General features: G+C 36.0%; 49 protein-coding genes (2 of these 49 cut by a window edge). 35 read left to right on the forward strand and 14 right to left on the reverse strand.

Annotated elements, in window-relative coordinates; translation table 11 throughout:
* Positions 1-978, forward strand: partial view of an IS1182 family transposase gene (locus tag VUJ46_RS21005; RefSeq protein ID WP_326980898.1) — the 3' portion only. It extends 471 nt beyond the left edge of the window; only the last 978 of its 1,449 coding nucleotides appear in the window; the start codon falls outside the window, past its left edge; it ends in the stop codon at positions 976-978.
* Between the two features lie 262 nt (positions 979-1,240).
* Here the strand turns inward: VUJ46_RS21005 and VUJ46_RS21010 are convergent, their stop codons facing one another.
* Positions 1,241-2,269, reverse strand: a complete 1,029-nt coding sequence (locus VUJ46_RS21010; protein WP_326982612.1) for a methionine synthase — start codon at positions 2,267-2,269, stop codon at positions 1,241-1,243.
* Between the two features lie 29 nt (positions 2,270-2,298).
* Positions 2,299-3,297 carry a DUF1852 domain-containing protein gene (locus tag VUJ46_RS21015; protein ID WP_326982613.1) on the reverse strand — a complete coding sequence of 333 codons (999 nt, stop codon included), beginning with the start codon at positions 3,295-3,297 and terminating at the stop codon, positions 2,299-2,301.
* Between the two features lie 366 nt (positions 3,298-3,663).
* Here VUJ46_RS21015 and VUJ46_RS21020 point away from each other — a divergent pair, with 366 nt between their 5' ends.
* The 3 genes from VUJ46_RS21020 to VUJ46_RS21030 all read left to right on the forward strand — a co-directional run bounded on the left by VUJ46_RS21020 (position 3,664) and on the right by VUJ46_RS21030 (position 6,867).
* Complete coding sequence (locus VUJ46_RS21020; protein WP_326982614.1) at positions 3,664-4,125, forward strand: Lrp/AsnC family transcriptional regulator; 462 nt, start codon at positions 3,664-3,666, stop codon at positions 4,123-4,125.
* A gap of 628 nt (positions 4,126-4,753) precedes the next feature.
* On the forward strand, positions 4,754-5,512 hold the full coding sequence (locus VUJ46_RS21025; RefSeq protein ID WP_326985116.1) for a response regulator transcription factor: 759 nt from the start codon (positions 4,754-4,756) through the stop codon (positions 5,510-5,512).
* A gap of 314 nt (positions 5,513-5,826) precedes the next feature.
* On the forward strand, positions 5,827-6,867 hold the full coding sequence (locus VUJ46_RS21030; RefSeq protein WP_326982615.1) for a L,D-transpeptidase: 1,041 nt from the start codon (positions 5,827-5,829) through the stop codon (positions 6,865-6,867).
* Here the strand turns inward: VUJ46_RS21030 and VUJ46_RS21035 are convergent.
* The gene (locus VUJ46_RS21035) at positions 6,864-7,391 is read right to left on the reverse strand and encodes a hypothetical protein (protein WP_326982616.1); all 528 of its coding nucleotides are present in this window, start codon (positions 7,389-7,391) and stop codon (positions 6,864-6,866) included. The genes VUJ46_RS21030 and VUJ46_RS21035 overlap by 4 nt on opposite strands.
* A gap of 1,330 nt (positions 7,392-8,721) precedes the next feature.
* On the opposite strand from VUJ46_RS21035, the gene VUJ46_RS21040 reads away from it, so the two are divergent.
* Complete coding sequence (locus VUJ46_RS21040; RefSeq protein ID WP_326982617.1) at positions 8,722-8,898, forward strand: hypothetical protein; 177 nt, start codon at positions 8,722-8,724, stop codon at positions 8,896-8,898.
* Positions 8,899-9,242: 344 nt separating this feature from the next.
* Complete coding sequence (locus VUJ46_RS21045) at positions 9,243-9,995, forward strand: hypothetical protein (RefSeq protein ID WP_326982618.1); 753 nt, start codon at positions 9,243-9,245, stop codon at positions 9,993-9,995.
* 902 nt (positions 9,996-10,897) lie between these two features.
* On the opposite strand, the gene VUJ46_RS21050 is transcribed toward VUJ46_RS21045, so the two are convergent.
* Entirely contained in the window at positions 10,898-11,536 is a 639-nt protein-coding gene (locus tag VUJ46_RS21050) for an alpha/beta hydrolase (RefSeq protein ID WP_326982619.1), read from the reverse strand.
* A 172-nt stretch (positions 11,537-11,708) separates the two neighbouring features.
* Here VUJ46_RS21050 and VUJ46_RS21055 point away from each other — a divergent pair, with 172 nt between their 5' ends.
* Positions 11,709-12,164 carry a hypothetical protein gene (locus tag VUJ46_RS21055; RefSeq protein WP_326982620.1) on the forward strand — a complete coding sequence of 152 codons (456 nt, stop codon included), beginning with the start codon at positions 11,709-11,711 and terminating at the stop codon, positions 12,162-12,164.
* Between the two features lie 900 nt (positions 12,165-13,064).
* On the opposite strand, the gene VUJ46_RS21060 is transcribed toward VUJ46_RS21055, so the two are convergent.
* The gene (locus VUJ46_RS21060; protein WP_326982621.1) at positions 13,065-13,703 is read right to left on the reverse strand and encodes a response regulator transcription factor; all 639 of its coding nucleotides are present in this window, start codon (positions 13,701-13,703) and stop codon (positions 13,065-13,067) included.
* Entirely contained in the window at positions 13,690-15,660 is a 1,971-nt protein-coding gene (locus VUJ46_RS21065) for a tetratricopeptide repeat-containing sensor histidine kinase (RefSeq protein WP_326982622.1), read from the reverse strand. The genes VUJ46_RS21060 and VUJ46_RS21065 overlap by 14 nt, the downstream gene beginning before the upstream one ends.
* 205 nt (positions 15,661-15,865) lie before the next feature.
* Here VUJ46_RS21065 and VUJ46_RS21070 point away from each other — a divergent pair, with 205 nt between their 5' ends.
* Positions 15,866-16,285 carry a hypothetical protein gene (locus tag VUJ46_RS21070; protein WP_326982623.1) on the forward strand — a complete coding sequence of 140 codons (420 nt, stop codon included), beginning with the start codon at positions 15,866-15,868 and terminating at the stop codon, positions 16,283-16,285.
* 121 nt (positions 16,286-16,406) lie between these two features.
* Here the strand turns inward: VUJ46_RS21070 and tyrS are convergent, their stop codons facing one another.
* Positions 16,407-17,702 (reverse strand): tyrosine--tRNA ligase, encoded by a 1,296-nt coding sequence (gene tyrS / locus VUJ46_RS21075; protein ID WP_326982624.1) that lies wholly within the window; start codon positions 17,700-17,702, stop codon positions 16,407-16,409.
* Positions 17,703-17,934: 232 nt separating this feature from the next.
* Here tyrS and VUJ46_RS21080 point away from each other — a divergent pair, with 232 nt between their 5' ends.
* Together VUJ46_RS21080 and lipA are read left to right on the forward strand one after the other, a co-directional pair.
* Positions 17,935-18,495, forward strand: coding sequence for an RNA polymerase sigma factor (locus VUJ46_RS21080; RefSeq protein WP_326982625.1), 561 nt, complete (start codon positions 17,935-17,937; stop codon positions 18,493-18,495).
* A gap of 173 nt (positions 18,496-18,668) precedes the next feature.
* Complete coding sequence (gene lipA, locus VUJ46_RS21085) at positions 18,669-19,535, forward strand: lipoyl synthase (protein WP_326982626.1); 867 nt, start codon at positions 18,669-18,671, stop codon at positions 19,533-19,535.
* Positions 19,536-19,989: 454 nt separating this feature from the next.
* Here lipA and VUJ46_RS21090 read toward each other — a convergent pair whose 3' ends face one another.
* A complete protein-coding gene (locus VUJ46_RS21090; RefSeq protein ID WP_326982627.1) occupies positions 19,990-20,841 on the reverse strand; it encodes an AraC family transcriptional regulator in 852 nt (283 codons plus the stop codon).
* A 181-nt stretch (positions 20,842-21,022) separates the two neighbouring features.
* Between VUJ46_RS21090 and VUJ46_RS21095 the strand changes: the two genes are divergently transcribed.
* Complete coding sequence (locus VUJ46_RS21095) at positions 21,023-22,225, forward strand: MFS transporter (RefSeq protein ID WP_326982628.1); 1,203 nt, start codon at positions 21,023-21,025, stop codon at positions 22,223-22,225.
* 45 nt (positions 22,226-22,270) lie between these two features.
* Here VUJ46_RS21095 and VUJ46_RS21100 read toward each other — a convergent pair whose 3' ends face one another.
* Complete coding sequence (locus VUJ46_RS21100) at positions 22,271-22,651, reverse strand: STAS/SEC14 domain-containing protein (RefSeq protein ID WP_326982629.1); 381 nt, start codon at positions 22,649-22,651, stop codon at positions 22,271-22,273.
* Positions 22,652-22,763: 112 nt separating this feature from the next.
* Here VUJ46_RS21100 and VUJ46_RS21105 point away from each other — a divergent pair, with 112 nt between their 5' ends.
* A complete protein-coding gene (locus VUJ46_RS21105; protein WP_326982630.1) occupies positions 22,764-23,969 on the forward strand; it encodes an NAD(P)/FAD-dependent oxidoreductase in 1,206 nt (401 codons plus the stop codon).
* A gap of 346 nt (positions 23,970-24,315) precedes the next feature.
* On the opposite strand, the gene VUJ46_RS21110 is transcribed toward VUJ46_RS21105, so the two are convergent.
* From VUJ46_RS21110 to VUJ46_RS21120, 3 genes are all read right to left on the reverse strand, one after another.
* Positions 24,316-25,500, reverse strand: coding sequence for a vWA domain-containing protein (locus VUJ46_RS21110; protein ID WP_326982631.1), 1,185 nt, complete (start codon positions 25,498-25,500; stop codon positions 24,316-24,318).
* Positions 25,501-25,513: 13 nt separating this feature from the next.
* The gene (locus VUJ46_RS21115; protein WP_326982632.1) at positions 25,514-26,191 is read right to left on the reverse strand and encodes an SIMPL domain-containing protein; all 678 of its coding nucleotides are present in this window, start codon (positions 26,189-26,191) and stop codon (positions 25,514-25,516) included.
* Positions 26,192-26,487: 296 nt separating this feature from the next.
* Positions 26,488-26,841, reverse strand: coding sequence for a hypothetical protein (locus VUJ46_RS21120; RefSeq protein WP_326982633.1), 354 nt, complete (start codon positions 26,839-26,841; stop codon positions 26,488-26,490).
* A 250-nt stretch (positions 26,842-27,091) separates the two neighbouring features.
* Here VUJ46_RS21120 and VUJ46_RS21125 point away from each other — a divergent pair, with 250 nt between their 5' ends.
* From VUJ46_RS21125 to VUJ46_RS21135, 3 genes are all read left to right on the forward strand, one after another.
* Complete coding sequence (locus VUJ46_RS21125; protein ID WP_326982634.1) at positions 27,092-28,819, forward strand: tetratricopeptide repeat-containing sensor histidine kinase; 1,728 nt, start codon at positions 27,092-27,094, stop codon at positions 28,817-28,819.
* Positions 28,820-28,868: 49 nt separating this feature from the next.
* Positions 28,869-29,603 (forward strand): LytR/AlgR family response regulator transcription factor, encoded by a 735-nt coding sequence (locus VUJ46_RS21130; protein WP_326982635.1) that lies wholly within the window; start codon positions 28,869-28,871, stop codon positions 29,601-29,603.
* 284 nt (positions 29,604-29,887) lie between these two features.
* Positions 29,888-30,427 (forward strand): lipocalin family protein, encoded by a 540-nt coding sequence (locus VUJ46_RS21135; protein WP_326982636.1) that lies wholly within the window; start codon positions 29,888-29,890, stop codon positions 30,425-30,427.
* A gap of 155 nt (positions 30,428-30,582) precedes the next feature.
* Here VUJ46_RS21135 and VUJ46_RS21140 read toward each other — a convergent pair whose 3' ends face one another.
* Positions 30,583-31,059: a DUF7832 domain-containing protein gene (locus VUJ46_RS21140; protein WP_326982637.1), complete on the reverse strand. Its 477-nt coding sequence runs from the start codon at positions 31,057-31,059 to the stop codon at positions 30,583-30,585.
* A gap of 147 nt (positions 31,060-31,206) precedes the next feature.
* Here VUJ46_RS21140 and VUJ46_RS21145 point away from each other — a divergent pair, with 147 nt between their 5' ends.
* From VUJ46_RS21145 to VUJ46_RS21225, 17 genes are all read left to right on the forward strand, one after another.
* Positions 31,207-32,127: a helix-turn-helix domain-containing protein gene (locus VUJ46_RS21145; protein ID WP_326982638.1), complete on the forward strand. Its 921-nt coding sequence runs from the start codon at positions 31,207-31,209 to the stop codon at positions 32,125-32,127.
* 86 nt (positions 32,128-32,213) lie between these two features.
* The gene (locus VUJ46_RS21150) at positions 32,214-33,104 is read left to right on the forward strand and encodes an SDR family oxidoreductase (RefSeq protein WP_326982639.1); all 891 of its coding nucleotides are present in this window, start codon (positions 32,214-32,216) and stop codon (positions 33,102-33,104) included.
* A 53-nt stretch (positions 33,105-33,157) separates the two neighbouring features.
* Positions 33,158-33,898 (forward strand): SDR family oxidoreductase, encoded by a 741-nt coding sequence (locus VUJ46_RS21155; RefSeq protein WP_326982640.1) that lies wholly within the window; start codon positions 33,158-33,160, stop codon positions 33,896-33,898.
* A gap of 129 nt (positions 33,899-34,027) precedes the next feature.
* Positions 34,028-35,278 carry a CinA family nicotinamide mononucleotide deamidase-related protein gene (locus VUJ46_RS21160; RefSeq protein WP_326982641.1) on the forward strand — a complete coding sequence of 417 codons (1,251 nt, stop codon included), beginning with the start codon at positions 34,028-34,030 and terminating at the stop codon, positions 35,276-35,278.
* 114 nt (positions 35,279-35,392) lie between these two features.
* On the forward strand, positions 35,393-37,447 hold the full coding sequence (locus VUJ46_RS21165; protein ID WP_326982642.1) for a M13 family metallopeptidase: 2,055 nt from the start codon (positions 35,393-35,395) through the stop codon (positions 37,445-37,447).
* A 249-nt stretch (positions 37,448-37,696) separates the two neighbouring features.
* Positions 37,697-38,410, forward strand: coding sequence for a 3-ketoacyl-ACP reductase (locus VUJ46_RS21170; protein WP_326982643.1), 714 nt, complete (start codon positions 37,697-37,699; stop codon positions 38,408-38,410).
* 335 nt (positions 38,411-38,745) lie between these two features.
* Entirely contained in the window at positions 38,746-40,095 is a 1,350-nt protein-coding gene (locus VUJ46_RS21175; RefSeq protein WP_326982644.1) for an alpha-amylase family glycosyl hydrolase, read from the forward strand.
* Positions 40,096-40,383: 288 nt separating this feature from the next.
* The gene (locus tag VUJ46_RS21180) at positions 40,384-40,824 is read left to right on the forward strand and encodes a hypothetical protein (RefSeq protein WP_326982645.1); all 441 of its coding nucleotides are present in this window, start codon (positions 40,384-40,386) and stop codon (positions 40,822-40,824) included.
* A gap of 10 nt (positions 40,825-40,834) precedes the next feature.
* A complete protein-coding gene (locus VUJ46_RS21185; protein ID WP_326982646.1) occupies positions 40,835-41,485 on the forward strand; it encodes a hypothetical protein in 651 nt (216 codons plus the stop codon).
* A 125-nt stretch (positions 41,486-41,610) separates the two neighbouring features.
* Complete coding sequence (locus VUJ46_RS21190; RefSeq protein WP_326982647.1) at positions 41,611-42,360, forward strand: SDR family NAD(P)-dependent oxidoreductase; 750 nt, start codon at positions 41,611-41,613, stop codon at positions 42,358-42,360.
* A gap of 143 nt (positions 42,361-42,503) precedes the next feature.
* Entirely contained in the window at positions 42,504-43,298 is a 795-nt protein-coding gene (locus VUJ46_RS21195; protein ID WP_326982648.1) for a thymidylate synthase, read from the forward strand.
* Positions 43,299-43,354: 56 nt separating this feature from the next.
* Complete coding sequence (locus VUJ46_RS21200; protein WP_326982649.1) at positions 43,355-43,597, forward strand: hypothetical protein; 243 nt, start codon at positions 43,355-43,357, stop codon at positions 43,595-43,597.
* On the forward strand, positions 43,597-43,836 hold the full coding sequence (locus VUJ46_RS21205) for a hypothetical protein (protein ID WP_326982650.1): 240 nt from the start codon (positions 43,597-43,599) through the stop codon (positions 43,834-43,836). The genes VUJ46_RS21200 and VUJ46_RS21205 overlap by 1 nt, the downstream gene beginning before the upstream one ends.
* Positions 43,837-44,367: 531 nt before the next feature.
* The gene (locus VUJ46_RS21210; RefSeq protein ID WP_326982651.1) at positions 44,368-45,687 is read left to right on the forward strand and encodes a serine hydrolase domain-containing protein; all 1,320 of its coding nucleotides are present in this window, start codon (positions 44,368-44,370) and stop codon (positions 45,685-45,687) included.
* 1 nt (position 45,688) lies between these two features.
* Positions 45,689-45,907 (forward strand): hypothetical protein, encoded by a 219-nt coding sequence (locus tag VUJ46_RS21215; RefSeq protein ID WP_326982652.1) that lies wholly within the window; start codon positions 45,689-45,691, stop codon positions 45,905-45,907.
* Between the two features lie 25 nt (positions 45,908-45,932).
* Positions 45,933-48,446 carry a M1 family metallopeptidase gene (locus VUJ46_RS21220; RefSeq protein ID WP_326982653.1) on the forward strand — a complete coding sequence of 838 codons (2,514 nt, stop codon included), beginning with the start codon at positions 45,933-45,935 and terminating at the stop codon, positions 48,444-48,446.
* Positions 48,447-48,590: 144 nt separating this feature from the next.
* Complete coding sequence (locus VUJ46_RS21225; protein ID WP_326982654.1) at positions 48,591-49,919, forward strand: hydroxymethylglutaryl-CoA synthase family protein; 1,329 nt, start codon at positions 48,591-48,593, stop codon at positions 49,917-49,919.
* Positions 49,920-50,087: 168 nt separating this feature from the next.
* On the opposite strand, the gene VUJ46_RS21230 is transcribed toward VUJ46_RS21225, so the two are convergent.
* Entirely contained in the window at positions 50,088-51,428 is a 1,341-nt protein-coding gene (locus VUJ46_RS21230; protein WP_326981209.1) for an IS5 family transposase, read from the reverse strand.
* Between the two features lie 375 nt (positions 51,429-51,803).
* Here VUJ46_RS21230 and VUJ46_RS21235 point away from each other — a divergent pair, with 375 nt between their 5' ends.
* The 3 genes from VUJ46_RS21235 to VUJ46_RS21245 all read left to right on the forward strand — a co-directional run.
* The gene (locus VUJ46_RS21235; RefSeq protein ID WP_326982655.1) at positions 51,804-54,716 is read left to right on the forward strand and encodes a SusC/RagA family TonB-linked outer membrane protein; all 2,913 of its coding nucleotides are present in this window, start codon (positions 51,804-51,806) and stop codon (positions 54,714-54,716) included.
* Between the two features lie 15 nt (positions 54,717-54,731).
* Positions 54,732-56,261 (forward strand): RagB/SusD family nutrient uptake outer membrane protein, encoded by a 1,530-nt coding sequence (locus VUJ46_RS21240; RefSeq protein ID WP_326982656.1) that lies wholly within the window; start codon positions 54,732-54,734, stop codon positions 56,259-56,261.
* 952 nt (positions 56,262-57,213) lie between these two features.
* On the forward strand, positions 57,214-57,671 hold the 5' end (the start) of the coding sequence (locus tag VUJ46_RS21245; protein WP_326982657.1) for an NAD(P)H-dependent flavin oxidoreductase. Its footprint extends 535 nt past the window's final position; 458 of the gene's 993 nt are visible here — the first part of the coding sequence; its start codon is at positions 57,214-57,216; its stop codon lies beyond the right edge, outside the window.

Raw genomic sequence — 57,671 nt, forward strand, 5'->3', positions numbered from 1 at the left:
ACGATAGAAGTATTGCGGGAGCGCTCAAAACTGCTTCGCAAGACCGTTTATCAGTTTGATGAAGAATTTAAAACTAAAATGCCCTCAAAAAATATTGAAAATGATTTAAACAAAGAATTGGATTATTGCAGAGAACTCGAAAAACGCATTGAAAACGAAGCTTCTATCAGGGAGATTCCTGCTGTAAAGGAGAAGCTGAATCTTTTGAAGGAAACAGTGAGAGACACCGGGGAGCAGATGGTTTTTTCAAAAGATGCCGACGCTAAAACGGGTCACAAATCGGCTGACAGTTCTTTTTTCGGATACAAAACGCACTTGGCGATGAGCGAAGAGCGGATTATTACGGCGGCCGTGGTAACTTCGGGAGAAAAAGGCGACGGCCCGGAACTGCCAAAATTACTGCAGATGAGCCAGGACAACGGGATGGAGGTAGATGCCATCATTGGTGACGCTGCTTACAGCGGAAAAGAAAATCTGAAAATTGCGGGCGAACAAAATATTAAAATAGTAGCCAGACTTAATCCTTCCATCACCCAGGGTTTTCGAAAAGATGAAGACCGTTTTGATTACAATAAAGATGCCGACCGTTTTGTGTGTCCTGCAGGGCATTTGGCGATTCGCAAAGCTCGTGGCGGGAAGAAACACGTAGGCGGAAATCAAGTGGATACCTATTATTTTGATATTGAAAAATGCAAGGTTTGCCCATTAAAAGAAGGATGTTATAAAGAAGGAGCAAAATCTAAAACTTATTCGGTTTCCATAAAATCAGACTTACATAAGGAGCAAATGATTTTTCAGGAAAGCGATTATTACAAAGAAAAATCGAAACACCGCTATAAAATCGAAGCCAAAAACAGCGAGCTTAAAAACGTACACGGCTACGACAGGGCGATTGCAAATGGTATTGAAAATATGCAAATGCAGGGTGCAATGGCTATTTTCACTGTCAATTTGAAGAGAATCCTGAAATTAATATAGAGAAATCGATCTATACTCCGTCTTTTATAAACATCGCAGGCGTGGCGCAATATCAATCCCGTTAAACCTCAAAAATTTGATACTGAAAAAAAGAAAAAAAGCTTATTACGAAGGTTTAATTTTCGTAATAAACTCTTAATTCTAACTCCAAATCAATTGGTAATTCTATATGAACGGGGTTTTTCAGTGCCCTCCTTTGTGGGACAGTTTATTTTTTTGAATCTTAAAAAGAGGTATCTTAAATCAGCTACGGTATAATGGATTATTTTCCAAATTCTTTACGTATAATTTCTGCTCCTGCGCTCAATGCACTTAATTTACCTCTTGCTACATTTCGTGACAAAGGAGCCATACCACAGTTTGTGGAGGGATATAGATTTTCGATATCGACAAACTCAAGAGCTTTACGCAATGTATTGGCTACTTCTTCGGGGGTTTCGATAGTATTGGTCGCCACATCGATTGCGCCAACCATTACTTTTTTGCCACGAACAAGCTCCATTAAATGCAAAGGCACATTTGAGTTATGACATTCCAATGACACAACGTCAATTGTAGATTTTTGAATTTTAGGGAAAATTTCTTCGTATTGGCGCCATTCTGAGCCCAGTGTTTTTTTCCAGTCATTATTGGCTTTTATTCCATAGCCATAACAAATATGGACCGCCGTCTGGCAGTGTAACCCTTCAATAGCTCTTTCTAATGCAGCCATTCCCCAGTCGTTTACTTCATCAAAGAAAACATTAAATGCAGGCTCGTCAAACTGGATAATATCTACCCCCGCATCCTGCAGTTCTCTTGCTTCTTCATTAAGGGCTTTCGCGAATTCCCAAGCCAGCTTTTCACGACTCTTGTAATGGTCATCGTATAAGGTGTCTACCATGGTCAACGGCCCGGGTAAAGCCCATTTTATAGGTTTGTCCGTCTGTTTGCGTAAAAATTTAGCATCTTCAACAAAAACTGCTTTCTGACGTGCCACCTCACCTATAACCATAGGTACACTGGCATCATAACGGTCACGAATTTTTACGATTTTACGATTTTCAAAATCTACCCCACTCAGATGCTCGATAAAGGTGGTTACGAAATGCTGACGTGTTTGTTCACCGTCACTAATGATATCCACCCCTGCTAATTGTTGTTCCTGCAATGAAATAAGCAAAGCATCCTGTTTCCCTTCAAGCAGCTGATCGCCTTCTAATTTCCAGGGTGACCATAACTTTTCCGGGGGTGCAAGCCACGCAGGTTTGGGTAAGCTTCCCACAATTGACGTGGGTACTAATTTCTTCATAATAAAATAATTTTATTGGATTGTATTGATTACTGACTGAAATTGGCCGACCAATGTTCTAGGAAGCTTTGGTTAGGCTTAATGAAATGTTTTTCTGTGAATTTGCCCTGTTCTATTGCCAGCTGGCTGCGCTCTTCGCGGTTGTATACGATTTTGGTTAAAGAATGGTCCTGGTTTTTCAGACTGGGCTTGTAGCGCTGGTCTGCGACAGAATTGGCATTATAAATTTCAGGTCTGTAAATTTTTTGAAAGGTTTCCATGGTGCTGATGGTACTGATCAATTCTAGGTTGGTATAATCAAACAGTAAGTCGCCAAAGAAGAAAAATGCCAAAGGTGCGGCGCTGTTGGGTGGCATAAAATAACGAACCTGCAGCCCCATTTTTTTGAAGTATTGCTCCGTTAAAGAAGATTCACTCGGTTGGTATTCAAAGCCTAATATTGGATGGTGGTTTCCGGTACGATGGTAGGTTTTGTTCTCTGCTACGCTCAGACAAATAACAGGTCTTTTGGCGAACTGTTTTTTGTAACTTTCTGAATTTACAAAATGTTTAAATATATTGCCGTGTAATTCGCCAAAATTATCAGGGATGCTAAATTTATCTTTCCCTTTGTTATGGTCTAAAAGCAGGACACTAAAATCGTAATCCCGTACATAAGACGAAAAGTTATTTCCAACAATGCCCTCAATTCGTTTACCTGTTTTATGGTCTATAATATGCGTTTTCAGGATTTCAATCGACGGGAAAGTAGTACCGCTCCCATCAATATCGATATCAACAGAAACAATTTCTAATTCAACGGTATAACGATTGTTATCAGGATTATCCCATTTTGCCAGGGAATTAAAACGATTGTTAATCATATTGATCGTATTACGCAAATTCTCCTGACGGCTTGCTCCTCTTGCCAAATTAGCAAAATTCGTTGTTGCACGCGTATTGTCGGAGGGAATATAGTTTTCGTTGAAGTAAATACTTTTTAAGGTGAAGGTAAAATCTTGGGACTTGGTATTCAGGGTATTTTCCATTTATTTTTTGTTTTTTATTAAATTTTATAATATGATCAATTCATTTAATTACCTGTATTTATATTGTCTTTCATTTTGCAAGATAAAATCAATGCCTACTTACAATCAGGAAATTATTCTTTTAAAACGTCTGAACTCTTGCAAACCTGTTGACAGTCTTCAGCTTTTGTGTTGGGGAAAAAAACTCTACAAAATCAATGGATATTCTTTATAGAATGTTCTCTTAAATATTTTGTAAAAATACCTAAACCTAATAAAAATATTGCCATTTAGTAAAAATTCAGTAAAAAAGACCTGTATTTAAAGATTTATAAGTGATTTTTTCTGTATATTTAAATTTTTAAAACAAAAACAGAAAATTTTACTGTGGATAATATTGACGAAAAAGATTTACAGCTCTTAAAACTATTACAAAACAATGCAAAACTAACCGTTAAGGAGCTTGCACAGGAAGTTAGCCTGTCTCTTACACCTGTCTACGAAAGGATTAAAAGACTTGAGCAGGAAGGTTACATCAGAAAATATGCAGCGATACTTGATGCCGAAAAACTCAATCGTGGATTTATGGTTCTCTGTCAGATTAAATTAAAGATTCACGAAAAATCTGTCGGACACGATTTTGTAAAAGAAATCCTCAAAATAGACGAAGTGGTGGAGTGTTTTAACATTTCCGGTGATTATGACTTCTTTTTAAAAGTTCAGGCAAAGGACATGAAACATTATCAGGATTTTGTATTTAATAAATTAGGATCGGTAGATTCAATTGGAAGTACGCACAGTACCTTTGTTATGGCGGAGGTAAAAAATTTGCACGGAATAAAGATATAAACATGTAAAGAATGCTATCTGAAGATCCTTTAAAATTGAGGGTATTTACATATGGACGCAGATCCGGCTTATCAATATGTAAATATCAGTCATGACGGTTGCAAAAGTCGACCAACTGAGGGATGAGTAAGACTGACTTTTTGAATAATGCGAAACATGTAGCGCATGTTTAAATATAATCTGATCATTTCCTGGCTTACACTAGGAACGAATGGGCTGATGAACTAAAATGTTTGCTATTATCCGGAAAATATGTGAGAGGAGCGGAAGATAAAAAAGTCTTTTTAGGCATTCCTTGTAGAAAGATGGTTAAACAATTTTGTGCCATTTTGTAATGATGATTATAAACCGTCGTCAGCAGGTCTGAAAATTGAAAATACCGCCTTAGTGACGGTACTATTGATTAGTTTATAAGGGTTTTCATGGTTTTTGTGTTTTTTCTGAACTAACTTATAAATTAGTTTTTTTACCTAAAATTTGTGTTGATACCTCTTTGATTAAAATTTCCACCCTTATGTAATTAATAACAAAAATACAATTAGTTGTATTGCAGGGAACTACACTTTTGTGTAGATTTGTGTTATAAAGATGAAAACTACCCTTTTAGGTAGTGTCCCTATCAAGTGCCATGGAAGATATCAGCAGGTTTTTTAATGAAAACAATAAAATAGAATCTGATGCCAAGATTGACTATTCGCAGAGAAATGACTATCTGGAAGCTGTAAAGGCATTTTCCAGAATGTCCTACCAGAGTTTATATATTATTGATTACTTTGAAAAGGCTTTCGAATATGTCTCGGACAATCCTCTTTTTTTATGCGGAATGACATCAGAAGAGGTGAAAAAGCTTGGTTATGCATTCTATTTTAAAAATGTAAAACCGGAAGATCTGGAACTCCTGGTAAAGATTAATAAAGCTGGATTCGAATTCTATGAAAAACTGAAAATAGAAGACAGAAAACTCTATACGATTTCTTATGATTTCTGTTTAATTAATGAGAAAAAAAATGAAGTGCTTATCAATCACAAATTGACCCCCTTTTTTCTGACAGATGATGGTAAAGTGTGGAAAGCGATTTGTATGGTATCACTTTCCAGTGCACAATCATCCGGAAATGTCATTCTCAGCAAAGATCAAAGTGATGACCTCTGGATCTATGATATCCAGAAGGATCAATGGTTTAAAGAAGAGAAGAAAAAACTCTCCCAAAGAGAATATGAAATTTTAAGTCTGTCGGCCAGCGGGCTGAAGATTACTGAAATTGCTGATAAGATATTCGTAACTTCGGATACGGTTAAATTTCACAGAAAAAAACTTTTTGAAAAAATAGGAGTTAACAATATCGCAGAAGCTCTGGCCTACGCTAAAAATAATAAACTGTTATAGTTTAGCTGGTTGTGAAACTAATTTTTAAGGTCCTTCTAAAATAGGATAGCTCACCGGTATCGCGTTCGATGTCTGAAGGTCAGCTTATTGCCGCCTGGGTTTTAAAGTTACATTGAAAACAAAAAATAGGGTCAGCAGCTTTCATAAGAGTCAAAAGCGATTCAATACACCGAAAAATTTCAGAAGAGTATTCTCGGTTCTTTTCCACTTAAAAATCACCGTTTTTTTACGGTATTTATATGAATAATTTTCAGGATTAAAAATTAGGTCTGATATTTGTATTGAGTAGCAAAACTAAATGACTCCTTATTTTTATGAAAAACATTCTTGTGAAAAAATCATTTCTATCAACACTAATCATTGCATTTTTCGTGGTTTCCTGTAAAAAAGAAATTGAAAAAGTTAATGATGCGATCACTGATACGGCAACCGCAATTTCGGACCTCCCTGAAGAAGCTGAAAAAGATTCTGTAAAAATAGATTCCCCTGTGGTACAAAAAGAATCCATGCCTCCTGCGATGCAGGAAACAGGCTTTTACAATGCCTTTGTGCTTCCTAAAGATAAAAAGCTGAGAGATTCTGCCTATTCGATATTCAGTAAAAAATATAGTGAAAGGGAACGTTATGCTATTTTGGCCTTAAACAGATTGGATTCTAAAAATAAGTGGAATTCTGATACGCTGGTGGTTCCTGCAAAGATAGATACAACTCTTATGTCTTATTCTCCTTTTCCCATGCAGCTGGATGTATTGAGCGGGGTTAAGAAGTTTGTGGTATTTTCTTATCCTCTTCAGGCTTATGGGGTTTATACAGACGGAAGCCTCGTAAAATGGGGACCTACCAGTATGGGGAAAAAAACGGCAAAGACAAAAACAGGATTAACATTTGCCAACTGGAAAAAACAGCTTGCTATTTCTACGGTAAGCAGCGAATGGAAATTGCCTTATAATTTTAATATTTTTAATCTTGACGGAATTGGATGGCATCAGTATGACCTCCCCGGATATCCGGCGTCACATTCTTGTTTGAGATTGCTGATGAAAGATGCAAAATGGTTATACGGATATGCCGATACATGGGTACTGAATCCGGGAGGGGCAACCACCAAAGCAAAAGGAACAGCAGTACTAGTTTACGGGGATTATAAATGGGGTAAAAGAAAGCCTTGGAGAAATTTACTGGAAGATCCTAACGCGAATAATGTGTCTGTAGAGGAAATGACCAAAATGATTGAACCCAATGTTGAAAAAATCATAAGAGAGCAGAACAACCGCGAAAAAGTGGTTGATTCTATCAGGGCTGCAAAAGCGATGATCCAGCAGATGCCTGAGAACCCTAAAACACAATCTCCTTAATGGTTTTTCTTTTCAAACTGAAGAGTCGATTCCTCGGCAAATCTTCTTAGCTTCAGCATTTCATCTTTTCCTTTATGCTGTCCGAATCGTGCTGCGGCATAGGTCAGTGCAATAAAGATGAGCATTAAGAAAGAAGCATGCAAGGCCCATGGATACTCATGGCTCCTGATTTGTTTTTCCACATAATACATGGTGAAAAAAGTCATCCACAGAATTGAAAACGAAAAATAAAGAAACATAAAAAAAGTCCAAACCGCTGAACTGGGTCCGAAAATACCCCGTATTGCGGTTTGTTCGTCTTCTATCTCTACTCTCAGTGCTAACTGTGGTTTCCAGTAGCTGTTATCGCCCGTTTCTACGCAAATGGTAGCCACTTCTCTGTTGATATTTCCTGAAAATTCATCCTGATGATCACTAAGGTAGTTTTTCAGATTTTCGGCGTATTCTTCCTTGCTCAAATGAGTAAACATTTTAAATCTGGGTCTTGTACGGATCTTGTCTAATGTGGTTTCTTCGGTATTCATATTTATTCCTGATATGGGATTGGATCTTCTCTTGTAAAACTGAATTTCAAAAAGCCGGTCTTTCTCTTTACCATCATAGATATTGCTCTGCCTTCATAAGATCTCAGCAGGTTGTGGAATTTTTTCCATTGTCATATCCGGCGGTACTACTTCTGGTAATACTCATCATCCTGTTTTCTTCTTGTATTCCTGATTGATCATCAGTTTACTCTTTTCTTACACCAGCAATTGAGAAACCTATTTTCAGGGTAAAATTATATTGCAGGCAATTACTGTGATACACTTAAGCTGCATTTACGTTTTGAGTTGCCACTTTTACAATATCGCTTTGCCGCTCCAGGCTATCCAGCCTAAAATTAAACCGCGCTCATATCCAAATGAAAGGGTTTATCGAAATTTTTGTTTTTTCTAAGATACAATTTATCATTCAGATAATCAAAAATAGCGGTAAAAGGTCTCACCATTTCTCCGCTGATGGATTCTTTTGTTTTTTCAGTCTATGAACATGCTGAAAAGAAAACTCATCCTACATTGCTGTAAATGGTTTCTCAAACTTAAATTTCATTAAATTAAAATGATGAAACCGGCTCATCTTCCCAAATAATAATTGATAGTGGGAATGGTACACACAAAATTCCTGAGCAAAGATCTCAGATCACTGTTAACGAGATCAATAAGCAAGTTCGAGTTTTTTCTTCTTACCGGTCATCTCCGGGTCGCCCCAGACTGCAGTAAGGTTTTCTTCTGGCTGTTCAATATTTTCATGCGTAACTTTTGTGTTTTAAAGGTTGAATAATGAAGCCTCGGAAATGCCTTTAGCAAGTAGAAAAGAAGGTTCTGCTCTGTTTTTGGTAATAGGTACACAAATCAGATGATCAATGATCTTAAAACGGATGATTATTTTCTTTCTTTCTTTCTTTCTTTTGTATTCAATATTTTGACTATCAGTTGTTTATTTGCTTTTGGGTGTACTTTTCCGTGAGACAATGGAACTTAGGGTTTTAAAACCTTAAAAATATGTTGGAAAAAAATCTACGCATGAATCGATAAATATCTAAAGCATTTATAATTGTTAAAATATTATAAATTTGTATTATTGTAGTAAATATTACTTTAATTATTTAAAATTATATATTTATTTACGTATAAAAGTCGTCTAAAAGCTAAATTTATTACATTTAGGTATGGGATGTCTTTGGATGCAAGATTTTAAAAACACAGAATTCCTGAAATTGTACAAAAGAGCGTATTGTTTCTAGATTTTCGAATTTATTGAAAGCGTAAAATACGATGAGTATTTTAACTTATTGCAGTACATTAAAATTTATTTATGAAAAACACTATTTTTTTTGCTTCAATTACTTTATTTTCCCAAGTAGGAATTAATATAGAAAATCCAACACAGGTATTGGATGTAAAGAGAACTTCCGGAATAACAGCCCTTTCTCAAGTGGCTCATATGCTTAATTTTTTACTACTGTTTATGATAGTGATGCTAAGTATATAAATGTTCCATCAGCAAAGGACGCTTCTTGAGTGAAGAAAGACATTCAATTTGTGTCTTGATTCTAATAGAACTTTATTCACATTAATAATTTATCAGATAAATTAAGGGTACTCTTAGAGCATACTTTCATTACACTAAGGTATGTAAAAGATCCAATAACGTTAAAAATTGTAGAAAAGAGAAAAATCTGCAAAGTCATATGATCATTTAGCTGTTAAAAGTCAAATTTTGTAGGTAATTTTCATTTTGGTAAGTGTATAATTTTAATAAATTTTATCCTCAACCGTTTTTTTTCTTTTTATCAGCTAATACCTATTTCGCTATTTTTTAAACCAAATAAATTTATGAGAAACACATTGCTTTTTATTTTTACTTTAATTTCAACTATTTCTTTTTCTCAAGTAGGAATTAATACGGAAACCCCTAGAAAATCACTTCATGTAAATGGAAGTTTGCAGATTACCAATGAACTAAATGTTGGGGGTAATGCTACGGATCAAGGGAGTGCAGGTACACTAGGACAAGTGCTGACATCAAACGGGGGTGATACTTCACCAGAATGGAAAACTATTGGTACAGCAATTAATTTAACTGGAGATATTAAATATAGTCTTATCACTGCAGATCATAACGGGTGGGTTAAATTAGATGGACGTTCCGTAGCGAGCTTAACTTCCAGTCAACAAACCCAAGCTAATACTCTGGGTTTCTCAGCTAATTTACCGGATGCAACAAATGCTTATCTGGTTCAGAATAATGCAACTCCCGGAGGATTATCAAATACTAATACTAAAACAATTAGTAGAAATCAACTTCCAAATATTACATTGTCTTCAACGGGAAGTACAAATGTTGCCGGATCACATAATCATAATTATGTAGATCGGGGAAATACAAGTTATCAAGTTACTAGGAGTGATAGTTTAACTGATATTGCAGATGATACTTCTGGTACGTATCAAACTTCAAACGCAGGAGATCATAGTCATACAGTTTCTGCTACAACAGAATCTATTAATGGAAATGTAACGCAGGCAACTTTGGATGTAAGACCTTTAAGTATGAGTGTAAGTACTTATGTATATTTAGGTCTTTAATTTTTTACCTGATTAAAAAATATAGAATCCTTATAATATTCACTGCTCTTAATTTTTGATAATACTATTATTTCTGATTAAGAAGGCTTGTTGACCAAAAAAATTAAAAGGCTGTCCAAAAAGGGCAGCCTTATATGTAAGCTGCCCATAGCTGAGCGCAAAAATTTTCAGCAAACCTTTTGTTTTGATTGAAGAAAATACATATCTCAATTTTGAAAATGATTTTTGAGCTATTATAAAATGGTAAAGAAAGCAACATTTCACAGAAATTAGTAATAACCTCAGTTCGGTCAATATAATATTCTATAAATCAATAGGAGACAGGCTTCAGTCCGTCTTGGGACGATCAGTTTTATGAGGTTTTGCCCAAAACTTATCATTAAATGAGGCTTAAGCCTTCATGGGATTTAAACTTCATCATTAAGGGGGGGGAGCTTAAGACTTAAGGTATGTACTTAACCGGTTTATAAATCGGCTTTTTTAAGGTTTGTCTTAATCTAATTTTATCCTTAACGGACTGAATTTTACTTTCCGTCATGCTCTTTATTGACTGCTAAAGGAAATACATGCTCTGTTATAATACCCAAAAGACTATTTTATATATTTCACTTTTATTTTTTACTAATTAACTCCCTAATGCCAGTTATTTATATAATATTTTTTCAATGTCCAATATGTGAAGCAAAAAGAGTAAAGGATAAAATTGTGAGTGTTTTTAGCAATATTTATGATTGATTTATATTTATTTTTCACATCAATGTTTTTTTTATTAGAATATGGATCAACACGAAGGTCTTAGCTTGGTCGATTTTTCCATATTCTAACAAAATTTTTATATCGACAACCACCAATCATTAGCAGAAAAATTATATTTGGATGTCCTTTATTGGATGGTAATGTAATTATTTAGAAAAGAATTCCATTAAATCCATGTAATTCTTTTGATTGACTCCATGACCGCTCATGTATTCTCTGAAAGAAAAATAGCAGCTGAGATCGTACAGTAGATCTGCTGCTTTTCTTCCCCATTCCAATGGAATAACCGCATCATCGGTACCGTGTGAGATAAAAAAACGTAAACCTTCCAGCTTCTTTTTGTCTTTCACTATTCCGTCCATTATTTTTTCTTCGGGATAACAGCTCATGCAAGCGATATAATTAAACATTTCCGGATACTGCAAGGCTAAGGCATAGCATAAAATTCCACCCTGGCTAAAACCGCAGAGATGGGTTTTTCCTTCTGTAATTCCGTAGTGGTTAACGATTTTTAAAATATTTTCAAGCACAGAATGTAATGATTCTTTAGCCTGAGGGACATCAATGAAATTTTCAGGGTCATTAAAATCAATGTCATACCAGGAATATCCTTCAAACTGGGTCTCTCTTGGGGCTCTGAAGCTTACAATAATCCAGTCTGCAGGAAGCGTTTCTCGGAAACTGAACAAATCCTGTTCATTGCTTCCGTAACCGTGGAGCATAAAAAGGATAGGGGTAGTCGGAGTAATATTTTCGGGTTCGCGAACGATATAATCTAAATTCATACAACAAAGATAATTAATAAATTATATTCCTGTTGTAAGCCTTATCTTCTCCTTTTTTGCCTTTTGTTGATTTGATATTGTTTAGAAATCTTTATTGGAAAATTTTCAAAAAAGTTATTTTTATATTGATAAAAAACCTATATTTGAAACATTAAAAATCTATTTGGAAAAAATGAAGCAATTTTACAACTCAAAAAGTTTACGTAGACTTTCCTTTTTATTTGTCGCATTATTCTCAATAACCACTGTTATAAATTCTTGTAAAAAGGATGATGATGACGAAGACAAACAACATATTGTACAATTTGAATCTAAAATAGTTACCGGTGGTCCTACACCGGCTCCCGTACCTCCTGTTACAGGAAAATTCAATGCTATTGCAACACAGATTGGCACAGGAGCCGAAACCAACTATACAGCTACAGGAATTTCATGGAAAAGTGATGAGTTCTTTGTGGATGAAAGCCAGTCTCAATTAAGAGTAGCCGCAAGTGCGGATCTTCCGTATGATGATTCAAAACTGATTGTAAATATGTGGATTGACAGTGAAATTGCAAAATCAGATACCATTATTGGAAAAGGAACCAATAAAGTAGTAAGCGTAACACACAGCTTCCTGGAATTATAGGAAGAAAAAATAACTAAAAAAGAGCCGTTTCAGCAATGAAACGGTTTTTTTATGGGATTCATGGCCTGTTCGCAAAACAGATCAGGATCACGGATCAGGCCCAAAACTTGGGGATTTGGCAAAAAGTTTAAATCGCTTGAAAATTAAAATAGGAATTTATGCTGTTTTCTTTTTTAATTTACCTTCCCCCCCCGAAAGGGTTAAATAGGAGTAGCGTCGGGTGAAACCTGATGTATAAGTATTCAATGATGTTACAACCTGGAAAGACTTAAATAATGTAAAGGAAATTTTAAAGATTCAATGGTAGTAATTTTTATTTCCCACGGATTCAATAGATTTCCACAGATGATACTCTTAGTTGAATGTCAGGTATTTAACAAGTTCATTCGATAAGAATCTTGTCTCAGATCTGTGGGACATAAAATATTCGTGAATTCGTGGCCATAATCATTATTTTTAACGCTAAGTTCTTTAAATGATACTGCTGATTTTCCGTTCGCAATGGCGTTCTACCCAGCAAATGATAGCCTTGCTGTATGCTTTTATTATTTGAACACAAAGTCCTCAAAGGTTATTTACTACTACTCGTTTTAAGGCTCACCAAGCTGTTCTATTGATAAAAGATCGAGAAGATTGAGCAATAAAAATGAGCATCATCATTTGAAAATCTGGCTATCTGTGGGAAATAACATATTTTAAATCTTGAAATTTCTCCCCAACTTTTGTAACTGATCAAGATCACTGGAAAAAGAGAATATATCATTTTTGAGACTCGGAATGGTTTTTTTGGGAATGATAAAAGGCAAACTATCACCTAGTCTTTCCTTTTAATTCATGATATTTTTAAGTGAAATTAAACTGTTCTGCCACTGAAACCATCAGGAAGCGGAGGCTGAAATTTTACTCATCAATGAGATTTTGCTGCAGGGCCAGACTGATAAGTTCTGTGGAATTTTTTGCCCGGAATTTCTGCAGAAGATTTTTTCGGTGCGTATCGACAGTCAACGGGCTTAAAAATAGCTCTTCTGCAATCACTGCACTTGTCTTTCCCTGTGCTACGAGTTTTAAAATTTGCTTTTCACGTTTGGTAAGACGGGGTATTATAAATTCGTTCGGAGACGGCTTACTGATAATGTCTTTGGTCTCTTTACAGAAAACAATATCTCCGGAAAGTGCCCCTTTAATACAGTCTATAAGCTCATCAATTGATGTGTTTTTCAGTAAATAGCCACTCGCCCCGTTTTGGATACACTGCATAATAATACTTCTTTCAGAACGGTTACTGAACATAATTACGGAAGTTCCCGGAGAAATTATTTTAATTTTTTTACACAATTCTATTCCATTGGAATCCGGAAGTGTAATGTCGAGTAAAATAATGTCTACTTCTCCGGATTGTACAAAATTTATAATTTCCGCACCTGAGGTAAATGTTTCAGCGACATTAAAAACCGACTGGTTGTTGAGCATTATTTTTAGCCCTTCTATAACGATAGGATGGTCGTCGACAATGACGATGTTTATTTTATGAGATTGCATCTGTATTCAGTTCAATATTAATCTGGGTTCCCTCTTTGTCGGAATGGATTTCCATGCTTCCTTTTAGATAATCAACTCTGTTTTTCAAATTTCGGATTCCCATACTTTTTGAGGTTTTATAAATATTTTCATCAAACCCTTTTCCGTTATCTTCAACCGTAATCATCAAATTAGAATCCGATTGTGAACATTGCACCAGGATACTGTCTGCTTGCGAATGCTTTACGGCATTAGCAAGCAGCTCCTGAATAATCCGATAGATATTTTTCTGAACAGATAACGGAAGTTGATGATTAATATTCAGGGCCTGACATTCTATTTCCAGATCGTTGCGGCTGTAGAATTCACAGAGATCAGTTAAAGCTGCTTCCAGTCCTAAATTTAATAAAGATTCAGGCATCAGGTTCCTGGCTACAGCTCTGAGTTCCCTAACGGAATGATCCAGCTGGTCCAAGATCCTGTCGAAACCGGCCTGCTGATTATTTTCCAAGCCGGTCGTAGAGGACCAGGTTGAAAAATTTATTTTTATTCCTGCCAACATCCCTCCCAGTCCGTCGTGGAGATCTTTGGCAATCCGTTCTCTTTCTTTCTCTTCAGTTTCAAGAATGGCTTTGGCCATATTAAGTTCTTCTTTCTGCTGTATTTCTTTAAGGTTTTGCAGGTGATTGATTGCTCTTTGTCGTGTCAGTTTTTTATGATACAGGTAAATGGAAATAATGAGGATCATTAAGAATAAAGAGGCTAACCCTAATATCCATAAATAGAGATTTTTCTTATTGATTTCAAGTTCTTTCTGGGCAATCTTTTTTTCCTTTTCTGCCGTTTGGAACTTGGTTTCAAGCTTATTGATTTCAAGCTTTACATTTTCTGAATGTAAGCTGTCACTTAGCCGAGAATATTTTTTTTCCCAGGTTAACGCCTCGGCTGGATCTCCCATTTCCTCACTCAAACTTGAAAGCTGTTTATACACTGATTTTTTATTATTGGCATCAGCCATCAGCGTTTTTTCTTTCAGAATATTTTCAAGTACTGCTTTGGATTCACCAAATTTCTTTTGCTTCCTTAAAATATCATATTTGTTAAAATAGAACATCTGAGCCAAAAGACTGAGATTGAACTTTTTAGCATATATTAAACCTTTATCGATAGCAATCAATGATTCATCATGTTTCTGTTTGGTAATAAAATACAATGTTTTTCCATAATAAAAAGAGGCATTTAATGAGGAATCAGGATATCGGATAATTAATTTTTCCGCTTTATCAAGATTTTTTTTCGCTTCATCTCCCTTTGCCTGATAGCAGAAGTTGCTGGCAGCATTCAGATAAGCAAAGAATAGTTCTGAGGAATTTGGAGCTGTTTTCTCAAGAATATCCAATGCTTTTCTATTGTAAATTCCGGCTTTTTCAAATTCAGCGTTATAGGTAAGGATGATGGCCAGCTGAGAATATAAAAAACCTAAATTCTTACTCTCCGGATATTTTTCCAGTAATGGGATCGCCTTCTCAAGAATAATTTTAAGCAAAAAAGGATAACCTTCTTTGTTTTTTTGAGCGACACCGTAATTATACCAGCATAAGGATTGGAAATAATCTGACTCTTCGGATTTAATTTTTGACAGCTCCTGAATCGCCTTTTGATAAGCCTCTGCGGCTTTCTCTTTATCTTTTTCGAGCAGATACTGTCCTTCATAATAATGAGATTTAGCGGCTAAGAGAGGAAACTGTTTTGATGAGTTTTTGCCTAAAGCCAAGTACTTTTTACTTGCAATCGTATCTGTATTACGGTAATAGTTGGAAAGAAGAAAATACGCAGTCGCCTTGCTGTCTCTGCTATTTCTGGTTTCGATCACAGCTTGTAGACTGTCCGTATATTTTTTTTCGTTAAGTGGAACAATTTGCTGGGATTGTAAACTAAATGAAAATAAAACAAATATTAAAAGAGAAAAATGCCTCATTATAACCATCAAATTCAATTATTTATCAAATAATTTACAAGATAGATAAAATTTTCTTCAGATAAAAATCTACCTGAAAATGGGTATGAAAAATTACTGCTTTTTTTGGATTGATAGGCATTGAAGGGAGTTCTACATTTGCATTACCAAATCACTTATCATAGACTTAAGTAGTAGTAAAAATTTAAACCAAAAAAGGAAATTTATGAAAAAAATGACACTAAATCAATTGTTGAAAGGAACATTCATTGTATTGTTGGCGACCATGCTAATCGGGTTTGCATCATCTTGCAGCAGTGATGACGATGACAATCCGGTAAACGGAGCAGGAAGCGAGCATAAAGTTGTTTTCAAGGCCATTGCATCATCAGGGGCTAATATTGACGTAGCGGTATACGGAATCGACGGAAATCCTACGACAGCCAGCAGCTTAAGCGGCGAAACATGGTCAAGTCCTGAAATTACATCTGAAAAAGGTGCTTATGGAGCTAATGTAGCCGTAAATGCCATAGGGGCAAATGCTTCATCTACACTTAAAGTTCAGATCTGGGTAGACGGAGAATTGAAGAAAGAGGGAACTTCAAGCGGGCAATACCTTTCTGCTTCTACTTCTTACACATTCTAGAAATTAATAACTTTCGAAATAGTTGTATTATAAAATCGCTGCAGGATTTCTCTTGCAGCGATTTGTTTTTATCTGTTTATCAGGAAAACTCCTGATAAAGAAGTCCTCTTAGTTTTGGATATTAGATCACTTTTACAATGAAATAACTCTTTTTACCCTTTTGTAATAAAAGGAATTTTCCGTCAATTAAATCAGTTTCGCTCGCTGTGTAAACCTCATTGATTTTATTTTTGTTGACAGAAATTGAATTTCCTTTCAATTCTCTTGTCGCTTCACTTTTAGATTTCAGAAATCCTGATTTTTCAGAAAGCAGATCAACGATATTTACTCCCAACACATCAGCTTTAGCAACTTCTTTTTGAGGAACACCATCAAAAATTTCAAGGAAAATTTCTTCGTCAAGACTTACCAGATCTTCCGCAGTTGAACGTCCGAAAAGAATTTCAGAAGCTTTTAAAGCTTTTTCATATTCTTCTCTTCCGTGAACCCAAACTGTCACTTCTTCTGCTAATTTTTTCTGAAGTTTTCTTTCGTGAGGAGCTGTTCCATGTTCTTCAATCAAAGCTTCAATTTCCTCTTTTCCTAAGAAAGTATAGAATTTAATGAATCTTTCAGCATCAACATCTGTTGCATTCAACCAAAATTGATAGAATTTATAAGGTGAGGTTTTCTTTTTGTCAAGCCAGTAATTTTCTCCGCTTTCAGACTTTCCGAATTTAGAACCGTCAGCTTTCGTAATCAGAGGAACCGTTAAAGCAAATGCTTCTCCCTGAGCTTTTCTTCGGATTAATTCTGTCCCTGTTGTGATATTTCCCCATTGGTCAGAACCTCCCATCTGAAGCTTTACGCCCTCGTTTTGATATAAATGTAGGAAATCGTACCCCTGAATTAACTGATACGTAAATTCCGTAAAACTCATTCCGTCAGCACCAGATTCACCTGAAAATCTTTTTTTCACGGAATCTTTGGCCATCATATAGTTTACCGTAATATTTTTGCCGACATTTTTTGCAAAATCAAGGAAAGAAATATTTTTCATCCAGTCGTAATTGTTTACCAATTCCGCTTTATTGGTTTCATTTCCGTCAAAATGTAAGAATCTTGCCAGCTGGTTTTTCAAACACTCAACATAATGAAGCAGAGTTTCTTCATCCAGAAGATTTCTCTCTGCAGATTTCCCTGAAGGATCACCAATCATTCCCGTAGCACCACCAACTAGCGCAATTGGCTTGTGACCATGCTGCTGAAAATGAGCCAAAATTTTAATCTGAATAAGACTTCCGATATGTAAAGAATCTGCTGTGGGATCAAAACCGATATAGGCTGAGGTCATTTCCTTGTTCAGTTGTTCATCCGTTCCCGGCATCATGTCGGCAAAAAGTCCGCGCCATTTCAGTTCTTCAATAAAAGAGTTCATTATTTTCTGCTTTAAATTTTTAATGTGCAAAGATAATCATTTCAGAGGAATAAGGCGAAGAAAGCTTGATGCTAAGAAAGTAAATATCTATTAAAAAATTTGCTGACGGGTTATTGATCAGAACGAAGTGGCAGGGTCGTAAAGAATCTAATATTCCCAATAAGATGAAAACTTCCATCCTCCAGCTTCCAACTCCTTGCTTTCTCACCAAAATCAATTATATTTGTTATTAATGAACGAAGAACAATTATTCCTGCTCATCGGTAAAGCAAAGGAAAAAGACCAGAAAGCTCAAACCAGGCTCATCAACATCTTTTGGGTTGATGTTTTTTCTTTTGTGATGAAAAAAGTGAGGGATGAAAATGATGCAGACGAAATTACGGTCAATGTTTTTTCAAAAGTTTTGTCAAAATTGGATATGTATGATCCGCATTTTCAATTTAAAACCTGGGTGCTTACCATTGCTCAGAATACCATTATCGATTTTTGGCGAAAAAAATCAAGAGAGAACCAGGATCCGACGGAAAATTTGGATGAAGTAAAGAATCAATATGCCAAATCACCGGAAGAATTAATGATTTCGGATGAAGAACAAAAAAAAATCATCACGACCATTGAATCGCTGGATGCCAATTATCAGGATATTATTAAACTGAGATTTTTTGAAGAAAAAAGTATCAAAGAAATTGCTGAAGAGCTGGGAATTTCTGTTGCCAATACGAAAGTTCGGGTCATGCGGGCGAAAAAAGTTTTAGCCGAATTACTGAAGAATAACGAGTTTGATGATAATTAATTTTATCAACTCGTAGTTATAGCCATGAATGCATAAATTTTTTATGTAAATAAATACCCAATAATCATTCGTGGCTATAAATAATTTTCGATAAATTATCATTTTCATCAATTCATATCGTAGATGAAGTCGATAAAAAAATCACTAACTTTGAACCTCAATTTGAGAAATAAATGGAAAATTTAGTTCAAGATACTACCGTTCAGAAGCCAAAATGGATTCGTGTAAAATTGCCTACCGGTAAGAATTACAGAGAATTAAGGACTTTGGTTGATAAATATAAATTAAATACAATTTGCCAAAGCGGAAGCTGCCCAAATATGGGGGAGTGCTGGGGAGAGGGAACAGCCACTTTCATGATTCTTGGAAATATCTGTACCAGAAGCTGTGGATTTTGTGGGGTAAAAACCGGAAAACCGCTTGATGTAAACTGGGATGAACCTGAAAAAGTAGCCCGTTCGATCAAATTAATGAAGATCAAACACGCCGTTTTAACGTCTGTTGACCGTGACGATTTGAAAGATATGGGTTCAATTCTTTGGGGTGAAACCGTAAATGCGGTAAGAAGAATTTCTCCGGGAACTACGATGGAAACATTAATTCCTGATTTCCAAGGCTTAACAAAACACCTTGACAGATTGGTAGATGTTGCTCCGGAAGTAATCTCTCACAACATGGAAACCGTAAAACGTTTGACAAGAGAGGTAAGAATTCAGGCAAAATATGAAAGAAGCCTTGAGGTGTTGAGATATTTAAAAGAAGCCGGACAAAGAAGAACGAAAACCGGTGTAATGCTTGGTTTAGGTGAGGAAAAACATGAAGTGTTCCAAACAATCGAGGACATCAGGAATGCAAATGTAGACGTCATTACCTTAGGTCAGTATTTACAGCCAACAAAAAAACATCTTCCTGTAAAAAAATTCATTACGCCTGAAGAGTTTGATGAATTCGGGGATTTTGCAAGAAGTTTAGGCTTCAGACACGTTGAAAGTTCGCCTTTGGTGAGAAGTTCTTATCACGCAGAAAAACATATTCATTAATATATAAATCGCTTCAATTTTTGGAGCGATTTTTTTGTCATTACGAGGAAAGCAATCTCGGATCAAATACAAAGCCTGGGGACTAAATAAAAAGTTAAAGAATCTGAGTTTAAATTTTAATGTTGATTTTTGCTCTCTCAGATGACGCAGATTGATTTTTCTTACACTTGAAATGTTGAACACGAAGTCCGCTAAGTTTTTTTGACAACTACCCGTTTTAATTCTCATCAAGCCGCTCTACTTATGAAAGATCACTACGATTGAGCAAAAATAGATCAGCAGCAGTATCTGTGAAAATCCGTGGGATCCGTGGGGATCTGTGGGAAATAAAAATATTCGTGCATTCGTGGCAAAAAATACCTACATAATTTCTCCCAAGTTATCTCTCACAGATTACGAAGATGTTTGTGCCTATTAGTGTAAATACTGGTGCCATTCGTGTTTACATTTAAAATTATACAACCTTACTCAAATGTTTTTTCTTAAACTCGGTCGGCGTTTCATTCATCAGTTTTTTAAACAACTTATTAAAATAAGAAAGACTTTCAAAACCGACCTGAAAGCAGACTTCGGTGATTCCTTCATTTTGAAGCAACAGTAATTTTGCCTGATTGATTCTGTAATTATTCACAAAATCGGTGAAGGTCATATTCGTTTGTTTTTTAAAATACCGGCAAAAAGCGGGAGTACTTAAATTCACATTTTCAGCAATAATATTTACGTTGGGATTTTTGTCGTAATTCTCATGAATATAATCGTAGATCGTTCCCATTCTTATTTTATCATTTAAAAACCATTTGATTCGAGTGTCTTCATTGTTTAATTCTTTCACTTCACCGGAGTTAGCAAGAATATGTAAAATATCCATCAAGCCCATTAAAGACTCGAAAGAATTTTTATCCTTCATGAGATGCAGTTTTTCAACCACCATTCTTTTCGTTTCCCCTGAAAAAGATAAACCTAAATATGAACGGTCAAGTAATTTTTTAATAGTATCAAATTCAGGAACGGGAAGAATAATATTCTGCAGAAAATCATTTCTCATCTGTAAGACAAGCTGCTTGCATTCGGTCTGAATCTTATAATCAAAATTGAGATGCGGAATATTGGAGCCAATCAGTAAAAGATCACTTCCCTCAAAATCTGAAATATTTTTACCGACATGGCGGATGCCGTTACACGCTTCTACATACACCAGCTCGATTTCCGGATGGTAATGCCAGAAAAAACAGTTTTTAAGCGAAGGTGAAAACAGTTTGAATGATTTACCTTCTTCAAACTCAATGATTTCTTTCTGAATTTTCATTACGTTCTCTTTTGATTAATATTGAATTCAAATTTAATTAAAAAGGTTAATACAGAGCAAATTTAGGTTAGCTGAGTTAAAGTTTAAATGATAATTTCTGACGAATTTTGCACTTTCAAAATAGAATTAATTAAGGTGATTAATTCTTTCCAAAACAGTTTCAAAAAGGTTTACATAAAAAATGAAGATTGATAAAAGAATAATACCGCTGGCTATCGGTGGTTTAGGTATTGGAACCACGGAATTTACCGTGATGGGTCTGCTTCCGGATATTGCAAAGACCTTGCAGATCACAATACCTGAAGCGGGACATTTAATCTCCGCATATGCATTGGGAGTGGTAATCGGAGCTCCGATTCTGATCGGATATTCCGTGAAATTTCCACCGAAAAAAGTATTGCTTTCTCTGATGGTAATTTTCACCCTGTTCAATGCACTTTCAGCAGTAGCACCTGATTATACGACCATGCTTATTATCAGATTTCTTTCCGGATTGCCACATGGAGCATTTTTCGGAGTAGGAACAGTAGTGGCTGCGAGAATGGCGGCAAAAGGAAAAGAAGCTTTTTATATTTCCTTAATGTTCACAGGGCTCACCGTGGCCAATCTGGCGATGGTTCCTTTGGTAACTTATATAGGTCATACTTTCCACTGGAGATGGTATTTTGCGATTGTCGCCGTCATCGGATTAATTGCCTTATTATTCCTAAAACTCTGGCTTCCGGCTATTGAAACGAATGAAGATACCCATTTTAAAGAAGAAATTAAATTCCTCAAAAGAAAGCAGGCATGGCTTGTTTTAATGATTACCGCGATCGGTTTTGGCGGACTTTTCACTTGGTTTAGTTATATTACGCCTTTAATGACAGTAATGTCAGGCATTAAAGAAAGCCAGATGGCCTATGTCATGATTCTCGCCGGTGGCGGAATGGTGGTAGGAAATTTAGTGGGGGGCTATCTTTCAGACAGGTTAAGTCCTGAAAAAACATGTGTCCTTTTGATGTCTTTAATGATGGTTTCTCTTGCAGGTGTATTTTTCCTTTCTGAACATACGGGATTATCGCTGGTATTAACGTTCATCTGCGGAGCGTTATCCATGTCGGTTGCAGCGCCCATTAACATTATGATGATGAAAGCGGCACCCAAAAGTGAGATGATGGCGGCAGCATTTATGCAGGCAGCATTCAACTGTGCCAATGCAATGGGTGCGTTCCTTGGAGGTTTGCCTCTGGAAAGGGGGTATTCCTATAACTATCCGTCTTTAGTCGGAGTGGGAATGACTTTCATTGGGTTGATCATCGCTTTCAGATATAAACAACTGTACGGATCACAGGTTCTTCATCAGGAAGAAGTACCTGTGGAATGTATTTCATGTGACAAATAAATAAAGGGAAGCCAATAGCTTCCCTTCTTCTTTAATAAATAGTACTTATGCCTCTACTTCATTGCCATTCTTGCACCAATACAGGGCATTGTATAAATTTTCTTTAGGAAAAGATTTAAATTCTCCAGGCATCAGAACACTGAAAATATCAGTGAATTTCTGTACACCTTCTTTATCCGTTACGATAGCGGCCCTGTTCCAGTTGGCCAGATTCTTTATACCCAAGAGGGTATCTTCAATCCATGCTCCCATCGTAAAATTATCCAGATCAGTATCCAAATACAGCAAATAATTCAACTCTCCAAATTGATCCACTTTTGCTTTTACCCGTGGAATTACCAGATTTTCAAAATCTTCTTTTGTTACCTCGCCCGTCGCATTGAATGCCGCAACATTCTCCGGAGCTTCTGGAATAATCGTTATCATATATAAATTTTTAATGTGGTTTGATTTTTAAGTGATAACAATAATTAAACCATTATTTAATTTTTAATTAATAAAAGGCGCGGTTATTGAATTGTTTTATGAAAAATATTCTATGAATCTTAAATCTAATGAACCATTCTGGTTGCTGAAAAACGGATTGGTTTCTTCCTATCCATCCTTAAAATCGAATGAAGAATGTGATGTTTTGATCATCGGAGGCGGAATTACGGGAAGCCTGGTGGCTCATCAAATGGTTGCGGACGGTTATAAAACCATACTTATTGATAAACGTGAAATCTGCAATGGCAGTACTTCCGCAACCACTTCAATGCTGCAATATGAAATTGATGTTCCTCTTTTTGAACTGATAGAAAAAATTGGACAGAAAGGAGCAGTCAACAGCTATAAAGCCTGCTCAGATTCCATCGATACTCTTGAAAAACTCTCAGAAAAAATTAAATCAAAAGCCGGTTTTAAAAGAAAACAGTCATTATATTTTGCTTCGAAAAAGAAGGATGTCAATTGGCTGAAAGAAGAATATAAAGCCAGAAAAAAAGCAGGATTTAAGGTTAAATGGCTTGAAGCTGAAGAAGTTCTAAAAAAATTCGGATTCGAAAACACGTTTGGCGGCATCGTCTCCGATCAGGGAGCGAGTATTGATGCTTTTAAATTCTCTCATGAATTATTTGAATTGAATACCAAAAAAGGACTAAAAATATTCGACAAAACAGAAATGACAAAAGTTGAATATTGTAAAGGATATAATTTGGTGACTGTTGATTCCGGATACCAGATCAAAGCAAAAAAAATCATTTACTGCATTGGCTATGAGAGTAAAAATTTAATCAAAGAGCATTTTGTTGATTTAAAAAGTACCTACGCCATTGTTTCTGAAATTGATCATGATAAATTTAAAAACATCACCGACACATTAGTCTGGAATACGGATGACCCTTATATTTATATGAGAACAACCGATGATGCAAGGCTGCTGATCGGTGGCGGAGATGAGGATTTTTATGATTCCAAAAAACGAGACGCCCTTCTTGATAAAAAAGAAAAAGAAATTGTAAAGGTTCTAAAAAAAATAAAACCGGATTATCATTTTTATACCGATTTTGTCTGGGCCGGGACTTTCGGGGAAACAAAAGATGGTTTACCTTACATCAGTGAGCATCCCAAGTTTAAAAACTCCTATTTCGTGCTGGGATTCGGAGGAAATGGGATCACTTTTTCTGTAACCGGAATGGAAATGGCATCCCGATTTATGAAAGGTAAAAAACATCCACTGTCCCGATATTTTAAATTCGGAAGATAGTTTCCAAAATGGGATTTTTAATTTCAAACACCCAGGGCAAATACGTTTTAACGCAAAGTTTTATTTTAACTCATTGAATATTATAAGGAGCAAAGAGGAATCAACAAAGTTGATTTGATGAAGCGATCGCATTAGCGGTACAGCTTAATAAGTGGCTTTGCTGCTTTTCCTGGCTTCCTTAAAATAAAATACACAATTAGTAAAACCTTTGGGTTTACTATTTTCATACGTTTATCCTATCAAAATACAAAAGGTGACCTTAGTTTTGGTCACCTTTTGTATTATCATGATGTAAAACTCCATAGTTTCTTCTATCAGACAAATAGATACCTGAATTTTTTTACTTTTAAATACTGTACCCTTTTTTCTTAGCCAGCTCCAGCACTGAATTTTCAATTGCTTTTCCAAGGTCGTCAGCCTCCGGGTTGCCTCTTTTTTTCATTTCCGTATCAATATAACCCTGTCTTTTTTTAGAAAGCACTTCAATTTCTTTCTGAATCTGGCCCCGTTGTGCTGATTTTTCAGCCACCGCCTTTTTGATTTCTTCTTTACTTTTACCTTTCAGATCAGCAGGAAGTTCACTTTCTTTGACCTTTGAAATAAAATCAGCATCTTTTTCAGCCCGGTCTACCAGATCCCAGTGATCATTTTTGTAAGCATTTTTCCGGGATTTTGCTACTGTTCTCTCTACGGAACTCGACGCAGATTGAACTTCAGCATTTTTATCCTGAACCATTTGTTTGTTCTTATATTCTGAGCCACGGCTTCCGTAATAGACATACGTATCGTTTAATTTTGAATTGTATTCAGAAATTTTTACATCGTAAGGAGTCTCAATATAAATTACTTTTTTATCACTGTCGATATTAAAATATTTTCCGTCACCAATAGTAGCGCCACTTTGCCAGAAACTTTGAATTCCTTCACTTCTGTCGCCGCAGAAAATGGTGTTGGTATAAATATTTTTAGATTTAGCCTTAGAAATGGTTTCTTTATAATTGATTCTTCCCTGATCGAAAGGTTCATTTCCCGCAATATAAATCAGTTTCATGCTTTTTTCATTGCCGTCCCAGTTGAGATTCATTGAGGCATCTCGAATAACGGCACCACAATATTCACTTCCACCATTGGTTTTTAAAGCGAATAATTTTTCGGAAACCAGATCCAGATCCTGCGTTAATGGAGTTACCTGTCGGATAAAATTTTCGTCCTGAAGCCCGTCGTTCCCGTATTCATACAGGGCAATTTCCACTTGTGGAGCTTTTCCGTTGTATTTTAAGGTGGTTAAAGTATTCACAATATTCCAGAGTCTGGATTTTGCCTGATCGATCAGTCCGTCCATGCTGTTGGAGGTATCCAGAAGCAAAGCCACCTGAATTTTATTCTCTTTGCTGACGGTTCCTGAGGGAGCATCATTCTGAACGATCGTTTTTGGATGTAATGGTTTTCCGCAACTTCTGATCGGTGAGCTTTGGGCACTTAAAAATGCAGTAGCTCCCAATGTTAATGTTAAGAATTTAATTATGGTCATGATCTTATGTTTTTTAAAGGATTTCGTATTTCGTTTTAATACTGTACTTCAGCTTGATATTTTCGATATTATCAAAAGAATAATCAACGCCTGCGTCTGCGGCTTCCATTTGAACATTGCTCACTCTCACAGATTTGTAGGCTTTTGGCAAAATCATGTCACTTGTATAATCTTCAATTTCTGTGATCTCAAGCGGAGTTCCCACTTTCTTACCGATGCTTTCCAAGAGATAATCTGCTTTTTCTTTGGCTGCTTTTAAGGCATTAATTTTTACTGTTTTTCTAAAATCTGCAATTTTGGTATTCTTAATTTCAGCAATGTTGATGTTGTTTACCCATTTCTGATTAAGATTTTCAAACAGGTTTCCCATATCGGTGGTCTTGCTTACTTTAAACTGAAAACTTTTCGTGAAAATTTTAGTTTTAGAGTAAATATTCTGATACATCGACTGGAATTTGATGTCTTCATTTTTCACCCCGTTTTTCTTTAGGGTTTCAAACAGTGATTTCTCATTGTCGGCTAATTGGTTTTTATTATCTCCCTTAATACCAACGTTGAAAATAATTTCATCCGGTTCTACTTCCATTTCAGCAACGCCTGTTACTTCGATTGCATTTCTTTTGATTTCCTGAGCTTGTGTAAAGCGTCCTAAAGTCAATAATCCGATTATTAAAAAATGTCTCAATTTCATACTGTTTTTATTTTAAATTTTAAACTTCTGGAGTAAAATTACTCCGATTGAAGAGGTGAAATTGGGAGACTTGGTGAAATCTGGGTTTCACTTGGTGAGCTTGAGTTTTTGCAGAATATTTGAATGACCGGCTGAAACCCCTAGCCCCGATTGCAGCGGATACCCCGCAACTGGGTTGGAGGGTTTGAGAGAAGGAGGGTTTAGAAGTGGAGAGCGTTGGCGAGCTTTGGGGTGAGGAGTATGAGCGGAAAGCGGGAGTAAGCTCCAAATAAAAAAAAACAGTTCAAATGAACTGTTTATCGGTTGGTAAGAAGGATAGATCTGCCGTTTCGGGTGGTGAGCTTTTTCTCTTCTGAAAATAATTTTGTCCTTATAATAAGCCGGTCTTCATGCTCGGAAATGGTATAAGTATTAGAGGTAAAAAGCGCATCATCTATAGAATGTTCAAACAATTTCGTGGAATCTGACTCTATAACAGAATAGAAATCTACTTTATAATCATCAATTCCTGTCTGATAATACTTGTAAATAATCTTTTCGTTCAGGTCGCTCGAAATAATTTTGGTTTCGATGAAATTGCTCTGTTCCAGGAAAGAACAGCTTTGCAGTAGTAATGCAGGAAATAATAAAAGGTAAAAATGTTTTTTCATAGTGATTTTGGTTTTATCAAATGTAATCAATGTTAAAGAGCTGACTGTTAACAGAATTTCAATTAATATTAAGATTCTGTCACCAACTTACGCTATGATGAGAAGATCGTGTCATCCACTTGGTGAACGTCTGATTTCACTTGGTGAATCTTTTCGTAATACATTAGTATATACCTATCTTTGTTGTATGAAAAGGGTCGCATTTTTTATCGTGTTTTTCTTTTTGTCTGGGAATATTGTATATGCTCAAATGGAGAAGCCTGTCGAAGACATCCAGAAACAGTCTGTAAAGCTGCGAAAAGCTGTGGATTCAAGGGATGAATCTGCACAGGCCAATTCTTATTACAGTATCGGCGAAACATTCTTTAATGATGGAAATTTTCAGAAAAGCGAGGAGTATTACACGAAAGCGAAAAATATTTATGAGAAAATTAATGACAAACCGAATATTGAAAAAGTAAGCAGGAAATTAGCTCAATCTCAGGAAAAGCAGAATAAAATTACGCCGGCTATCAGCAATTACAACCGCGCCGCACGGGTAGGTTCATCGAGAAGCAAAAGTAAAGCAGTCAACTCTAATGATGTGGCAAGACTTTCCACAAGTTCTCCCGAAGCTAAAGAAGAAGCGATTTTAAGCAATATTCAATTGAATGAAAACGAAAAGGATAAAGGTGATCTGGCGGCAAGTTACAGCCAGATGGCAGATGTAAATATTCAGCAGAATAATATTCCTAAAGCGGAGTCCAATCTCAACAATGCCTATGAGATTTCAAAAAAAGAGGCTCCAACGCAAGCCTTGGAAATTAATAAGAAACTGACCGACTTTTATATTGAAAATAAAAAATTCGACAAAGCAATTGAAGCAAAAAAGACAGTTTTAAAGGAAGATTTCGTTAAAGAAAATTCTAAAAAAGAGGTTGAACAAATTCAAGAGTTAGCAGATATTTATATTAAAAAAAATGATCCCCAGGAAGCCATTGATTTATTAAAAAAATCCTACGGAATCGCGTTGGAAAAAGGGCATACTTTGGAAGCTCAGAAAAGTGTAAAAAAATTAGACAGCCTTTATAATGTTTCTGAAAATACAGATGCTTCGGTGAAATTATATCGTGATTTTTTAGGAAAGTTGCCAGATTTGGTTTCAAAAGATAAAAGTCTGGTCGATGAAAAAATCTTGGAAGATACCGAACAGAGAATCGCCCAATTAGAAAAGGAAAAGCAATTAAAAGATGAATTGATTCGTAAGAAAAATGTCTTTAACTACAGTTTAATTTTTGCATTAATTATTCTGATTGGATTAATAATTTTCATTTTCAGAACCTTGAAAAAAGTTCAGATCAAGAATAAAAAAATTGCGTTGCAATCGCTTCGCCGTGAGATGAATCCGCATTTTATTTTTAACAGCTTAAATTCTGTCAATCATTTTATTGCGACGAATAACGAACTGGAAGCCAATCAATATTTAACCAGATTTTCAAAGTTAATGCGTGGTGTCATGGAAAATTCTACGGAAGATTTCATTCCATTTCAGCAGGAATTAGATTTGCTTCAAAACTATTTAGCATTGGAAAAAACGCGCTTCGCGGATAAATTTGATTTTGAAATTGATGTGGATGAATCTTTAAATACTCAAAGTCTAAAAGTTCCCGGAATGCTGGTACAGCCATTTCTCGAAAACGCAATCTGGCACGGACTTCGTTACAGAACAAACAAAGGATTTTTGAAACTGAATTTCGAAAAACAGGAGCAATTTTTAAAAATTACGATTGAAGATAACGGAATCGGAATTGAGGAAAGCAAAAAACAAAAAACAGAACATCAAAAAGCCAGAAAGGGTCGCGGAATGAAAAATACGCTGGAAAGAATTGCTTTGCTGAATGATTTGTATAAGCAGGAAATTCAATGTAAAATCACTGATAAAAAAGATGCACAAGGTGTTCTTGTTGAAGTACGTTATAAAGCGATTAATAATCTATAAACGTCAACAACCTGCAACCTAAAACCTACTATCTATAACCTAGAAAATTATGAAAATAAAAGCCGTAATCGTAGACGACGAAGTCATTGCAAGAGATGTTTTGAGGAATTATCTCACAAAATATTGTCCGCAGGTTGAGATTTTGGGTGAAGCTGAAAACATTAAGGAAGCCGTTCCTCTGATCGCGGAAAAACAACCTCAATTGGTTTTTTTAGATGTGGAAATGCCTTTCGGAAACGCATTTGATGTTTTGGAAGCAACGAAAGATTTTTCTTACGAAACCATTTTCATTACGGCGTTTTCGCAATATTCTTTGCAGGCTTTGAACAAATCGGCGAGTTATTATATTTTAAAACCCATCGATATTCAGGAACTGATTTTGGCGGTCAATAAAGTTGCCGAAAGTTTAGAAAATAAAGAAGAACTCAACAGAAATAAAATTCTCCTTGAAAATTTAAAGTTAAAACCTGAAAAACAACAGTTAATTCTTCCAACATTACAAGGTTTTGATGTCGTGAAAACTGAAGATATTATGCGACTTCAGGCTGATGGAAATTTCACACAAGTTTATCTGACAGACGGTTCAAAGAAAATGGTCTGCCGATTTTTAAAGCATTTTGATGACTTGCTGGAAAACCCTTTTGTGAGAGTTCACCGTTCGCATATCATCAATACCAATTTTGTGAAATCGTACCATAAAAGCGGAACGGCAACCCTTTCTGATAACACCGAAATCGAAGTTTCCGGAAGTTTCAAAGATAATTTCCTGAAAGTTTTTTCTTAATTTTTGGGCAGCTTTTTCCGCCTTCCGCTCCCGCTTTTTTGTTTCACAAAAAGAGCTCCGCTCAAGTCGGGCTGCAACGATTCGACATTAAAAGCATAGGTTTTCCAAGAAAATTAGAGATAATACTTAGTGATCTTATTTAAGTGAAACGCCTTTGCGAACTTAGAAAAGTTTAGTAGTCAAAAAAATCTTAGCGCCCATTGCGTTAAAAACAAAAGAGTTTTAGCAAAAAATTAAGGCATCATTTTTGAACTTTTCAGACCAATTACACAAAATATTCTATTATGAAAACCCTTCAAAAAATAGCAATTCCCATTTCTTTGGGTGTTTTAGGACTTATTATTTTCAATTCATGTTCAGTGGGGATTCCAAAAGGAGCAACGGCAGTTCAAAATTTTAATTCAGAAAAATATCTCGGAAGATGGTACGAAATTGCCCGTTTCGACTATAGATTCGAGAAAAATATGGATAACGTAACCGCAACATATTCTAAAAATCCGAATGGAACTATTCGTGTTGATAATAAAGGCTATAATTACGTTAAAAAAGAATGGAAAGAATCTATTGGAGAAGCGAAATTTGTAAACGAACCAACTGAAGCCAGATTAAAAGTTTCTTTTTTTAAACCTATTTGGGCAGGCTACAATGTGATTGATATTGATGAAGACTATCAATATGCTTTGGTAGTCGGAAACAGCACTAAATATATCTGGATTTTATCCCGTACAAAAGAAATTCCTGAAAGTATTAAACAGCGATTTTTAGAAAAAGCGAAGAATATTGGGTATAAAACAGAGGATTTGATTTGGGTGAAACATGATTAGGCTTTTGCAAGAAATGAAATGACGAAGCAGTCATTTTTTTAACCTAAATAAATATTAAAGTATTAAACCACCCCGTCAAAAATTCTTACGAATTTTCGTCACCCCTCAAAAGGAGGGGAGTTTTTATTATATATGTTATATTAGACGTTAGGTAATTAATTCAGATTTCTATATTCCTTCCATTCCTCGTAACGATGATTAATAGCCAGTTGCATTAGATCATAATTGTCGTAGGTATCTTCAATATGATAAAATGTTTCATATTCATAATCGTTTTCTTCGGCTTTAGCATCAAAAATATTCACGTAATCATCGGCAAACGAACTGTATCTGTTTCCAAAATCAGTTTCGTCTTTATAATAATCCTGTGCAAAAGCATTTCCCAATTCATTCAAGTCATATTCGGAAAATTTCCCGTCCATAGAATCCATGATAAATTCTGCTCCGGTAATTTCTCTTCGCATTAATTTTTCAATTTCCTCTTCGCCATCTTCTTTCAGTTCGTCTGAAATCAAATCATTCTGAATACACCAATTCAGGAACATTCCGGTGTGTGTAGCTCCGTTTTTTTCAGGAAGACCTTCGGGAAAATCGCCGCCATAATGCCAGGAAGCATCGTCATATTTAGACATATTATTTACATTATATTTTAAAACTTCATTTCAAAGATATAAAAAATCGTGTTGTTTCTTTATCGTAATATGATTTTAACTCAAACTGAAAAATAATTCATTATGTATCAAAATATTAGTATCTTTTCAATATAAAATACATTATTGATGCAAAGTGATGTTCTTGTTTTTCATTCCATTCAGGATTTGTATAAAAGCATAGATATTTGGGAACCGGAAAGTCTTGAATTCGATTGCCACCGCTATGAAGTTTCGATGAATAAAGTAAAGCGTACAATGTTGCCTTACCGAAATATGTTTTATCAGATCTCTTTATTTAAATACGGTGTTCAGGATATTAAGGTAAATTCAAAGCCTTATACGATGGATGAAGGAACTTTATTTTTTTCAACATCAGGAAATGTTCAGTCTTGGGAAATTATTGAAGATCTTACAGGTTTTGTAATGTTTTTTTCTTCTACATTTTTATCATCATCAATCATAAACAGCCGAATTTTAGAAAACTTTCCATTTTTTGGAGTTGATTCTAATATTGTCATAAAAGTCAATGCAGATCAATTCGCAAAATTAAGTTCAATTTATAATGAAATTTTAGAAGAGCTTTCCGGTGATTATTTCGGAAAATGGGAGATTATACGTTCATTGTTACTGTTGATTATGCATCAGTCGTCTAGAATTTATTATTCAAAAGATGATTCGGAGCCGGATATTATAGATTCTCAAAGGCATATTGTAAAGAAGTTTCAGACGCTTTTATCGCAGCATTATGAACAATTATATTTAGGTAGGGATGTATCGTTGAAAATTGCGAGCGATTATGCCTCGGAATTATACATTCACCCGAATTATCTGAATCAGGTGACTAAAAAAGTATTGGGGAAAACGGCAAGCAGCTTAATTAAAGAGAAAACGATTCACGAAGCAAAAGTCTTATTATATCAAACCAATTTTTCGATTTCTGAAATTGCTTATAAATTAGGCTTTGAAACCAACACGTATTTCAGTCGGTTTTTTAAAAAAGAGACCGGAAAAACGCCATCCGAATACAAAAACTCACCGAATCTTTGATATGTATCATTCATGCTTTGGTTTGTATTAACGGTCGCGATGTCATCACATATACCTTTGTACCATCATCTTAAAGATAAAAACAAATGAAAAAAACAATTTTAATTACCGGAAGCAGCAGCGGATTTGGAAAAGTAATAGCTAAAACACTGGCTTCAGCAGGACATAAGATTTTTGCAACGATGAGAGGAGTGGAAGGGAAAAATAAAGAAGTTGCATCTGAGCTTGAAGTTTGGGCAGCGACAAATAAGGCAGATTTAGAAGTGGTTGAAATGGATATTCTTGACGATCATTCTGTAAACAATGCCGTTAAATATGCGCTTTTTACTGCAGGAAAATTAGATGTGGTAATCAACAACGCGGGAATGCTTGTTTTTGGGATCACAGAAGCTTTTACGCCGGAACAGGTGATGAATGTTTTCAATACGAATGTAGTGGGAGCGATGAGAGTGAATCGCGCGGTTCTTCCACATTTCAGAGAAAATCATGACGGGCTTATCGTTTATATCGGAAGTGTGACTTCCAGCATTATCAGTCCGTTTCAAGGGCCTTATGTGGCGAGTAAATCGGCGGAAGATAAGATTGCAGAAACTACTCATTATGAAGTGAGCAGATACGGAATCGATAGTGTAATTATTCAGCCGGGCGCGTATACTTCAGGAACGAATCACTTCCCGGGCGCTCAGAAACCAGCAGATGAAGAAACCGTGAAGGCATATTCTTTAATTGAAGAATTACCGGGACAATTGGTTAATAATCTTCAAAGAATCGTGGAAGAAGGAGATGAAGCGAATGTTCAGGATGTTGCTGATGCTGTTTTAAAAACGATAGATACACCAAAAGGACAAAGAGAATTCAGGGTGGTTATAGATCCGCAGCACCACGGTGCAGAACCGATCAATGAAGTGGTGGATAAAATGCAGTACGATTTTATGGAAAGAATAGGGATTTCTGAATTAATGAAAGTTAAAATGTAATCAAATTTTATTTAAACCAATAAAAATCAATTTAAATCTTAAATATCACAAATATGAAACGACTAGAAAACAAAGTAGCAATCATTACAGGATCATCAAGAGGAATCGGAAAAGAAGTGGCCAAATTATTTGCCGGAGAAGGGGCAAAAGTGATCATTAATTATGTCGGAAATAAGGCAGAAGCCGATCAGACGGTGAGTGAGATCAATGCAAGCGGAAACACGGCATTTGCCATTCAGGCGGATATCAGTAAAGTTGAAGACTGTACCAAATTATTTAACGAAACCACAAAACAATTCGGAAAAGTAGATATTTTGGTGAATAATGCAGGAATCAACATTTATAAATTACTGAAAGACGTTACGGAAGAAGATTTCGACAGATTATTCAATATCAATGTAAAAGGTACTTTTTTCATGATGAAAGAAGCGGCTACAAAATTAGAAGATAACGGACGAATTATCAATTTTTCAACAACAATTAAAAGATTAATGGTTCCTACTTATTCAACCTACACGGCGACTAAAGCAGCTGTTGAACAGTTAACCAGAGTATTTGCCAAAGAAATCGGATCCAGAGGAATTACTGTAAATTCTGTATCTCCAGGACCGACAGACACTCCGTTGTTCCGTCAGGGAAAAACAGAGGAAGATATCAAAAAATTTGAATCTATGGCAGGATTGGGAAGACTCGGAACGCCCGAAGATATTGCGAAAGTAGTTTTACTCTTAGCTTCGGATGAAGCTTCCTGGATTTCAGGTGAAAATGTTGGAGCCAACGGTGGAGTTGCCTAAATATAAACGAAAAATAAAAGCAGATTTTATAAGAATCTGCTTTTTTATGATACATAATATAAATCAAATTTGTTTGCCCGTCATGCAGAATTTTCCGTCATTTGTAAAAAACATTTTTTCGAAAATTATATGGAAAATGCTGTTCTGATCACTATTGGTGACGAAATTCTGTCCGGAAATACAATTGATACCAATTCTAACTTCATTGCTACCGAACTTAAAAATATAGGAATAAAAGTTTCACAGATCTTTACGATTTCTGATGAAATTGAAAGCATTAAAAATACTATTCAATCTGCTTTTGAAATTGGAGATTTAATTATCACAACAGGTGGTTTAGGTCCCACAAGAGACGATAAAACCAAGAAAGCCATTGCCGAATTTTTTAATGATGAAATTGCTTTGGATGAGGTTACTTTTAATCATCTTAAAAATTATATGGAAAAACGCGGTCGTCTGGAAATTCTGGAAAGAAACCGCGAACAGGCTTTCGTACCTACAAAATCTACTGTTTTTCAGAATCATTTCGGGACAGCACCTTGTATGATGATGGAGCAGGACGGAAAGTTATTGTTTAGTCTTCCCGGTGTGCCTTATGAGGTGAAACCATTGATAAAAGACCAGATTGTTCCTTATTTGCAGGAAAAATTTAGCCTGAATTATATTTCCACAAGAATTGTTTCTGTGGTTGGAATTCCTGAAAGTATTCTGGCAGATACCATTGAAGATTGGGAACTGGCGTTGCCTGAAAACATGGCTTTATCTTACCTTCCGGTGGGAACCCGTGTAAAGTTGAGAATCACGGCAAGTGGTGAGAATGAAGCGTTTTTGCAGCAACAGTTGGAAGAAGAAATTCAAAAATTGTTGCCTTTAATTAAAGAGAACGTAATTGCGACTTCGGAAGATAAGATCGAAAAAATTCTTGGTGAATTGTTAAATGAAAGAAAACTGACGATCTCAACGGCGGAAAGCTGTACAGGAGGAGAACTGGCAAGATTGATTACCTCCAATTCCGGAAGCTCAAAATATTTTCTTGGCGGAATTATTCCTTATGCCACAGAAAAGAAAATTCAGATTTTGGGTGTTAAAAAAGAAACCGTTGATAAGTTTACGGTGGTAAGCGAACAGGTGGCTGCTGAAATGGCGGAAGGCTGTCAGAAATTGTTTGATACAAACATTTCTTTATCAACCACGGGTGTTGCCGGTCCCGGAAAAGGGGAGGATGGAAAAGATATCGGGACGGTTTTTTATGCGATTAAAGTGAATGATAAAGTGGTGACTTCAAAATTATATATGCCGCATCTCGATCGTGGGGATTTTATGAATTTTGTTTCGCAGAAAATTATTCAGGATGTGGTAGGGATTTTAATTTCTGAGTGAAATTTTGAATCATAAATTAAAGTAAATCAGTTATTCGTGGTGATTTTTAAAAAAAGAAAATTTCCCGTAACAAATTGTAGAAAAAGTAGACATATTGTAAAAATTGTTATTATAATGAAAAAATTAACGCTTTCCTTATTTTTGTTGGCAGGAGTTTGCTCACAAAATGTGAATGCTCAGGCAACTGCTGCAAAAACGGCGGTAGCTGGAACGGATAAAGGTCTTGACCTTAGTTTGATGGACAAATCTGTACGTCCTCAAGATGATTTTTATAACTATGTAAGTGGTACTTGGATGAAGACTGCTAAAATCCCTTCCGATAAACCGACTTGGGGAAGTTTCAATAAATTGGCTGATGATACAGACAATAATTCCATGACGATCCTGAACTCTCTTTTGAAGGATAAATTTGCGGATGGCACGGAAGGTAAAAAAATCCAGGATCTCTATGCGACTTATATGGACATGCAGAAGAGAAATGCTGACGGAATTAAGCCTATTCAGGCGAATATCAACAAAATCGATGCGATTAAAACGGTTGCTGATCTTCAGAATTATTTAACTTCTGTAACAAAAGAAGGTGAAAATAATTTCTACGGATGGGGTGTTGATGCCGATTTGAAAGACTCTAAAATGAATGCGGTTTATTTAGGAGATGCATCGCTTGGTTTAGGAAGAGATTATTACCAGAAAGTAAACGAAAAAAATACAGAAGCTATCGCAGAATATACCAAGTATGTAGCTTCTATGTTGAAAGAATTAGGATATAAAAATGCTGACGCCGCTGCAAAAGGTATTGTAGATTATGAAAAAAGCATTGCTAAAACGTATTTAACAAACGAGCAAAGCCGTGACAACACGCTTCAGTACAATCCTAAAACGATGGCTGAGCTTAAGACATTGGTAAAAGGTGTTGATATTCCTGCTTATCTTAAAGCTGTAGGCGTAAATACAGATAAAGTAATCATCGGTGAATTAGGGTATTACAAAAACCTGGATACATTCATCAATGCTAAAAATCTTCCTGTAATTAAGGATTATCTTAAATTCCACATGATCCACGGAAGTGCTTCTTACCTAAGCGAAAAATTAGGTGATATGAAGTTTGCTTTCTATGGTAAATATTTAAGAGGTCAGCAGGAGCAGAGAGCACTTAACAAAAGAGGGTATGAGCTTATCAACGGTACTTTGGGAGAAGCTTTCGGAAAATTATATGTTGAAAAATATTTCCCTGCGGAAGCGAAAGCTCAGATGGTTGAATTAATTGATTATTTGAAGAAAAGTTTCGCTGTCCACATCAACAACTTAGCGTGGATGTCTGCAACCACAAAGGTGAAAGCAACGGAAAAATTAAACAAATTCACTGTAAAAGTTGCGTATCCGGATAAATGGAAAGATTATTCTAAATTAAACATCGTCTCTGAAGCGAAAGGAGGAAATCTGTATTCAAATATTCAGAACATTGGGGAATGGCAGTACAATAAAGATTTAGCAAAAATCGGAAAACCGGTGGATAAATCTGAATGGGGAATGACCCCACAAACGGTAAATGCTTACTATAACCCGGTAAACAACGAAATCGTATTCCCTGCGGCCATTCTTCAGCCGCCATTCTTCAACCCACAGGCGGATGCCGCTGTGAACTTTGGAGGAATTGGTGCGGTTATCGGTCACGAAATGAGCCACGGATTTGATGATTCTGGTGCTCAGTTTGACGCAGACGGAAACTTGGTAGACTGGTGGACACCGGAAGATAAAGCGAACTTTGAGAAGGCAACAAAAGCTCTTGCTGCTCAGTACGATAAATATGAGCCTGTAAAAGGAACTTTCGTAAACGGTACTTTCACAAACGGTGAAAACATTGCTGACCTTGGTGGGGTAAACATCGCTTACGATGCCCTTCAAATGTATTTGAAAGATAAAGGAAACCCTGGAACAATCAGCGGATTTACACAGGATCAGCGATTTTTCTTAAGCTGGGCAACGGTTTGGAGAACATTATCTAGCGAAAAATATATGGTAAACCAAGTGAAAACAGATCCGCACTCTCCTGGATATTTCAGAAGTTTCGGACCGATTATCAATGTTGATGCCTTCTACAAAGCATTCGACGTGAAACAAGGAGATAAATTATACAAAGCGCCTGCAGACAGGATTAAAATCTGGTAATTAATACCTAAATACACAGAAACCGTTCAGAAATGAACGGTTTTTTTGTTTTGTAATTTTTTTTTTGGAGTAATAATGAGTGGATCAACGATAAACAGGAAGAGCGGTTAAATGTATTCAATGTCCCTTTTCCCAGCTCTTAAGCTGACTTTTTTCTCCGAATTCATATAAAATAGGACATCCAATCAGGGTAGCCTTTCCATTTATCTTTCGTAAATTTGCCGAACACATATAAAAAATACGATCAACATGAATATAAACGGAAAAAACGCCATCATTACCGGTGGCGGAAGAGGGCTTGGTAAAGCGGTAGCTTTGGTATTGGCTAATGAAGGGGTTAATGTAGGGATTACGGGAAGAAATGAAGAAAACCTTAAAATGACGGTTGATGAGATCCAGAAACTGGGGGTAAAGGCTGCTTATGCCGTTTTTTCTGTAGATAACGAGATTCAGGTAACGGCTGGTATCAACGCATTGGCAGAGACTTTAGGTGGGATAGATATTTTAATCAATAACGCAGGAATCGGTGATTTCGGTTCCATCGAAGATATGCCTTCTGAAACTTGGGAGCAGGTAATTAAAACAAATCTTTTCGGGGTGTATTATGCAGCTAAAGCAGTTCATCCTTTCATGAAAGAAAAAGGCGAAGGGGATATTGTAAACGTAGCTTCTACAGCAGGTTTGAAAGGCGGACCGAATATGTCAGCGTATGCGGCTTCAAAAGCAGCAGTTGTTTCTTTATCTCAGTCGATGATGGCGGAATGGAGAAAACAAAATATCAGAGTAATTACGTTAACGCCGAGTACAATTGCTTCGGATATGTCTATTCAGGGAGGTTTAACAGATGGAAATCCTGATAAAGTTCTTCAACCGGAAGATTTTGCAGAATGGGTAAGAGATATTCTGAAAATGAACAGAAGAGCATTAATTGCGAATGGTTCTATTTTTTCAACGAATCCATAATCTGCCCAATCTTTCCATTTTAATACATCAGCGGACTTCGGTTCGCTTTTATTTTTTTTGAATCCTTCATTCCATTTAGAGTTCTAAACCTTGAAGGTTTGTGTGAGATTAAATGATGATGAATTTTGCTGAGTTCTCAAATTATGATGCTAAAATCTTTGAAATACTGGGGAAATAAAAATCAAACTTCTGTTTTAATTTTTAAGAGATCTACACTTTTTAGCAAATCCCCACGTTTTGTGCTCGATCCACTTTTTTTATTTTAAAATATAAATTCATTCCCAAGCGGGCACCTTCTTTCAGCCACATTTCCTATTTTTGTTGAAAATGAATTAATGAAAAAATTAATTTTATTAGCGGTAATTGGTCTGGGAATTGTTTCCTGTACCACACAAAACACAAAAAAAAATATGACGGATTTGCCAAAAGACTGGAAACACAATACCAATATTTACGAAGTCAACGTAAGACAATATACACAGGAAGGAACTTTCAAGGCATTTGAAAAAGAAATGCCAAGACTGAAATCAATGGGCGTGAAAACCCTTTGGTTTATGCCAATCACTCCGATTGCTCAGGAAAATAAAAAAGGCAGCATGGGAAGTCCTTATGCAGCATCAGATTATACATCCATCAACCCCGAATTTGGAACTTTAGATGACTTTAAGCACATGGTGAACGAAGCTCACAGATTGGGATTTAAAGTAATCATCGATTGGGTGGCAAACCATACGGGTTGGGATCATGTCTGGACAAAAACTCATCCCGAATTTTATTTAAAAGATGCCGATGGAAGTTTCCATAAAGCTTCAGGAATGGATGATATTATCGAACTGGATTACAAAAATCAGGAAATGCGTCTAGCTATGATTGATGCTATGAAATATTGGGTAAAAGAAACCAATATCGATGGTTTCCGTTGCGATTTGGCTTCTTGGGTTGAGGTCGATTTCTGGGAACAGGCTCGCCCGGAAGTTGAAAAGGTAAAGCCACTTTTCTGGTTAGGCGAATTTGATGAAATCGAAAGCCCAGAATACGGAAAAGTTTTCGATGCAAGTTATTCATGGAAATGGATGCACAAATCTGCAGATTATTATAAAAAGAATGAACCGCTTCAAGGATTAAAAGACTTATTGGTACAGTATTCTAATATTGGCGATGGCTCCATGAGAGCTTGGTTTACTTCCAACCACGACGAAAATTCATGGAACGGAACGGAATATGAAAAGTATGGCGTGACCACGAAACCAATGGCTGTTTTTTCAGCGACGTGGAATGGAGTTCCGTTATTATATTCAGGTCAGGAATTACCAAACATGAAACGTCTGGAATTTTTTGAAAAAGATGTCATTAAATGGACCAACACGTATCAAAATGCAGATTTTTACAGAACTTTACTAAACTTAAAAGCTTCCAACCCTGCATTGAGAGGTGGTGATAAAAATGTTGGAACACATTTGCTAAATACTTCGGCAAACGATAAAATTTTGGCTTACCTGAGAAAGAATGGGAAAGATGAAGTTTTGGTTGTTTTAAATATGTCAAAAGAGGCCGTGAATTTCAATATTGAAGATCAGAATGTATCCGGAACTTTTAGAAATGTATTTGAAAAGGTAAACAGAAACTTTGATAACGGTAAAAATTTCAGTTTCAAACCTGGAGATTATGCTGTTTTTGAAAAATAGCTCATTACAGGAAATTTTTTATCTTTAGAGGCTGTTTACATTTTATTGCCAAAAATTTTTATAGCTATTTTGAGATGGATTTTTTGCTTCGTGTTTGCAGATTTAGCGGGCTAAATCAAAAATAGGAAGTGAAAAATACGCTCAAAAGAGCATCAAAATTGAGCAAAGATCAACTTCATTAAGGATAATAAATAAAACGGTAAAATTTTAAACAGGCTCTTAAAATAAAAATATCAATACTAAAGCGGGCTTTTGTCCGCTTTTAGATTTACAATAGGTTAGTCTATCATGAATAAAGAAGAATTACTAAACACTATAAAACTAAAGATTTCAGAGAAAATTCAGAATTTCGAAAATCTCATCGCTGAAACAAGAGCGTCGAATAATGATACTAAAAGCTCAATGGGTGATAAATATGAAACCGGTCGTGAGATGCTTCAGCAGGAAATCAATAATCTTCAGAGGCAATTGAATGAAACGCTAAATCAACAAAGTATTGTTCAGAAAATAAGTTCAGAACCGTGCGATAAGGTTCAGACAGGTGCTTTGGTGAAAACAGATAAAGGTTTATTCTACATTTCGATATCAATGGGGGAAATTATATTAGACAAGCATAAAATTATGACTGTTTCTATTGAATCTCCACTTGTTAAAGCAATGTTTGGCAAGAAAATGGGAGATACCTTTACCATTAATACGATTCATCAGAAGGTGGAGTGTATTTGGTAAAATGACGACCATGAAAATTAAAAATTTACTTCTATTTGCTTTTTTACTATTTAATTTTTTCGTGAATGCTCAGATTAAAGCTACGATTTCAGGGATGAGCTACACGATCGAAACGGTGGATATAACTGTGGATAATTTAACAATTATTCTAAATGGTGACGGCGAAATTCAGAGATTTTATCCGGATATTTCTAATGGAACGACAGATTATTATGATACTTCTATTTTCAATGCATACAGAGCCGGAAAAATAAAAAATATCGGCGGATTATCCGTTGATTATTGGGATTCTATGAGCAAGGATGATCCGAAATACGGAAAAATTAAAAGCATTGGAAATGTGAAAATAGACTATTGGGATTCTGTTAATTTTGATCAGGAGAAAACAGGAAAAGTAAAATCTATCGGAAATTTAACTGTTGATTATTATCCAAAAGATATCATTGATAACAGTCGATTTGGTAAGTTAAAATCAATTGGAAATATTTCAATACAATATGGTCTGAAGGATATTATTGATGACAGTACATTTCAAAAGCTGATAAAATTTGGTCCGGTGAGCCTGGATTACTGGAATGATAAAATTTTTGATAAAGAAAAATTCGGTAAGTTGAAATCTATTAACGGAAATTCTAAAGAACTAAATGTCGTTGTGCTTTAATTTTTTTAACTTTTTATATCTTAAAAATTAAGAAAACTTTATTGCTTTGTAACGAAACAATGGTAGTTTAAATTCGTAGATTAGAGGTAAATATTTAATAATAAATTTTATAAAATTTTATCAATATGGGAATTTTAGAGAATAAAGTGGCTATTGTTACCGGAGGAGGTTCCGGAATTGGCTTAGCCGTTGCTTTCAGCTATGCGAAAGAAGGAGCAAAAGTAGTGGTATCAGACATCAATGAAGAACATGGAAACCAGGCTGTGGAACAGATTAAAGCGAATGGGGGCGAAGCTTCTTTCATAAAGGCAGATACCTCAAACCCAACCGAAGTGGAAGCTTTGGTAAAAGAAACCGCAAAAATCTATGGTAAACTAGATATTATCTGTAATAATGCAGGAATTGGTGGCGAAGCAGCCCTTACCGGAGATTACAGTCTTGAAAGCTGGAGAAGAGTTTTAAACATTAACCTCGATGGAGTATTCTACGGATGTAAATATGCCATCGAACAAATGGAGCAGAACGGAGGAGGAGTAATTGTAAACATGGCTTCCATCCACGGAACGGTTGCCGCTCCGATGTCTTCCGCCTATACTGCTGCAAAACACGCGGTGGTAGGACTTTCAAAAAATATCGGAGCAGAATATGGGCAAAAAGGTATTCGTTGTAATGCCGTAGGACCCGGTTATATAGATACTCCTTTATTAGAAAGCACAAGTGGAGACGTAAAGGATGCACTGATTGCAAAACATCCGATCGGCAGATTAGGGAAATCTGAAGAAGTGGCAGAATTGGTATTATTTTTAAGTTCTGAAAAATCTTCTTTCATCACAGGAGGTTATTATCTTGTTGACGGAGGTTACACCGCAGTTTAACCATCTTTTGTTTTGAAATAAAAAGAAAATTACAATAAATTTCTGAAAGCATTCATCTTGATGAGTGCTTTTTTTTATACCTTATGATAACTAAAAATCATTAAGATTTTTCTAACTTTGAGCCATAAAAATCACTTTTCAACATGCAGAATTACTTAGACCTTTTACAGCATATTTTAGATAACGGAACAGACAAAACAGATAGAACGGGAACAGGAACAAGAAGTGTTTTCGGGTATCAGCTGAGATATGATCTTTCGAAAGGTTTTCCGTTGGTGACGACTAAAAAAGTGCATTTGAAATCTATTATTTACGAATTGCTTTGGTTCCTGAAAGGAGATACAAACATTAAATATTTAAAAGACAACGGAGTTTCGATCTGGGATGAATGGGCAGATGAAAACGGAGATTTAGGACCGGTATATGGCGCTCAGTGGAGAAGTTGGAATGGTGCAGATGGGAAAATCGTAGATCAGATTACCGATGTGATCGATCAGATCAAAAAAAATCCGGATTCCCGAAGACTGATCGTTTCTGCATGGAATGTCGCTGAAATTCCTAATATGGCGTTAGCACCTTGTCATGCCCTGTTTCAGTTTTATGTGGCAGATGGAAAATTATCGCTTCAACTCTATCAGAGAAGTGCGGATGTTTTCTTAGGCGTTCCGTTTAATATTGCGAGTTACGCGTTATTATTGATGATGGTAGCTCAGGTTTGCGATCTTGAAGTAGGCGATTATGTACACAGTTTTGGTGATGTTCATATTTACAACAACCATTTTGAACAGGTAAACAGACAACTTTCAAGAGAAACCCGACCGCTTCCTACAATGAAGCTGAATCCGGAAGTTAAGGATATTTTCGATTTTAACTTTGAAGATTTTAAGCTGGAAAATTATGATCCGCATCCGGGAATTAAAGCGCCTGTTGCCATTTAACTTCTATAAGTATTTACTCAAATATTTCATTAACTTTGATTTAAAATTCAAATCGTATGGAAATTAAAATCAGTTTAGACGAATATGCAGATATTGCTTTTATAAAGAAACTTTTATCACAAATAAAAGGGATCAATCATATTGAGATTTCTGAAAATGAAAAAACATATTCCTGGGAAGAGATTGAAAATTCAGACGTGTTTAAAAAGATAATTGAACAGAGTGAAAATGACTTTAAAGAAGGTAGATATTTTGAGCATTCTAAAGAATTAATTGATTCGATATTTCAAAGGAAGTAATGAAAATAATCTACTCAGAAACAGCACTGGAAACGTTGAATGAGATTATTGATTTTTTGGAATACAAATGGACCTCTAAGGAAATTGATAATTTAAAAAATGATATTTTTAAGTTTGAACAAACTATTGATGAAAATTTAATTACACATCAGTACTACCTGAAAGGGTCTGAAATAAGGTTTATGCTAATTGCAAAAAAACAGGTAAAGATTTTTTATAAAAAAAACAAACGATCATAAAGTACAAGTTATTGCATTTTGGCATTCTAAAGGTAGTACTCAAAATTTAAGAAAACTTTTAAAGCCATAATATTACGTCAAACGCACGAAAATAGTAAATGCAAAGATTTTACCAATTGTGTATTTTATTTTAAGATAGCCAAGAAAAGCGGTAAATCCACTTATAAAGCTGTACGGCTAGAGCGATCGCTTCATCAAATCAACTTTGTTGATTCTTCTTTGCTCACTTAAAGTATTCAAATCATTTGAATAAAAACTTTGCGTTAAACTCAATGAGTTTTTGAAATAATATTAACACATTTTTAAAACTCATCATTTTGATTCTAAGTCGAATAGAAGAACCTACTTAATTTTTGACTAAAGTAACTCCTTAACTGAAATGGAGTTTAGTCCATTTCTATTGAAAATGACAACTACTATAAATTATTATTTCATGCGTTTGCCCTGATAATATATTAAGTGTGAAGTTTGTAGACTTCACTTTTTTTGTAACTTTTCCTCTTATTTTTCAACCTATTGCTAAAATAAATTATGATCAAAAAAATTTCGATAGTAGCGGCATTGGTGGTTTCTTCTATTGCTTTTTCGCAAAATACAGCCAGAGAAAAATTAGGGAATTATCTGGACTCTTTAATGGTACACCACAAGGTAATGGGGAGTTTTGCTTTTGCTGATAAAGATCAACCTACCTTTCTGAAAGTCACAGGATTTTCAGATGTTGACAATCAGCAGAAAGCCAATATGAATACACAATATCGGGTGGGTTCTATCTCAAAAACATTTACTGCTGTGTTGGTTATGAAAGCGGTTGAAGATAAAAAACTGAGTTTAAACACCAAATTATCTCAATTTTTTCCGGAAATAGAAAATGCTGATAAAATTTCAATTGAACAGTTATTACAGCATAGAAGTGGGATTCACAATCTTACCGATGAAAAAGAGTATAGCGCTTATTTTGAAAAGCCACAAACGACACAAGAGCTTGTCCGCATTATCAAAAGCTATAAAAATGATTTCGAACCGGGCACAAAATTCGAGTACAGCAATTCCAATTATATCCTTCTTGGATTTATTGTAGAAAAAATTTATAAAAAAAGCTATGCAGACCTTATTCAGGATAAGATCGCAAGACCTTTGGAATTGACCCGTACAGAAGTTGGAGGTAAAATTGATCCCGCGAAAAATCAAGCTTTTTCCTATAATTATGAGAATGAAAAGTACATGAAATCAACAGAAACGGATATGAGTATCCCTATAGGAGCCGGAAATATTATTTCTACACCTACGGAACTGTTGAAATTCATCATAGGGCTTCAAAATGGAAAGCTGATTACCCAAAAAAGTCTGAAAGAAATGAAAAATTATGTGGATAATTATGGTTTTGGAGTGACAAAAGTTCCTTTCGGAGCGAGTTGGGGATTTGGGCATAATGGAGGAATTGATCAGTTCAGGTCGGTTTTGTATTATTTTCCGGATCTTCATGTAGCAATAAGTTTTATCACCAATCAGTCGAATTATAACAATAATGATATTTCTATCAAAATGATACAGGCAGCTCTTGGACAGAATTTTGAAATACCGGAGTTTAAAGACGTTGCCGTATCAACGGACATTCTGAAAAAGTACGAAGGAAACTATGTAACGAAAGACTTTCCTTTAGCCATTAAAATATTTTTAGAAAACGGAGCACTAAAAGCGCAGGCGATGGGGCAGGGCGCTTTTTCTTTAGAAGCAGTTTCTGAAAACGAATTTAAATTTGATATGGCGGGAATAAAGATTAAATTTAATCCCGAAAAAAATACGCTGGATTTTGCTCAGGGCAAAAATCAGTTTACCTTTAAAAAAGAATAAAATGAAATCATTAAAAATTAATATCGAAGAAAATTTTGATGCTGAAAAGCTGAAGGAAGTTTTACTTCAGATCAAAGGCATTGATTCAATAGAAATTATCGACGAAGAAAATCCTGAAAGCGAATTGAAAAAAGCGTTTGCCAAAACGAAAGAACAGTTCAAAAAAGGAGATTATGAAACGTTGGTAAACGATATTTTTGATATCTTAACAAAAAAATAATTCTAAATATATTTAATAAATAAATATGAAAAAAGCCATTTTATCGATTGCTATTTTGGGCGGAATTTTCTTTTCTGCAACGATTTCGGCACAAACCGAAACTTCGGGAAGAGAAAAAGTATACAGAGCCACACACACCAAAGTAATGGAACTGAAACATACCAAGCTGAAAGTAAATTTCGATTATCAGAAGGAACAAATGAATGGGGAAGAATGGTTAACGGCTTCACCTTATTTTTATCCAACCAATGAATTAACGTTGGATGCAAAAGGAATGCTGATTCATGAGGTAGCTTTGGATAACAATGGTAAAAAATCTACCTTAAAATATGATTATAAGGATGATGTTTTAAAAATTACTTTAGACAAGACCTATCAGAAAAATCAGGATTATACGGTTTATATCAAATATACTTCCCGTCCGAACGAGGTGAAACAGCAAGGAAGTGCTGCCATTAATGATGCTAAAGGTTTGTATTTCATTAATGCTCAGGGAAAAGATCCGGATATGCCAACTCAGATCTGGACTCAAGGCGAAACAGAATCTTCTTCTGCATGGTTTCCAACGATCGACAAGCCAAATCAAAAGACCACTCAGGAAATTTACATGACGGTGCCTGATAAATATGTCACACTTTCGAATGGTATTATGAAAGATTCTCAAAAAGAGTCTAACGGATTGAGAACCGACCATTGGGTGATGGATAAAAGACATTCAACCTACCTTTTCTTTATGGGCGTTGGAGAATATGCAATTGTAAAAGATAAATGGAGAAATATTCCGGTTGATTATTATATCGAGAAAGAATATGAGCCTTATGCAAAACAGATCTACGGAAATACTCCCGAAATGATCGAGTTTTTCTCTAAAAAAATGGGCTACGATTATCCTTGGGCTAAATATGCACAGATTTCAGGAAGAGATTATGTAAGTGGTGCGATGGAAAATACTACGGCAACCCTGCACGGAAGCGATATTTTGCAGAAACCGGGACAGCTGATTGATGAAAATAAGTGGGAAGATACGATTGCTCACGAATTATTCCACCACTGGTTTGGAGATTTGGTGACGGCAGAAAGCTGGAGCAACCTGACGGTAAACGAATCTTTTGCTAACTATTCAGAATACCTTTGGAACGAATATAAATACGGAAAAGATCAGGCAGATTATCATCAAATGGAAGATGTAAACAGATATCTTCACAATCCATCCGATTTCAGGAAAAATCTGGTAAGATTTGGATATGATTCCCGTGAAGATGTTTTCGATCTGGTGACGTATCAAAAAGGAGGCGGAATTCTTCACATGTTGAGAAATTACTTGGGTGATGATGCTTTCTTTGCCGGAATGCAGGATTATTTAAAAACCAATGAATTCCAAAATGCAGAAGCACATCAGTTAAGATTATCTTTCGAGAAAGTTTCCGGTAAAGACCTGAACTGGTTCTTCAATCAGTGGTATTTCGGAAGCGGAAATCCAAAGATCAGTTATTCTTATACTTTTGAGCCGGTAAAAAAACAAATCGCGGTCACGATTAATCAAAGTCAGGAACAGCCATTTGAATTTCCTTTGTCCATCGATGTTTATGATAATGGAAAGCCTAAAAGATATACTGTTTGGGTCAAAGCTGAAAGCGCGAATACGTTTAATTTTGATGTTTCTAAAAATGCAGATTTAGTCAATATCAATGCAGATGGAGTATTGGTTGCAGAGGTTACCGATACCAAAACGCCTGAGCAATATTTGATGCAATTCACAGGTTCTAAAGAATTTAAAAGCAGATATAATGCTTTGAACGGAATTAAAGATCAGGTGGGTAAAAGTCCGGCTGCGACCAAATTACTGGCCTCAGCATTGAAAGATCCTTATTTCAGAGTACGAATTAAAGCTTTGGAATTAATGGATTTATCAAACCCTGAGCAGCTCAAAGCATTGGGTTCAGAAGTTGAAAAAATAGCGTCCAATGATCCGAAAACATTAACTCAGGCGGCAGCTATTGCGGCTTTGGCGAAGACAAAAGATAAAAAATACATTCCGCTTTTTGAAAAAGGAGTAAATGCTGTTTCCAATGCGGTAAAAGGAAATTCTGTGGGCGCAATTTTAGCAATAGATCCTTCTAAAGCGGCTACTTTAGGCGATAAACTGGATCTGGAAGGAGCTTCTGATGCTTTAATTGAAAAGATGCTTCCGATTGTTGTTAAAAATAAAGTAACTTCTCAAATGGCAAATATTGCTCAGTTTGCAGCATTTTATCCTTTCATCAAGTTCCAGAATCCGGAATTAGGTAAAGCTTGTGAAGAAGGATATAACTGGATCATGTCTTCAGATAATCTGAAGGCTACGGAAGCAGTGACGAAAGTTTTGGTTCAGTCAAAAGGCCAGATGGGAGATAATCCGCAGGTAAAAATAATGATCAGCCAGATCTTAAAGGACGGCTTGAATAAAAAGATGGAACTTTTAAAACAGAATCCTCAAAACGCAGCAAGCATCAACAAGCAGATTGATGCGATTAATAAAGCGCTTGTCGATTTTAAATAATTAAAAATACATACAGCAAAAAGCACTTCTGAAAAGAGGTGCTTTTTCATTTCGACAATTTTAAAACAAATTTTCAGGAAATTTGGTGAAAATCATATATGATTAAACGTTTACATTTTTTAAATTCGTATAAAAATTAACGATATGGCGTTCGGAATAGAGGCAGCAAGTTACTTTGTGCCTACTTTGTATTTGGAAATAAAAGATTTAGCAGAAAAAAGAGGAATTGAACCTGCAAAACTGGAAAAAGGGTTGGGACTACATAAAATGGGATTTCCCGATGTGCATGAAGATGCTGCTACGTTTGCTGCGGAAGCTTTGTTGAAATTAATAAAGGACTATAATATCAATCCAAAAGAAATATCAAGAATTTATCTGGGAACGGAAAGTGCCTTGGATGCTGCGAAACCAACAGCTTCTTACGCGATGCAAATGGTTGAGAAAGTATTGGAAGCAGAATATGGAGAAAGAGCTTTCAAAAACTGCGATGTGGTAGATCTTACGTTCGCTTGTATTGGGGCGGTAGATGCACTTCACAATTCTTTGGATTTTGTAAGGGTAAATCCTGATAAAAAAGCGATTGTCATTGCAAGTGATTATGCTAAATATGAGTTGGCGTCTTCCGGAGAATATACTCAAGGTGGTGGAGCCGTTGCGGTTTTGGTATCTTCAAAACCAGATCTGATTGAGATTGATAACAATTGGGGTGTCGCTACAGAAAGTGTTTTTGATTTTTTCAAGCCAAGACGTCATTTTAAAAAAGAAGACTTAGTAAATGCTCCGGAAAATTTCCCTGAAAAAATTGAAGTTTTTACAGACGAGCCCGTCTTTGATGGACAGTATTCCAACCAGTGCTATCAGGACAGAATTAGAGAAGCATATCAGCATTACCAGGAAATTACTGGCAAAAATAAACCTTATGAGGCGTGGAAATATCTTATTTTTCACCTTCCTTATGCTTTCCACGGAAAAAGAGTGTTTACGGAAATTTACAGTTTAGAAAACGGATTGCCTTTTGAAACTCCTGAAGAACAGAAAGCGCTGGCAAAATCTGAACATTATATTCAGTTCATTAATGATAAAATTGAAAAATCTCAACGTGCTTCTTCGGAAATCGGAAACATGTATACGGCCTCCATCTTTATGGCCTTACTTTCTGCATTGCAGACTTCTTTTAATGAAAATGAAGAGTTAGCAGGTCAGGAAATCGGATTCTTAGGGTACGGAAGCGGTTCAAAATCCAAAGTTTTTGCCGGTAAGGTTTCTGAAAACTGGAAAAATGTAGTGGCAAAATGGAATCTTTTCGAAGAATTAAAAAATCGGACAGCTATCGATTTTAATACCTACGAAAAACTACACCGTAAACAATTGGAAACTTCTGTTAACGAAAACTATAAAGGTTTCGGACTAACCTCTGTAGAATTTGATAATCCGGTTCTTCAAGGAGCAAGATATTATCATTGTCAGAATTAACTCGGTTTTTCATATCAATATAAAAAGCATTTCAGGTCTGGAATGCTTTTTTTGAATGCTGAAAACTCTTTTGTTTACTGATTTTTAATTGTATTCCCTTTTTCTACTGCTTTTTTTGAATCATTTATTTGTAAAATATTCATTTAATGTTTCCTAATTAGTCGCTCCTTAAAAAGCTGTTTTTTGACTTTGAAAATTATATTTGCCTAAAAAGATTCGGAGAACAAGTTCGAGCCAAAGAAGAATTTGTTGTTTGATTTGATTCAATCTCATCTTCAAATTGTATCCAATCCCTGCTAATAATGCATTATTAATATCTCCAGCCACTCCTTTCAGGAAGTTTAATCCTAAGGAGTGGTTTCTTTTTAAATGAGAGATACAAGGTTCTATGGCTGCTCTTGCCCGGAATCTTAATCTGGCTACTTGTTGCCCATATTTTGTTTTTTCTTTTTTTGCGGGAAGCAAAATTGCTGTTCCTTCCACTTCTTTGATTCCTTTAAATCCTCTGTCTGTAGTGGCTTTCGTAGGTCTTGTTCCGCCAACGGATTTTCTTACCCTCTCACTCTGTGCCAATGATTCTTCAAGAGTTTTACTATCGTGAGGATTGCCAGAAAATCTCTTTACCGAGCTGATGATCCCTGTTTTCCGACCTCTTACTACTGCTACTTTTGTCCCAAACTCGTATGCTTTTCCCGATTTTCCTTTCGCAATACACGCAACTTGTGGCTCGTGAAGACTGTAAATTTTATCTTTCGTGGTACGTTCTTGGGTGAGTGCTTTAAGGTAAATTTTAAAAACGTCTTCGTAGCCTTTCAAAACATCTTTAGGAAGTTTTCTTTCCAATTCCCGAAGAACTCTTTTACCAATCGTCCTGAGCTTTTTCCTCGCCATTTTTGCCTTCTTCTGTCTTCTGGGATGATGTCCAAAAAAAGCGTCCCGCAATAATTGTTTGCTCACTCTTCTGTAGCTTTGTCTTTGTACAACGCTCTCTTTTTCTGCTATTTTTCTACAATTGTCGATTACTTTTTTTGCTAATTTGGCATCGGTAGGAAAGGTAATGTTCTTCTCCTGAACCGTCGTATCTACCTGAACTTCATCTTCTGTTTTGGCTTTGGGATGGAGAGAAACGCTTTGTCCCAAAAGAAATTCCAAACCCTTATCTCCAATTCTTTTTCTGAAGTGTACAAAATTGCTCGGATCGAAAGGCTGCTCTGTCTGGAAAAAGGTTTCTCCGGTAAAATATTGCCAATACGCATTCTCAATCCATCTCTCTATTACACTTTCATCACTTTCTTTAAACATTTCCTTGAGCAAAAGCATTCCTGCTATTTTACGGATAGCAATAGAAGGTCTTCCGTTTTCTGAAAATAATTTCTCAAACTCTGACTCCATTTTATCCCAGGAAATCTCCCCAGCTAATTTTACCACCGGATGCTCCATATTAATAAGCTCCGTAAGCCTGGTCTTGAATAAATTCTGCTGTAAATCCTCTCTTATTTTGCCTAACATTTTGCCACTTTTTATATCCTAAAAATACAATTTATTGCAATTTTTTACAACGATTTTTTACGAAATATAAGTGCATAAAAACTGATAATCAAAATATTACTTGGTTTTTAAGGAATGACTAATTAAGTATTTTATTCTCGTATTTCACGCTTTTTATATCATGAAGGAAAAAAATTAACAATTAATTTATTTCTTGCAATTGTCTATAAATTATCATTTTTTTTAATTTTTAATGCTTTATTCATTGTAATGTGACCTTGTTTTTCGAGTTTTAAATTAAATATTTCTACTTTAATTAATTGTTCTACAGATATTTAATTGTTTGATTTGTTGGTTTTTATTAACAGATTTACAGCAAGTAAAAAAACATCTGATATGAATAAAAAATTAGGTCTCCTGACAACGGCTGTGATCTTCTTTTCCGGGCAGTTTGTTGATGCTCAGACTAAAGGTATGAAAAAGGATACCATTGAACGAGAGCAGAAAATAGATGAAGTGGTTGTAGTTGGATATGGAACCCAGAAGAAGAGTGAGGTTACTGCAGCATTATCCCAGGTTAAAGCAGAAGATATGGCAGGTTTAGTGACTGCCAGTTTTGAGTCTCAATTAGCAGGAAGAGCGGCTGGAGTAAGTGTCACCACCAATTCAGGAATGGTAGGACAGGCGCCTGCAATTAATATTCGGGGGATTAATTCTCTTAACTCGGGTACTTATCCTTTGATTGTAGTGGATGGAATGCCCATTTTCACCGGAGATACCGGAGGATATGCGGCAAGTAATGCACTGGGAGATATTAATCCGGCGGATATTGAAAGTGTAGAAATTTTAAAGGACGGAGCTGCAGCGGCCATTTATGGCTCCCGTGCAGCTAACGGAGTAATGATTATTACCACCAAGAAAGGAAAAAAAGGAAGATTTCAGCTGGAGTATAACACCTATACCGGCGTCGCTCAAGCAGTAAAACAATTTAGCCTGCTTCAAACCCCGGAATTTTTAACAATCTCAAATGAGAAAAGAACCAACGCAGGCAGGTCTCCCTGGGCCTTTGGTTCAGAATATAATACAGATTGGCAAAAAGCTGTTTTAAGGTCAGCAACCCAGACAGATCATAATATTGCTCTTCAGGGCGGTTTAGGTAAAGGTTCATATTTCGCATCTGTAGGATATACAAAGCAGGATGGAATTATTTTAAGCAACGGTATGGAACGATTTACAGCCCGCTTTAATGTAAACCAGGAAGTAAATGACTGGTTAAAAATGGGGGCAAATTTAGGGGTGACGCGAACAGAATATAACGCCCTTAATTCCGGAGTAAATGCTCTTTCCGGAGCAATGGCCAATTCGTTAAGACAATTACCCAATACTCCTATTTACAGAGCAGATGGACCATTTGGCTATAATATTGATATTGTAGGCTCCAATACCATTACGGGGAGAGCAGAAAACTCGCAATATATCGCTAACAACTTACCGAATATTGTGTATATAATGAATACCAATAAGCTTCAGTCCAGAGCGCTGAGAGTATTAGGAGATGTGTATGGAGAGGTCAAGATTCTACCTTCTCTTACTTATAAACTTCAAATGAGTATTGACAGATCTCAAAATGAAGGCTTACTATATTGGAATGCTTTCCATGGCGACGGAAGGGGGAGTAACGGAAGAATTCAAAATAGCAATACGACTTTGGAAAGGTACAATATCCAGAATATACTCAACTTTAATAAAAGCTTCGGAGATCATAAAATCGGGGTGACTTTAGTGAATGAATATCAAAAGGAAAATCAGAATAGCTTTTTTGGTGGAGGAACGGATTTAGGAGATTCTTATTTTAGCAGCAATGTGATTTCAGGAACTTATGGGACTCCTCTTTCCGGCGGCGAAAGAACGGAGTTTGCCTTAATCTCTTATTTAGCACGATTTAACTATGATTTTGGAAAAAGATATTTTTTTCAAGGGGTGGTAAGGAGAGACGAATTGTCTTCTCTTCCTAAGGAGGGACGAGTAGGATATTTCCCGGGAGCCTCACTGGGATGGAACGTAAGTAATGAAAAGTTTTTTGAGAAAGCAAAATCTGTAGTCAATGAACTAAAGTTACGTGCTTCTTACGGTAGGGTTGGAAATAGTAATATCGGAAACTATCCTTATATGTCTTTGTACGGTCCGGCCAGATACGGAGATGCCAACGGATTAGCATATGCTCAAATGGGTGTTAGCAGTCTCAGATGGGAACGAAGTGAAAAGACTGATTATGGAGCAGATATGAGCTTTTTCAAAAATAAGCTAAAGCTTACAGTAGATTATTTTGTGAACAATATTGATGAAATGATTCAACAGGTTCCTGTGGATCCGTCTTTAGGAGTACCTAATAATCAGTATAGTTCAAATATTGGGATGGCGAGAAATAAAGGTTGGGAGTTTTCAGCCCATTATACACCTGTTAAAAATGACAATTTTGAAATCAATATCGGTGGGAACCTCTCATTAATTAACAACAGCATCGCACAGTTATACAGAGGAGCAGATATTTTCCCAGGAAATGATGAGTGGGGTAATGTAGATCGCTTCTACAGGGTTCATAGAGAAGGCTATTCAATGAATCAGCTGTATGGTGTTAAATACTGGGGAGTGAATCCTGCTAATGGAAACCCTGTGTATTACAGGCTCGACGGTTCTTTAGTACAGTTTAATCTGGATTCTGCTAACAGAGGGTATTATGTCTTTAATCCGGATAATCCGGGTAATCTTTCTCAGACCGGAGGAGCACCTGAAAACCAGTTGCTGGGTAATACCATTCCAAAATTTTTTGGAGCTTTCAATCTGTCTGTGCGGTATCATAACTTTGATTTGGGGACACTGGTTAGATTCAGCGGAGGAAACTATATTATGAACGTTACGAGAAGAGAGCTGCTGGGGCAGAATTTTGTTAACAATTCTACAGAAATTATGGGAAGATGGCAAAGTCCGGATAATCCTGGAGACGGATGGACTCCAAGGCTAAGAGCAGGGGATGATCCGGGAGTGAATGGTCCGTTAGTCTCCAACAGTAGATTTATTGAAAAAGGAGACTTTATTAAGTTTGATAATCTTACGTTAGGATATAGCTTAGACCGCGACTTTTTAAATAAAATCAATATCCAGAAAATGAGACTTTATATCCAGGCTCAAAACGCATTTATCATAACCAAATATTCGGGATCAGATCCTGAAATGCAGGTAAATGGATTAGATTATAACGGAATTCCTAGACAAAGAGTTTTCTCAATTGGACTAAATGTTACACTTTAATAGAATATGATGATAATGAATACTTTAAAAAAATATATAATAGTAGCTTCTGCAGGATTGGTACTGGGTTCTTGTCAGCAGGACATCTTAGATACAACTTCTTTTAATAACCCCAATCCTGAATTAGCCTTTACCTCTCCCGATTTGGTTCAGCTGGCGGTGAATGGCGTGTACAATGCAGCACAAATGGGAAATTTTAACGGATCACCGCGAGGCTATGTTTTCGGGGCGGCCTACTTTCAACAGAATGAAGCAAGGGGAGAGGACGTTGTTAACACAGATGCTTTTTATCAACTGACCTACGAATCCAATTATGATCCAACTACTGCTAATAATGTTCATTATTGGACAGATGCTTATCGGCTAATAAACCGTGCCAACCTCGTTAATGAAGGGATTGACAGGGCAGTAAACAATCATGTTATTACTGAGGTTCAGGGAAATATATACAAAGGAGAAATTTTATTTTTCAGAGCCTTAGCTCATTTGGAACTGTTAAAACAGTTCTCGAGACCTTATCATTTGGATAATGGAGCTTCTGCCGGAATCCCTTACAGGACGGTAGGAGTGGATACTGAAGCTACTATTGAGCAAGCGATGCTGGTGGGCAGAGGAACGGTCGCAGAAGATTATCAGAAATTGTTGACCGATCTTAATGCTGCAGAAAATGGGCTTCCGACCAACGCTCAGAGGTTAGGAATCAATAAAATAGGCAAAATTACAAAGGGTGCAGCCATTGCAATTAAGATCAGGGCTTATTTAAATATGAGAAACTGGAATGAAGTGATTACACAATATACTAAGCTTACTTCTATGTATGCCTTAGAGGCAGATCCGGCAGCTGTATTTAATAATAACCTGGGCAATACAGAGTCGATTTTTTCAATTATCAATACCGCGAATAACAATCCGGGAGTTAATGGGGCATTAGCCTCCCAATTTAATAACAGATCACTCATCGCGATCAGTCCTATTTTATGGAATAATCCTTTATGGTTAGAAAATGATAAGAGGAGAGAGATGACTGCTGTTGTCTCTGGTGCCAGATTTACAAGAAAATATAGAGATATCGTTAATTATACAGATGCATCACCGATTGTGCGGTTTTCTGAAATGAAATTAGCTGCCGCAGAGGCGTATGCAAGAATAAATGATATGACCAATGCGTTAAAGCTCCTTAACGAAGTTCGAAACAGATCATTGGCTAACCCGGCTACAGAAGCTTATACGGGTACATCAATTGCCAATAAAGAAGATTTAGTAAGAGCGATCTTACTGGAAAGAAGGATAGAGCTGAGTTGTGAGGGAGCGCGTTGGGGAGATATTCATCGGTTGGTTAATGATGATGTTGCTCCTACTCAGGGAATTCCGGCAAAAGTTCCTAATGGATTTCCGGCAGCTGCAGGATATACGATAGGGGTTCCTTATTCCGGAAACCTAACAGGTGCCATACCTTATACGGATAGGAGATTCTTATGGCCAATACCATTGATGACAACGAGTGTAAACCCTCTTCTGGCAAGCCAGCAAAATCCAGGATGGTAAAAACTAATATTGGATGGTAGGAAAATAATGGATCTACATCCAGATCGGATCATAAATACAAATTTTAATATATTTAACAGGGGGTATTTTTTAAATAAAATTGCCCCTGTTTTGTTTTAAAAGTAAATATAAAAAATTAGGCTTTTGATTACGGATTAACGCCGAAATTTATGAACCACACAAAAAGGTGAAGCCTCCCTGTCTAAAAATTAATTATGCAGCCATTTTTAGCAAATAGTACCGGTATTCTTGAGCTGGCTATAAGATCAGGCTATTGATTTTCTTTCCACTTGATCTGTTGAACACCGAGCTATCTGTAATTTTAGAAAAGTTACCTGTCAAGCCGTTTGACTCCGTCAAAATATCATTCATCGACTGAAAGGAGATAATCTTCGATTTCACTTATAAAAGACCGGAAAGATGAAGCAATAAAAAATGAGCATTATCATCTGTGGAAAATCTGCGATCTGTGGGAAATAAAAATATTCGCGCATTCGTGGCCATAGTATGCAGTCTTCAATTTTATCTTAGATAAAATCCTTGCGCCTTAAAAACATCAAGCATTAAAAAATATCTTTGCGTCTTTGCGAAAAACCAACAAAGACAGTATCAACTGTAAAACTTGTGCCATCTGTGGGGAATAAAATATTCGTGAATTCATGACTAATAAGTATTCTTAACGCTAAGTTTGCCAGGATATTTTTAAATGATACTGCTGATTTTCAGTTCGCAACTGCGTTCTACTCAGCAAATGATAGCCCTGCTGTATGCTTTTATTATATGAACACAAAGAGCACGAAGTTTTTCTACCACTGACCGCTTTAAGGCTCACCAAGCCGTTCTACTTATAAAAGATCACGAAGCTGAAGCCATAAAAAATGAGCATCATCATCTGTGACCTGTGGGAAATAAAAATATTCGTGCATTCGTGGCAAATTAGTATTTTTACAATATGAGCCAATTTATAGATTTTAATTCAGCTAAAAAACTTCACGATATGCACGAGAATCAAAATAGAATTACCCAACTTTTTAATATTCAGTATCCTATCATTCAGGCTGGGATGATTTGGCATTCAGGTTGGAGATTGGCTTCGGCTGTTTCTAATTGTGGTGGTTTGGGATTAATTGGTTCAGCAAGTATGTATCCCGATATTTTGCGTGAAAATATTCAAAAATGTAAGAAAGCTACAGATAAGCCTTTTGGGGTGAATGTCGCTTTGCTGTATCCAAATTTAGAAGAAATCATTAATATTATTCTGGAAGAAGGCGTAAAGATCGTTTTTACATCTGCCGGAAGTCCAAAAGCCTATACAGAAACGCTTCAGAAGGAAGGCGTAAAAGTAGCTCACGTAGTTTCTTCGACCAAATTTGCCGTGAAATGCGAAGATGCAGGAGTTGATGCTATTGT

Source organism: Chryseobacterium sp. MYb264 (assembly GCF_035974275.1).
GTDB lineage: Bacteria > Bacteroidota > Bacteroidia > Flavobacteriales > Weeksellaceae > Chryseobacterium.

What these genes read in the sequence shown, in the direction of transcription:
- tyrS (WP_326982624.1), bottom strand. Translation starts at nt 17,702, where the DNA reads ATGAACTCTTTTATTGAAGAACTGAAATGGCGCGGACTTTTTGCCGAC.
- VUJ46_RS21130 (WP_326982635.1), top strand. Translation starts at nt 28,869, where the DNA reads ATGAAAATAAAAGCCGTAATCGTAGACGACGAAGTCATTGCAAGAGAT.
- VUJ46_RS21155 (WP_326982640.1), top strand. Translation starts at nt 33,158, where the DNA reads ATGAAACGACTAGAAAACAAAGTAGCAATCATTACAGGATCATCAAGA.
- VUJ46_RS21035 (WP_326982616.1), bottom strand. Translation starts at nt 7,391, where the DNA reads ATGAATACCGAAGAAACCACATTAGACAAGATCCGTACAAGACCCAGA.
- VUJ46_RS21225 (WP_326982654.1), top strand. Translation starts at nt 48,591, where the DNA reads ATGGCGTTCGGAATAGAGGCAGCAAGTTACTTTGTGCCTACTTTGTAT.
- VUJ46_RS21030 (WP_326982615.1), top strand. Translation starts at nt 5,827, where the DNA reads ATGAAAAACATTCTTGTGAAAAAATCATTTCTATCAACACTAATCATT.
- VUJ46_RS21105 (WP_326982630.1), top strand. Translation starts at nt 22,764, where the DNA reads ATGAATCTTAAATCTAATGAACCATTCTGGTTGCTGAAAAACGGATTG.
- VUJ46_RS21200 (WP_326982649.1), top strand. Translation starts at nt 43,355, where the DNA reads ATGGAAATTAAAATCAGTTTAGACGAATATGCAGATATTGCTTTTATA.
- VUJ46_RS21060 (WP_326982621.1), bottom strand. Translation starts at nt 13,703, where the DNA reads ATGCAATCTCATAAAATAAACATCGTCATTGTCGACGACCATCCTATC.
- VUJ46_RS21095 (WP_326982628.1), top strand. Translation starts at nt 21,023, where the DNA reads ATGAAGATTGATAAAAGAATAATACCGCTGGCTATCGGTGGTTTAGGT.
- VUJ46_RS21120 (WP_326982633.1), bottom strand. Translation starts at nt 26,841, where the DNA reads ATGAAAAAACATTTTTACCTTTTATTATTTCCTGCATTACTACTGCAA.
- VUJ46_RS21165 (WP_326982642.1), top strand. Translation starts at nt 35,393, where the DNA reads ATGAAAAAATTAACGCTTTCCTTATTTTTGTTGGCAGGAGTTTGCTCA.
- VUJ46_RS21145 (WP_326982638.1), top strand. Translation starts at nt 31,207, where the DNA reads ATGCAAAGTGATGTTCTTGTTTTTCATTCCATTCAGGATTTGTATAAA.
- VUJ46_RS21150 (WP_326982639.1), top strand. Translation starts at nt 32,214, where the DNA reads ATGAAAAAAACAATTTTAATTACCGGAAGCAGCAGCGGATTTGGAAAA.
- lipA (WP_326982626.1), top strand. Translation starts at nt 18,669, where the DNA reads ATGGAAAATTTAGTTCAAGATACTACCGTTCAGAAGCCAAAATGGATT.
- VUJ46_RS21040 (WP_326982617.1), top strand. Translation starts at nt 8,722, where the DNA reads ATGAAAAACACTATTTTTTTTGCTTCAATTACTTTATTTTCCCAAGTA.
- VUJ46_RS21140 (WP_326982637.1), bottom strand. Translation starts at nt 31,059, where the DNA reads ATGTCTAAATATGACGATGCTTCCTGGCATTATGGCGGCGATTTTCCC.
- VUJ46_RS21110 (WP_326982631.1), bottom strand. Translation starts at nt 25,500, where the DNA reads ATGACCATAATTAAATTCTTAACATTAACATTGGGAGCTACTGCATTT.
- VUJ46_RS21170 (WP_326982643.1), top strand. Translation starts at nt 37,697, where the DNA reads ATGAATATAAACGGAAAAAACGCCATCATTACCGGTGGCGGAAGAGGG.
- VUJ46_RS21080 (WP_326982625.1), top strand. Translation starts at nt 17,935, where the DNA reads ATGAACGAAGAACAATTATTCCTGCTCATCGGTAAAGCAAAGGAAAAA.
- VUJ46_RS21070 (WP_326982623.1), top strand. Translation starts at nt 15,866, where the DNA reads ATGAAAAAAATGACACTAAATCAATTGTTGAAAGGAACATTCATTGTA.
- VUJ46_RS21100 (WP_326982629.1), bottom strand. Translation starts at nt 22,651, where the DNA reads ATGATAACGATTATTCCAGAAGCTCCGGAGAATGTTGCGGCATTCAAT.
- VUJ46_RS21050 (WP_326982619.1), bottom strand. Translation starts at nt 11,536, where the DNA reads ATGAATTTAGATTATATCGTTCGCGAACCCGAAAATATTACTCCGACT.
- VUJ46_RS21205 (WP_326982650.1), top strand. Translation starts at nt 43,597, where the DNA reads ATGAAAATAATCTACTCAGAAACAGCACTGGAAACGTTGAATGAGATT.
- VUJ46_RS21125 (WP_326982634.1), top strand. Translation starts at nt 27,092, where the DNA reads ATGGAGAAGCCTGTCGAAGACATCCAGAAACAGTCTGTAAAGCTGCGA.
- VUJ46_RS21220 (WP_326982653.1), top strand. Translation starts at nt 45,933, where the DNA reads ATGAAAAAAGCCATTTTATCGATTGCTATTTTGGGCGGAATTTTCTTT.
- VUJ46_RS21025 (WP_326985116.1), top strand. Translation starts at nt 4,754, where the DNA reads ATGGAAGATATCAGCAGGTTTTTTAATGAAAACAATAAAATAGAATCT.
- VUJ46_RS21185 (WP_326982646.1), top strand. Translation starts at nt 40,835, where the DNA reads ATGAAAATTAAAAATTTACTTCTATTTGCTTTTTTACTATTTAATTTT.
- VUJ46_RS21045 (WP_326982618.1), top strand. Translation starts at nt 9,243, where the DNA reads ATGAGAAACACATTGCTTTTTATTTTTACTTTAATTTCAACTATTTCT.
- VUJ46_RS21015 (WP_326982613.1), bottom strand. Translation starts at nt 3,297, where the DNA reads ATGGAAAATACCCTGAATACCAAGTCCCAAGATTTTACCTTCACCTTA.
- VUJ46_RS21230 (WP_326981209.1), bottom strand. Translation starts at nt 51,428, where the DNA reads ATGTTAGGCAAAATAAGAGAGGATTTACAGCAGAATTTATTCAAGACC.
- VUJ46_RS21210 (WP_326982651.1), top strand. Translation starts at nt 44,368, where the DNA reads ATGATCAAAAAAATTTCGATAGTAGCGGCATTGGTGGTTTCTTCTATT.
- VUJ46_RS21010 (WP_326982612.1), bottom strand. Translation starts at nt 2,269, where the DNA reads ATGAAGAAATTAGTACCCACGTCAATTGTGGGAAGCTTACCCAAACCT.
- VUJ46_RS21135 (WP_326982636.1), top strand. Translation starts at nt 29,888, where the DNA reads ATGAAAACCCTTCAAAAAATAGCAATTCCCATTTCTTTGGGTGTTTTA.
- VUJ46_RS21115 (WP_326982632.1), bottom strand. Translation starts at nt 26,191, where the DNA reads ATGAAATTGAGACATTTTTTAATAATCGGATTATTGACTTTAGGACGC.
- VUJ46_RS21240 (WP_326982656.1), top strand. Translation starts at nt 54,732, where the DNA reads ATGAATACTTTAAAAAAATATATAATAGTAGCTTCTGCAGGATTGGTA.
- VUJ46_RS21235 (WP_326982655.1), top strand. Translation starts at nt 51,804, where the DNA reads ATGAATAAAAAATTAGGTCTCCTGACAACGGCTGTGATCTTCTTTTCC.
- VUJ46_RS21215 (WP_326982652.1), top strand. Translation starts at nt 45,689, where the DNA reads ATGAAATCATTAAAAATTAATATCGAAGAAAATTTTGATGCTGAAAAG.
- VUJ46_RS21065 (WP_326982622.1), bottom strand. Translation starts at nt 15,660, where the DNA reads ATGAGGCATTTTTCTCTTTTAATATTTGTTTTATTTTCATTTAGTTTA.
- VUJ46_RS21090 (WP_326982627.1), bottom strand. Translation starts at nt 20,841, where the DNA reads ATGAAAATTCAGAAAGAAATCATTGAGTTTGAAGAAGGTAAATCATTC.
- VUJ46_RS21160 (WP_326982641.1), top strand. Translation starts at nt 34,028, where the DNA reads ATGGAAAATGCTGTTCTGATCACTATTGGTGACGAAATTCTGTCCGGA.
- VUJ46_RS21195 (WP_326982648.1), top strand. Translation starts at nt 42,504, where the DNA reads ATGCAGAATTACTTAGACCTTTTACAGCATATTTTAGATAACGGAACA.
- VUJ46_RS21175 (WP_326982644.1), top strand. Translation starts at nt 38,746, where the DNA reads ATGAAAAAATTAATTTTATTAGCGGTAATTGGTCTGGGAATTGTTTCC.
- VUJ46_RS21180 (WP_326982645.1), top strand. Translation starts at nt 40,384, where the DNA reads ATGAATAAAGAAGAATTACTAAACACTATAAAACTAAAGATTTCAGAG.
- VUJ46_RS21190 (WP_326982647.1), top strand. Translation starts at nt 41,611, where the DNA reads ATGGGAATTTTAGAGAATAAAGTGGCTATTGTTACCGGAGGAGGTTCC.
- VUJ46_RS21055 (WP_326982620.1), top strand. Translation starts at nt 11,709, where the DNA reads ATGAAGCAATTTTACAACTCAAAAAGTTTACGTAGACTTTCCTTTTTA.